At 73.7% G+C, this 55,118-nt stretch carries 56 protein-coding genes and 2 pseudogenes (1 of these 58 only partly in view); 24 read left to right on the forward strand and 34 right to left on the reverse strand.

What is annotated here, in order from left to right; translation table 11 throughout:
• Positions 1-636 carry the 3' portion of a hypothetical protein gene (locus ACQP10_RS17770; RefSeq protein WP_433541747.1) on the forward strand. The gene continues 114 nt to the left of window position 1, outside the view, so 636 of the gene's 750 nt are visible here — the last part of the coding sequence; its start codon lies beyond the left edge, outside the window; the stop codon is at positions 634-636.
• Positions 637-655: 19 nt separating this feature from the next.
• A complete protein-coding gene (locus ACQP10_RS17775; protein WP_433541748.1) occupies positions 656-1,453 on the forward strand; it encodes a class I SAM-dependent methyltransferase in 798 nt (265 codons plus the stop codon).
• Here the strand turns inward: ACQP10_RS17775 and ACQP10_RS17780 are convergent.
• Positions 1,432-2,139 carry a helix-turn-helix domain-containing protein gene (locus ACQP10_RS17780; protein WP_390001835.1) on the reverse strand — a complete coding sequence of 236 codons (708 nt, stop codon included), beginning with the start codon at positions 2,137-2,139 and terminating at the stop codon, positions 1,432-1,434. The two genes, ACQP10_RS17775 and ACQP10_RS17780, sit on opposite strands and share 22 nt — an antisense overlap.
• A 4-nt stretch (positions 2,140-2,143) precedes the next feature.
• Positions 2,144-2,401 carry a hypothetical protein gene (locus ACQP10_RS17785; protein ID WP_433541749.1) on the reverse strand — a complete coding sequence of 86 codons (258 nt, stop codon included), beginning with the start codon at positions 2,399-2,401 and terminating at the stop codon, positions 2,144-2,146.
• Between the two features lie 107 nt (positions 2,402-2,508).
• Here ACQP10_RS17785 and ACQP10_RS17790 point away from each other — a divergent pair, with 107 nt between their 5' ends.
• The 9 genes and pseudogenes from ACQP10_RS17790 to ACQP10_RS17830 all read left to right on the forward strand — a co-directional run bounded on the left by ACQP10_RS17790 (position 2,509) and on the right by ACQP10_RS17830 (position 8,624).
• Positions 2,509-3,093, forward strand: a complete 585-nt coding sequence (locus ACQP10_RS17790; RefSeq protein WP_346021616.1) for an NADPH-dependent FMN reductase — start codon at positions 2,509-2,511, stop codon at positions 3,091-3,093.
• On the forward strand, positions 3,090-4,562 hold the full coding sequence (locus ACQP10_RS17795) for a DHA2 family efflux MFS transporter permease subunit (RefSeq protein WP_433541750.1): 1,473 nt from the start codon (positions 3,090-3,092) through the stop codon (positions 4,560-4,562). The genes ACQP10_RS17790 and ACQP10_RS17795 overlap by 4 nt, the downstream gene beginning before the upstream one ends.
• Positions 4,559-4,966 carry a MerR family transcriptional regulator gene (locus tag ACQP10_RS17800; RefSeq protein WP_433541751.1) on the forward strand — a complete coding sequence of 136 codons (408 nt, stop codon included), beginning with the start codon at positions 4,559-4,561 and terminating at the stop codon, positions 4,964-4,966. Before ACQP10_RS17795 ends, ACQP10_RS17800 begins: the two co-directional genes overlap by 4 nt.
• A gap of 250 nt (positions 4,967-5,216) precedes the next feature.
• Complete coding sequence (locus tag ACQP10_RS17805) at positions 5,217-5,966, forward strand: SDR family oxidoreductase (protein WP_346021613.1); 750 nt, start codon at positions 5,217-5,219, stop codon at positions 5,964-5,966.
• Positions 5,967-6,146: 180 nt separating this feature from the next.
• Positions 6,147-6,335, forward strand: coding sequence for a hypothetical protein (locus ACQP10_RS17810; RefSeq protein WP_399500706.1), 189 nt, complete (start codon positions 6,147-6,149; stop codon positions 6,333-6,335).
• Positions 6,332-6,469 (forward strand): annotated as a pseudogene (locus ACQP10_RS17815) (hypothetical protein); the annotation flags it as partial. The gene ACQP10_RS17810 and the pseudogene ACQP10_RS17815, both read left to right, overlap by 4 nt.
• Before the next feature lie 67 nt (positions 6,470-6,536).
• Positions 6,537-6,998 (forward strand): hypothetical protein, encoded by a 462-nt coding sequence (locus tag ACQP10_RS17820; RefSeq protein WP_433541976.1) that lies wholly within the window; start codon positions 6,537-6,539, stop codon positions 6,996-6,998.
• A 184-nt stretch (positions 6,999-7,182) separates the two neighbouring features.
• Complete coding sequence (locus ACQP10_RS17825) at positions 7,183-7,569, forward strand: metalloregulator ArsR/SmtB family transcription factor (RefSeq protein ID WP_433541752.1); 387 nt, start codon at positions 7,183-7,185, stop codon at positions 7,567-7,569.
• Complete coding sequence (locus tag ACQP10_RS17830; protein WP_433541753.1) at positions 7,566-8,624, forward strand: ArsO family NAD(P)H-dependent flavin-containing monooxygenase; 1,059 nt, start codon at positions 7,566-7,568, stop codon at positions 8,622-8,624. Before ACQP10_RS17825 ends, ACQP10_RS17830 begins: the two co-directional genes overlap by 4 nt.
• Here the strand turns inward: ACQP10_RS17830 and mca are convergent.
• Positions 8,608-9,534 carry a mycothiol conjugate amidase Mca gene (mca, locus tag ACQP10_RS17835; protein ID WP_346021608.1) on the reverse strand — a complete coding sequence of 309 codons (927 nt, stop codon included), beginning with the start codon at positions 9,532-9,534 and terminating at the stop codon, positions 8,608-8,610. The genes ACQP10_RS17830 and mca overlap by 17 nt on opposite strands.
• A 95-nt stretch (positions 9,535-9,629) precedes the next feature.
• Here mca and ACQP10_RS17840 point away from each other — a divergent pair, with 95 nt between their 5' ends.
• Positions 9,630-10,268 carry a TetR/AcrR family transcriptional regulator gene (locus tag ACQP10_RS17840; protein ID WP_433541754.1) on the forward strand — a complete coding sequence of 213 codons (639 nt, stop codon included), beginning with the start codon at positions 9,630-9,632 and terminating at the stop codon, positions 10,266-10,268.
• Between the two features lie 77 nt (positions 10,269-10,345).
• Here the strand turns inward: ACQP10_RS17840 and ACQP10_RS17845 are convergent, their stop codons facing one another.
• From ACQP10_RS17845 to ACQP10_RS17945, 21 genes are all read right to left on the reverse strand, one after another.
• Entirely contained in the window at positions 10,346-14,137 is a 3,792-nt protein-coding gene (locus ACQP10_RS17845; RefSeq protein ID WP_433541755.1) for an ABC transporter ATP-binding protein, read from the reverse strand.
• Positions 14,134-14,952, reverse strand: a complete 819-nt coding sequence (locus ACQP10_RS17850; protein WP_346021605.1) for a VC0807 family protein — start codon at positions 14,950-14,952, stop codon at positions 14,134-14,136. Before ACQP10_RS17850 ends, ACQP10_RS17845 begins: the two co-directional genes overlap by 4 nt.
• Positions 14,953-14,965: 13 nt before the next feature.
• A complete protein-coding gene (locus ACQP10_RS17855) occupies positions 14,966-15,718 on the reverse strand; it encodes a VC0807 family protein (protein WP_346021604.1) in 753 nt (250 codons plus the stop codon).
• Positions 15,715-16,932 carry an FAD-dependent monooxygenase gene (locus ACQP10_RS17860; RefSeq protein ID WP_390001859.1) on the reverse strand — a complete coding sequence of 406 codons (1,218 nt, stop codon included), beginning with the start codon at positions 16,930-16,932 and terminating at the stop codon, positions 15,715-15,717. Before ACQP10_RS17860 ends, ACQP10_RS17855 begins: the two co-directional genes overlap by 4 nt.
• A 40-nt stretch (positions 16,933-16,972) precedes the next feature.
• Entirely contained in the window at positions 16,973-17,914 is a 942-nt protein-coding gene (locus ACQP10_RS17865; RefSeq protein ID WP_346021602.1) for an amidohydrolase family protein, read from the reverse strand.
• Between the two features lie 115 nt (positions 17,915-18,029).
• Positions 18,030-20,465 (reverse strand): PEP/pyruvate-binding domain-containing protein, encoded by a 2,436-nt coding sequence (locus ACQP10_RS17870; RefSeq protein WP_433541756.1) that lies wholly within the window; start codon positions 20,463-20,465, stop codon positions 18,030-18,032.
• Between the two features lie 93 nt (positions 20,466-20,558).
• Complete coding sequence (locus tag ACQP10_RS17875; RefSeq protein ID WP_390001864.1) at positions 20,559-20,756, reverse strand: ferredoxin; 198 nt, start codon at positions 20,754-20,756, stop codon at positions 20,559-20,561.
• A gap of 105 nt (positions 20,757-20,861) precedes the next feature.
• The gene (locus tag ACQP10_RS17880) at positions 20,862-22,682 is read right to left on the reverse strand and encodes an AfsR/SARP family transcriptional regulator (RefSeq protein WP_346021599.1); all 1,821 of its coding nucleotides are present in this window, start codon (positions 22,680-22,682) and stop codon (positions 20,862-20,864) included.
• Positions 22,679-23,809 (reverse strand): aminotransferase class I/II-fold pyridoxal phosphate-dependent enzyme, encoded by a 1,131-nt coding sequence (locus ACQP10_RS17885; protein WP_346021598.1) that lies wholly within the window; start codon positions 23,807-23,809, stop codon positions 22,679-22,681. Before ACQP10_RS17885 ends, ACQP10_RS17880 begins: the two co-directional genes overlap by 4 nt.
• Positions 23,810-24,083: 274 nt before the next feature.
• A complete protein-coding gene (rfbH, locus tag ACQP10_RS17890; RefSeq protein ID WP_433541757.1) occupies positions 24,084-25,397 on the reverse strand; it encodes a lipopolysaccharide biosynthesis protein RfbH in 1,314 nt (437 codons plus the stop codon).
• 33 nt (positions 25,398-25,430) lie between these two features.
• Positions 25,431-26,411: an NAD-dependent epimerase/dehydratase family protein gene (locus tag ACQP10_RS17895; protein ID WP_433541758.1), complete on the reverse strand. Its 981-nt coding sequence runs from the start codon at positions 26,409-26,411 to the stop codon at positions 25,431-25,433.
• A gap of 21 nt (positions 26,412-26,432) precedes the next feature.
• Entirely contained in the window at positions 26,433-26,744 is a 312-nt protein-coding gene (locus tag ACQP10_RS17900; RefSeq protein WP_392571794.1) for an antibiotic biosynthesis monooxygenase family protein, read from the reverse strand.
• Positions 26,734-27,063, reverse strand: coding sequence for an antibiotic biosynthesis monooxygenase family protein (locus ACQP10_RS17905; RefSeq protein ID WP_189249562.1), 330 nt, complete (start codon positions 27,061-27,063; stop codon positions 26,734-26,736). Before ACQP10_RS17905 ends, ACQP10_RS17900 begins: the two co-directional genes overlap by 11 nt.
• 1 nt (position 27,064) lies before the next feature.
• Positions 27,065-27,808 (reverse strand): SDR family NAD(P)-dependent oxidoreductase, encoded by a 744-nt coding sequence (locus ACQP10_RS17910; protein WP_390001872.1) that lies wholly within the window; start codon positions 27,806-27,808, stop codon positions 27,065-27,067.
• Positions 27,809-27,996: 188 nt separating this feature from the next.
• Positions 27,997-28,545, reverse strand: coding sequence for an anthrone oxygenase family protein (locus tag ACQP10_RS17915; protein ID WP_433541759.1), 549 nt, complete (start codon positions 28,543-28,545; stop codon positions 27,997-27,999).
• A complete protein-coding gene (locus tag ACQP10_RS17920) occupies positions 28,542-29,009 on the reverse strand; it encodes an SRPBCC family protein (RefSeq protein ID WP_346021592.1) in 468 nt (155 codons plus the stop codon). Before ACQP10_RS17920 ends, ACQP10_RS17915 begins: the two co-directional genes overlap by 4 nt.
• Entirely contained in the window at positions 29,006-29,272 is a 267-nt protein-coding gene (locus ACQP10_RS17925; protein ID WP_346021591.1) for an acyl carrier protein, read from the reverse strand. Before ACQP10_RS17925 ends, ACQP10_RS17920 begins: the two co-directional genes overlap by 4 nt.
• A gap of 120 nt (positions 29,273-29,392) precedes the next feature.
• Positions 29,393-30,607: a ketosynthase chain-length factor gene (locus ACQP10_RS17930; protein WP_433541760.1), complete on the reverse strand. Its 1,215-nt coding sequence runs from the start codon at positions 30,605-30,607 to the stop codon at positions 29,393-29,395.
• Positions 30,604-31,875 (reverse strand): beta-ketoacyl-[acyl-carrier-protein] synthase family protein, encoded by a 1,272-nt coding sequence (locus tag ACQP10_RS17935; protein ID WP_433541761.1) that lies wholly within the window; start codon positions 31,873-31,875, stop codon positions 30,604-30,606. The genes ACQP10_RS17930 and ACQP10_RS17935 overlap by 4 nt, the downstream gene beginning before the upstream one ends.
• The gene (locus ACQP10_RS17940; RefSeq protein WP_390001880.1) at positions 31,875-32,309 is read right to left on the reverse strand and encodes a cupin domain-containing protein; all 435 of its coding nucleotides are present in this window, start codon (positions 32,307-32,309) and stop codon (positions 31,875-31,877) included. Before ACQP10_RS17940 ends, ACQP10_RS17935 begins: the two co-directional genes overlap by 1 nt.
• A 29-nt stretch (positions 32,310-32,338) precedes the next feature.
• Positions 32,339-32,662, reverse strand: coding sequence for a TcmI family type II polyketide cyclase (locus ACQP10_RS17945; protein WP_189249554.1), 324 nt, complete (start codon positions 32,660-32,662; stop codon positions 32,339-32,341).
• Between the two features lie 468 nt (positions 32,663-33,130).
• On the opposite strand from ACQP10_RS17945, the gene ACQP10_RS17950 reads away from it, so the two are divergent.
• Positions 33,131-33,916, forward strand: coding sequence for an arginase family protein (locus tag ACQP10_RS17950; RefSeq protein WP_346021586.1), 786 nt, complete (start codon positions 33,131-33,133; stop codon positions 33,914-33,916).
• Between the two features lie 43 nt (positions 33,917-33,959).
• On the opposite strand, the gene ACQP10_RS17955 is transcribed toward ACQP10_RS17950, so the two are convergent.
• The 5 genes from ACQP10_RS17955 to ACQP10_RS17975 all read right to left on the reverse strand — a co-directional run bounded on the left by ACQP10_RS17955 (position 33,960) and on the right by ACQP10_RS17975 (position 37,355).
• Positions 33,960-34,241 (reverse strand): hypothetical protein, encoded by a 282-nt coding sequence (locus ACQP10_RS17955; RefSeq protein ID WP_346021585.1) that lies wholly within the window; start codon positions 34,239-34,241, stop codon positions 33,960-33,962.
• Positions 34,238-35,272: an ABC transporter ATP-binding protein gene (locus tag ACQP10_RS17960; protein WP_346021584.1), complete on the reverse strand. Its 1,035-nt coding sequence runs from the start codon at positions 35,270-35,272 to the stop codon at positions 34,238-34,240. The genes ACQP10_RS17955 and ACQP10_RS17960 overlap by 4 nt, the downstream gene beginning before the upstream one ends.
• The gene (locus ACQP10_RS17965) at positions 35,269-36,030 is read right to left on the reverse strand and encodes an ABC transporter permease (RefSeq protein WP_346021752.1); all 762 of its coding nucleotides are present in this window, start codon (positions 36,028-36,030) and stop codon (positions 35,269-35,271) included. Before ACQP10_RS17965 ends, ACQP10_RS17960 begins: the two co-directional genes overlap by 4 nt.
• Before the next feature lie 104 nt (positions 36,031-36,134).
• A complete protein-coding gene (modA, locus tag ACQP10_RS17970) occupies positions 36,135-36,932 on the reverse strand; it encodes a molybdate ABC transporter substrate-binding protein (protein WP_386149992.1) in 798 nt (265 codons plus the stop codon).
• Between the two features lie 12 nt (positions 36,933-36,944).
• Entirely contained in the window at positions 36,945-37,355 is a 411-nt protein-coding gene (locus tag ACQP10_RS17975; RefSeq protein ID WP_346021582.1) for a TOBE domain-containing protein, read from the reverse strand.
• Between the two features lie 155 nt (positions 37,356-37,510).
• Here ACQP10_RS17975 and ACQP10_RS17980 point away from each other — a divergent pair, with 155 nt between their 5' ends.
• A complete protein-coding gene (locus ACQP10_RS17980; protein ID WP_346021581.1) occupies positions 37,511-37,645 on the forward strand; it encodes a hypothetical protein in 135 nt (44 codons plus the stop codon).
• Between the two features lie 72 nt (positions 37,646-37,717).
• Here the strand turns inward: ACQP10_RS17980 and ACQP10_RS17985 are convergent, their stop codons facing one another.
• The 4 genes and pseudogenes from ACQP10_RS17985 to ACQP10_RS18000 form a co-directional block, all read right to left on the reverse strand.
• Entirely contained in the window at positions 37,718-38,566 is an 849-nt protein-coding gene (locus tag ACQP10_RS17985) for an alpha/beta fold hydrolase (RefSeq protein WP_346021580.1), read from the reverse strand.
• A gap of 113 nt (positions 38,567-38,679) precedes the next feature.
• Complete coding sequence (locus ACQP10_RS17990; protein ID WP_433541762.1) at positions 38,680-39,288, reverse strand: condensation domain-containing protein; 609 nt, start codon at positions 39,286-39,288, stop codon at positions 38,680-38,682.
• Positions 39,289-39,470: 182 nt separating this feature from the next.
• Positions 39,471-41,882: pseudogene (locus tag ACQP10_RS17995) on the reverse strand (AMP-binding protein); the annotation flags it as partial.
• 159 nt (positions 41,883-42,041) lie between these two features.
• Positions 42,042-44,324 carry a condensation domain-containing protein gene (locus ACQP10_RS18000; RefSeq protein WP_433541763.1) on the reverse strand — a complete coding sequence of 761 codons (2,283 nt, stop codon included), beginning with the start codon at positions 44,322-44,324 and terminating at the stop codon, positions 42,042-42,044.
• A gap of 267 nt (positions 44,325-44,591) precedes the next feature.
• On the opposite strand from ACQP10_RS18000, the gene ACQP10_RS18005 reads away from it, so the two are divergent.
• From ACQP10_RS18005 to rfbB, 5 genes are all read left to right on the forward strand, one after another.
• Positions 44,592-45,791, forward strand: coding sequence for a nucleotide disphospho-sugar-binding domain-containing protein (locus ACQP10_RS18005; protein WP_433541764.1), 1,200 nt, complete (start codon positions 44,592-44,594; stop codon positions 45,789-45,791).
• Positions 45,791-47,032, forward strand: coding sequence for a glycosyltransferase (locus tag ACQP10_RS18010; RefSeq protein ID WP_433541765.1), 1,242 nt, complete (start codon positions 45,791-45,793; stop codon positions 47,030-47,032). Before ACQP10_RS18005 ends, ACQP10_RS18010 begins: the two co-directional genes overlap by 1 nt.
• 64 nt (positions 47,033-47,096) lie before the next feature.
• On the forward strand, positions 47,097-47,795 hold the full coding sequence (locus ACQP10_RS18015) for a 4'-phosphopantetheinyl transferase family protein (protein WP_346021576.1): 699 nt from the start codon (positions 47,097-47,099) through the stop codon (positions 47,793-47,795).
• 55 nt (positions 47,796-47,850) lie between these two features.
• Positions 47,851-48,912 carry a glucose-1-phosphate thymidylyltransferase gene (locus tag ACQP10_RS18020; protein ID WP_346021575.1) on the forward strand — a complete coding sequence of 354 codons (1,062 nt, stop codon included), beginning with the start codon at positions 47,851-47,853 and terminating at the stop codon, positions 48,910-48,912.
• A complete protein-coding gene (gene rfbB / locus ACQP10_RS18025) occupies positions 48,909-49,910 on the forward strand; it encodes a dTDP-glucose 4,6-dehydratase (protein WP_346021574.1) in 1,002 nt (333 codons plus the stop codon). The genes ACQP10_RS18020 and rfbB overlap by 4 nt, the downstream gene beginning before the upstream one ends.
• A gap of 28 nt (positions 49,911-49,938) precedes the next feature.
• On the opposite strand, the gene ACQP10_RS18030 is transcribed toward rfbB, so the two are convergent.
• A complete protein-coding gene (locus ACQP10_RS18030; protein WP_346021573.1) occupies positions 49,939-50,919 on the reverse strand; it encodes a LuxR C-terminal-related transcriptional regulator in 981 nt (326 codons plus the stop codon).
• A gap of 514 nt (positions 50,920-51,433) precedes the next feature.
• On the opposite strand from ACQP10_RS18030, the gene ACQP10_RS18035 reads away from it, so the two are divergent.
• The 5 genes from ACQP10_RS18035 (at position 51,434) to ACQP10_RS18055 (ending at position 54,912) form a co-directional block, all read left to right on the forward strand.
• The gene (locus ACQP10_RS18035) at positions 51,434-51,733 is read left to right on the forward strand and encodes a hypothetical protein (protein ID WP_346021572.1); all 300 of its coding nucleotides are present in this window, start codon (positions 51,434-51,436) and stop codon (positions 51,731-51,733) included.
• Positions 51,734-51,772: 39 nt separating this feature from the next.
• Positions 51,773-52,129, forward strand: a complete 357-nt coding sequence (locus tag ACQP10_RS18040) for a hypothetical protein (RefSeq protein WP_433541766.1) — start codon at positions 51,773-51,775, stop codon at positions 52,127-52,129.
• A 26-nt stretch (positions 52,130-52,155) separates the two neighbouring features.
• A complete protein-coding gene (locus tag ACQP10_RS18045) occupies positions 52,156-52,965 on the forward strand; it encodes an AfsR/SARP family transcriptional regulator (protein ID WP_390001907.1) in 810 nt (269 codons plus the stop codon).
• A gap of 355 nt (positions 52,966-53,320) precedes the next feature.
• Positions 53,321-54,403 carry a ribosome small subunit-dependent GTPase A gene (rsgA, locus tag ACQP10_RS18050; protein ID WP_346021569.1) on the forward strand — a complete coding sequence of 361 codons (1,083 nt, stop codon included), beginning with the start codon at positions 53,321-53,323 and terminating at the stop codon, positions 54,401-54,403.
• A complete protein-coding gene (locus ACQP10_RS18055; protein WP_433541767.1) occupies positions 54,400-54,912 on the forward strand; it encodes a GNAT family N-acetyltransferase in 513 nt (170 codons plus the stop codon). The genes rsgA and ACQP10_RS18055 overlap by 4 nt, the downstream gene beginning before the upstream one ends.
• Positions 54,913-55,118 lie beyond the last annotated feature (206 nt).

Here is a 55,118-nt window from a genome sequence, read left to right on the forward strand (position 1 = left end):
GTCCTGGCGCTCGTCGACGCCCTCGAACCCGGGGAGGAACTGGCCGTCACAAAGGGTGGCGAGCGGATCGCGGTGATCTCCAGCACCCTTCCCGTGCTCCACGGCGCCGTCGTCGACCCCGCCACCGCGGAGGAGACCGGCGAACGACCTCCGGACGAACGACCTCCGATCGACTACGACGGCGTGACGGTCGTCGCCACGGCGATGAAGCTGTCGGCGTCGGCCCGGGTGTCGCTGTCCGACAAGCTCGGCCCGGACTACGTCGTGCTCGACATGCACGCCGCCCCCAGGACGGCCGACGTACTGCTGACACCGCCGATCAGCCCCCAGCTGATCGGGAGCCTCCGGTCGATGTTCCCGGAAGCCCGGCTCGTCATCACCGAGATCGATGACGACGAGCTCGGGGTCAACTACCACGGCCCGGTACGGCGCATGCTGGACGCCGGCGCGGAGGCGTACCTGCCGCCGGCGACCATCCCCCACCTGGCGACACAGCTCGACCACACCCTCACCCGGCTGCGCCGGCTCACCGGTGACACCGCCACCGCGCCGGAGATCGAACCCGCCGCGGCGGCGCCGGATGACGACGGGGACGGCGTTCCGGCGGCGCGGCAGATATCCGGTGGATCCTCCTGACGCGCCGCCGGAATGGTGAGTGACGCGGTCACACCTGCCGCTCCCCGTGGAGCCGGCCGAGGGCCCGGTCGCACACCGGGTCCCGGTGCGCGAGGTGGCGCCGGCGCCGGGCGTCAGCGGTTCGTTCAAGACCGGGGCGGGCCGTACGGCCGACACTGCGGACATGACCGAGCAGTCCTTCACCCCCGCCCTGGGCCGTTTCGCTCCCACCCGTTTCTACGACGCCGTGATCACGCTGACCCGCGAGCGTCTGTGGCGGTGCCTGCTCGCGATGCACGTCGCGCCGCGGCCGGACGATGTGATCGTCGACGTGGGCTGCGGCACCGGTTCGACGGCGCTGCTGCTCAGCCGTATCGAGCCGCGCGCACACGTCATCGGCGTCGATCCGGACCCCGAGGTGCTGGCGGTGGCACGGCGTAAGGCCGACGCCGCCGGGGCGGCGGTGCGGTGGCGGGTCGGCATGGGCGACGCGCTGACGGAGGTGACCGGTGGCGGTGGGGTGAACACCGTGGTCTCCAGCCTGGTGCTCCACCAATGCCCGATGGCGATGAAAAGGGCGGTGCTCGCCTCGATGCACGAGGTGCTGCGGCCCGGCGGGAAGCTGGTGGTCGCCGACTACGGGCTCCAGCGCACCCGGTCGATGCGGCTGGCGTTCCGCACGGTGCAGCTCGCCGACGGCCGCCGGGACACCCAGCCGAACGCCGACGGCGTCCTGCCCCGCCTGATGTCGGAGGCCGGGTTCCGCGACGTCCGGGAGGCCGAGGTGGTGCCGACGATCAGCGGCTCGATCTCGGTCTACCTCGCCCGCCGGGCCTGATCGGCGGTGGAGGCGGAGCGCAGGAGGGACAGTACGGTCGCCGGGGTCAGACCCATCATCTCGCGCATCTGACGGGTGAGGTGCGCCTGGTCGGCGAAGCCGCCCAGCACCGCCGCCGTGGCCACGGGCCGGCTCTCGCGCAGCGCCTCGGCCGCCCTGCGCAGGCGCTGCCAGGCGCGCCAGCGCGTCAGCGGCATGCCGAGCTGCCGCCGCGCCAGGCCGCGCAGGTGCTGAGGCGACAGGCCGACCCGCGCGGCGAGGTCCGGCATCGAGATCCGCTCCCCCGCCATGACGTTCATGGCCTCCCGCAGCCGGGGGTCGAGCTCCCCCGCCGAATGTACGGCTGCGCGGCGGATGTCGTGTTCGCCGAGCCCGTACAGCTCGGGAGCCGGGGCCACCCCGGAGTCGCGGCGCTCGCGCAGCCGGTCGGCGAACGCGCAGTGCGGATCGACGAAGAAGGTCCGCAGGTTCCCCGTGGGGAGCAGCCGGTGCCGCACCATGGGCGGCACGATCAGCGCCGCCGCCCGGTGCGGTGTGCCGGCCGCGTCGACGATGACGACCTCGCCCCGGACGGCGACGGCGACCTGGAAGGCGGCGTGCCGGTGGAAGACGCCGTCCGCCGACGGCCCCTGGTAGAACGCGTAACCCTCGCCGACGGCGAAGCGCGGCGGTGACAGTGGTGACATCGGCTCAGGCGTCCATTCTGGTGTCGATCGCATCCGGGGGGCCGACGGGCGCCGCCATGAGAGCGGCGGTGGCGGCCGTGGCGGCGACCAGCCCCGTGAACAGGACGCGGAGCCCATGTTGCGGAACCAGCCGGGCGCCGGAGAGCCATGAGGCGACGGCCATCGCGGCCGACCACGGCAGCAGGGTCAGCCCGGCCGCCAGGATGTCACGGACCGCGCCGAGTCGCACCCGCAGGACGATCACCACCGTGAGTCCGTTCATCACCGCGAAGAGCAGTGTGGAGGTCGCCGGATCGGTCGGTCAGGTAACGGCCGGTGGTCACCGGTCGATTTGAGTTCGCCTATAGGCGAACTTCTAGCGTCGGTGCCATGACAGAAGGCAACTTCGATAGCCGGCTCCGGATCGCCGTGGTGATCGGAAGCGTGCGCAAGCCCAGATTGGCCGACCCTCTCGCCGCGTGGCTGGAGCGCGAGCTGACCGCGATCGACTGGCTCGACCTCGACATGATCGACCTGGCCACGGTCTCGCTGCCGATGCACGAGCTGCAGCCGGGCGGCGCGGCCGCGTCCCCGGTCGCGGACCGGCTCGCGGGCGCCGACGGATTCGTGTTCCTCATACCGGAGTACAACCACAGCTTCCCGGCGCCGGTGAAGAACGCGATCGATTGGCACTTCACCGAGTGGGCGTACAAGCCGGTCGCGTTCGTCGGATACGGCGCTTCCGGCGGCATCAGGGCCGTGGAGCAGTTGCGGACGGTCTTCCCCGAGCTTCGGGCGACCACGGTCCGTGAGTCGGTGCTGATACCGATGACGTGGGAGCACCTGGACACCGAAGGCCGCTTCCTTCCGCCGCCCGGCACGGCGCAGGCGCTCCACGCGATGATGAGCGAACTGCGTACGTGGGCGCGTGCGTTGCGTTCCCTCCGGCTCACGGACCTGGCCGGTCGAAGGTGAACAAGCTGACCCGGCCGGAGCTGCGCGCCGCGGTCGTGCTGGCGTCCGGCGGGCTGATGGCGGTGCTGGACGCCACGATCGTCGCGGTGGCGCTGCCGCAGCTGATGGCGGCGTTCGGTACGTCGCTGACCGTCGTACAGTGGATCATCACCGCGTACACGCTGGCCATGGTGGCGACCATGCCGCTCGCCGCCGGTCTCGCCGCACGCTGGGGGGCCCGGCGGGTGTACCTGGTGGCACTGGCCGGTTTCGCGGTCGCCTCCGGTGCCGCCGGCGCGGCCGGCGGCCTGGGCTGGCTGGTCGCCGCACGGGCGGCGCAGGGGCTCAGCGGTGGTTTGATGGCGCCGTTGGGCATGGCGATCGGGTTCGGCGCGGTCGCGCCCGAACGGCGCGGCCGGATGATGGCGGTCACCGGCCTGCCGATGCTGATCGGGCCGATCCTGGGCCCGGTACTCGGCGCGGCCTTCCTGGGCGCGGGGTCGTGGCGGGGACTGTTCTTCATCACCGTGCCGCTGGCGCTGCTGGGAGCCGCGGGCACGCTGGCCTGGCTACCGGCCGACCCCGCCCGTGGACGGGGGGTCCGGCTCGACCTGGCCGGAGCGGCGCTGCTGGTTCCCGGCATCGTCGCGGTGGCCTACGGCATCAGCGCCCAAGACGGTCCTGCCTGGGTGCGGATCGCCACAGCCGCCATCGGTGCGATGCTGGTCGCGGTGTTCTCGGCCCGGGCGTTGACCCATCCCGAACCGCTGTTGCGGATCGGTCTGCTGCGGAACCCGACGTTCGGCAGAGGCGCCGCGATCCTGGCCCTGTACGCGGCTCCGTACTTCGGCTCGGCCCTGTTGATGCCTGCCTACGTGCAGGTGCTGCGCGGCGACGGCGCGTCGGTCACGGCCGCGCTGATGGTTCCCGGCGCGGTCGGCATGGGCGTCAGCCTGCAGATCGCCGCCCGGCTCCTGGAACGGCTCGGTCCCCGGCTGGTCGTCGGTACCGGGCTTGGCCTCGCCATCGGCGCCGGTCTCCTCCAGGTGGCCATCCTCCGGCCGGACACCCCCTACCCGGTGCTCGGCGTGCTGGGGCTCCTGCAGGGGGCGGGCACCGGAGCGGTCATGATGCCGACGATGTCCAGTTCCAGCCGGGACCTCCATGGCCCTGACCTGACTTCCGGTTCCGCGCTGTTGTCCCTGGTGAACACGGTCGCCAACGGCATGGGCACGGTGGCGGTCAGCGCACTGTTCACGGTGCTGGCCGCCGCGATGACCGGCGGCGCGTCGCTCATCGACATGGCCGGCTCGGGCACGGCGGACAGAGCCGCTCAGGTGATCGCCGCCGTGGATGCCCTGCGGTCGACCCAGGCGGCAGCCTGCATCGTGATGTCGCTTGCCCTGGTCGTGCGGTTGCGCTCCCCAGGACGGGTTTCGGCGATACTGGGCCGGCGAGATTCAGCTGTGAAGGCGGAAGGTGTGCGATGACCATCACCGACCACCTCGCCTTCGAGGCGAACCCGGCCTCGCTCACGGTCGGGCAGGTGGCCGCCGCCGCCGGGGTGACGGCCAACGCCGTGCGCTTCTACGAGCGCTACGGTGTGATCACCGGTCACCGCAACAGCGGCAACGCCCGCCGCTTCACCGTCGATGCGATCTGCCGGATCAAACTCGCCCTCGCCGCGCAACGGGTGGGCCTCACCCTCAAGGAGAGCGCCGACATTCTCGCCGGCATCCCGCCTCTTTCCCGCGATCTCGAACAATGGGTCGCCGTGGGTGAAGAACTCGTCCGGATCGGCCGCGCCCGCGTCGATGAGCTTCAGGCGACCGTGAACGAACTGGCCACCCTGGACTTCCTTCAGAGCACCCGGCAGGGCCGGCCTCAAGCTTGATCGCCCTGGCATCGAGCAGCGCCACCCAGCGTGGCCGAGATCATCGCTTGGCACATCTGTTCGCGGCCCTGTCAGGCCCGCCATGTGCAGGCCATCAGCCCATCGCATCCCGGGGTCATGCCCTCCGCCCTCACGGATGATGACCCGGCGCGCGTCGGGCTCGACACGTGCCCGCAACGCGCCCGGCCAGGTCCGCGCACCGCCGGCAGACGACCTCCGCCTCCTTCATCTCACACTGCAGGAAGACAATATGCACACCCTTCATGGCAAGACCGCCCTCGTCACCGGTGCGAGCAGGGGAATCGGCCGGGCCATCGCCCAACGCCTGGCCGATGACGGCGCCCGCGTCGCCGTCCACTACGGCGGCAACGAGCAGGCCGCCGAGGAAACCGTCGCCGCCATCGAGGCGGCAGGCGGGCAGGCCTTCGCCCTGCAAGCCGAACTGGGCACGCCCGGCGACGCCGAACGCTTGTGGGCCGCCTTCGACGCACGCGCCGACGGGCTGGACATCCTGGTCAACAACGCCGGCATCCTCAACGACGAGCCCGGCATCGAGCACGTCACCAGACGGCAGTTCGAGCGCATCTTCGCGGTCAACGCCACCGCTCCGTTCTTCATCACCCGGCTCGCACTGCCCCGGCTACGCGACGGCGGCAGGATCATCAACATCTCCACCATGCTGACCCGCGGCTCGGCCATGCCGCAGTCCATCAGCTACGCCATGTCCAAAGGCGCGCTCGACGTGCTCACCTCGACGCTCGCCAAGCAACTCGGCCCACGCGCGATCACCGTCAACACCGTGGCGCCCGGCGTCATCGACACCGACATGCACCAGGGCAGACTCGTCGGGGACGCACTGACCTGGCTGTCGTCGCTGTCTCCCATGGGCCGCGTGGGCACCCCCGCGGACGTGGCCGACGCGGTGGCCTTCCTGGCCTGCGACGACAGCCGCTGGGTGACCGGCCACTGGCTGGACGTCTCAGGAGGAACCCTGCTCTGACGGGCTCTGAACGTCCGAGGCCGTGAGGTCGAGCCGGGTTTCCATATCCAGGCGAACTCGGCCGTAGGGACTCACATGAGCCCAGAACAATGGCCACCTCGGAGACTGATTTGACTTTCATCTAAGCAGTGGCGCAAGATGGCTACTGCTTAGATGAACTTCTATATAAATGGATGCGTGATGCGCGCTCTGTTCGCCCGACGCCGCCGCTCGGCCGCTGAGCGGACGGCTCTCACCGTCGACAAGGCCACCTCGCGGGTGTGCCACCTCGACTGCCGCGCCGATGCCGCCATCGAGCGCGCCCGCCTCCACGCCACGTTTCCGTCCTTCCGCCAACCCCCCTTTCGCCACCTGGAGAAACAGTCATGAGCGACATTTGCTGCGGCCCCACCACGATCGCGATCGAGCAGGTCACGGCCTCCCGGCAGGCCACCTCGGGGTGGCGGGACGATCTGCCGGTGGCCGTGATCGGCGCGGGCCCCATCGGCCTGGCCGCCGCCGCGCACCTGGCCGAACGCGGCATCGACTTCCTGCTCCGGCGCCGAGCGGTCGATCACCGTGGACCGGATCGTGAGCGCGACCGGCTACCGCCCCGATCGCTCCGTCGCCGCCGAGCTACGCCTGGACCTGGATCCGATTCTCGGTTCCACTCGCGCGCTGGCGCCGCTGATCGATCCCAACCGGCACTCCCGCGGCACCGTCCCCGCCCACGGCGTGGACGAGCTGGCACACCCCGAGGGCGGCTACTACGCCATCGGCGTCAAGAGCTACGGCCGCGCCCCCACGTTCCTGCTGGCCACCGGGTACGAGCAGGCCCGCTCGGTCGTCGCCGCGCTGGCCGGCGACTGGGAGGCCGCCCGGGACGTGCGACTCGACCTGCCTGAGACCGGGGTGTGCTCCTCCAGCCTGGCCGAGGCCCAGGAGCAGCGGGTCGGCCTGGCCGGCGGCGTCAGCGGTGGCCTGCTGTCCGCCCCGCTCCCGCTCGCAGGCGTGGGTGCCTCGGCGGAGTCGGGCGGCGGCTGCTGCGGCTGACCCGCTGCGCATCCGCGCCGTCCCACTGCCGCCGGCGCGCTGAAGGCCGGCAGCACCCGGCCCAGGTGGTCGGGTACGGGTGGGTGGTGGGGGCGGTGGCCGCGGCCTGCGGACTCGCGGCGTTCGCGCTGCTCACCCACCACCGCCTATAGTTTAGACCGGCATCGAAATAAGGAGTCGCGTCATGGCCGCCCCCTCCACCACCCAGTGCTGCGCGCCGATCGCCCGCGAGCCGCTCGGTGAGGCCGACGCCGCCGAGCTGGCCACGCTGCTCAAAGCCGTCGCCGACCCGGTGCGGCTGCGCCTGCTGTCGCTGATCGGCTCCCACGCCGGCGGTGAGGCGTGCGTGTGCGACCTGACCGGCGTGTTCGACCTGACCGCCCCCACGATCTCCCACCACCTGAAGGTGCTGCGCACCGCCGGGCTGATCGACGGCGAACGCCGCGGCACCTGGGTCTACTACCGGATCATCCCCGAGGTGGTGAACAAGCTGGGCGCGCTGTTCGCACCGCTCGCCGCCCCGGCCGGGGCGCAGAACGGCCCGGTGGACGTGGAACTGCTCACCGTATGACCGACGCGGCGCGCCCGGTCGATGTCGTGGTCATCGGCGCCGGGCAGGCCGGGCTGGCGGCCGGCTACCACCTGCGGCGGGCGGGCGTCGACTTCGTCGTCCTGGACGCCCAGCAGACCCCAGGCGGCGCCTGGCGGCATGCCTGGCCGTCGCTGCGGCTGTTCTCGCCCGCGCAGTACAGCTCGCTGCCCGGCCGCATGATGCCGATCCCGGCCGACGGCGGCTATCCGGACGCCGCTCACGTCGTCGCCTACCTCACCGACTACGAGCAGCGCTACCGGCTGCCGATCGTCCGCCCCGCCGCCGTGCGGGCCGTCCGGCGCGCGGGTGAACACCTGGCCGTGGAGTCCGGCACGGGCACCTGGCACGCCCGCATCGTCATCAGCGCCACCGACACCTGGTGGCGCCCCTACGTCCCTCACTACCCCGGCATACGTGACTTCGGCGGCGAGCAACTGCACACCGCCGGCTACCGCGGGCCTGAGCCGTTCCGCGGCAAGCGCGTGCTGGTCGTCGGCGGCGGCAACTCCGCCGCCCAGATCCTCGCCGAGGTCTCCACCGTGGCCCAGGCGACCTGGGTCACCCTGCGGCCACCCCGGCTGCTGCCCGACGAGATCGACGGCCGCGCCCTGTTCGACCTGGCCACCCGCCGCCACCAGGCGATCCAGGCCGGGCAGAACGCCGCAAGCATCGGTGACCTGGGTGACATCGTCGCCGTCGCCCCGGTGCGCCAAGCCCGCGACCGCGGCGTCCTGAAGGCCGAGCCGATGTTCTCGGCCCTCACCGCTGACGGAGTGGTGTGGGCCGATGGCAGCACGGCGGCATGCGACGTGATCGTGTGGTGCACCGGGTTCCGTCCCGCGCTCGGGCACCTGGCCCCGCTGCGGCTGCGCGCCCCCGGCGGCGCGGTCCCCACTGACGGCACCCGCGCCGTGGCCGAGCCACGCCTGCACCTGCTCGGCTACGGCGACTGGACCGGCCCGGCCTCGGCCACCCTGATCGGCGCGGGCCGCACGGCCCGGCAACTGGTCGCGGAGATCACCACCCAGTTGTAGAGGCGGGGGCCGGGCCCCGGCCTTGTCCGCGCTCGCAGGTGCGCAGGCCGGCGAACAGGTCGTCCTCGGGCAGGACCACCTCGACGCGCGAGCGCGCCAGGCGATAGTCCTCGGTGGGCCAGACCTCCCGTTCGACGTCCCGGTCGTGCAGCATGAACCCGCCGTCCGGGTCGATCTGGGTGGCGTGCGCGAGCAGCGCCCGGTCCCTGACCGCGAAGTACTCCGCGCAGGGCACGCGCGTGGTGAACTCCGGCTCGGGAGCGTCGTCGGGGAACTCGGCCAGTACGGCGTGCATGGCCGAATCCAGGCCGCGCGCGGTCAGCGCGTCGTGCATCGTCCGGAACCACGCCTTCGACAGGGCACCGTGGTAGTACAGCTTGGCCGGCCGCCATGGTTCGCCCGCCCCGGGGAAACGGCCGGGGTCGCCGGCCGCCTCGAAGGCGGCCACCGTCACCTGGTGGGTTCTGACGTGGTCGGGATGCGGGTAGCCGCCGGTCTCGTCGTAGGTCACGACGACGTGCGGGCGGAACTCGCGGATCAGCGCCACGAGCCGCCCCGCCGCCTCCTCCTGCGGGGTGACGGCGAAGCAGTCCTCGGGCAGCGGCTCGCCCGCGGCGGGGAGCCCGGAGTCGGTGAATCCCAGGAAACGCTGCCGCACGCCGAGGATCTCCCGGGCCGCGGCCATCTCCGCCCGCCGGATCCCGGCGAGGTTCTCCCGCACGCCCGGCCGGTCCATCGCGGGGTTGAGCACGTCGCCGCGCTCTCCTCCGGTGCAGGTGACCACCAGGACGTCCACGCCCTCGGCGACGTATTTGGCCAGTGTCGCGGCGCCCTTGCTCGACTCGTCGTCGGGATGGGCGTGCACGCTCATCAGGCGCAGCGGTTCTCCTGGGGTGACGCGCAGGTTCATGCGGGTTCCTCTCGTTCGGGACGCGACCGAATTTATGCCGAACCTAAATTTATGTCAATTACATATTTTGGTCGGTCTGTGAGAGGATGGGCGCCATGACCGCAGGACTCCGCGAGCTGAAGAAGCAGCAGACCCATCAGTCGATCTCCGACACCGCGACCCGGCTGTTCATCGAGCACGGGTTCGAGAAGGTGACCATCGCCGAGATCGCGGCCGCGGCCCAGGTGGCCAAGATGACCGTCACCAACTACTTCCCGCGCAAGGAAGACCTCGCCCTCGACACCCACGAGACCTTCATCGCGAGCCTGGCCCGCACCGTCGCCGCCCGGGCCGAGGGCGAGTCGGCGCTGGCCGCCCTGCGCCGGGAGTTCCTGGCCGCCGTCGAACGGCACGACGCCGTGATCGGCTTCTCCGGCCCGGACTTCGCCCGGATGATCGCCGACAGCCCCACCCTCACCGCCCGGCTTCGCGAACTGCACGAACTACGCGAGGACGCCCTCGCCCGGGTGCTCGCCGCCGACACCGGGGCCACCCCCGGCGACCTCACGCCCCGGGCCGTGGCCGCCCTGCTCACCACCGCCCACCGCACCCTGTTCCAGCAGGTCATGGACCTGTCCCTGGAGGGCAGGGACAACCGGGAGATCGCGACCGTCGTGGCCGGCGCCGCCTGCGGGATCTTCGACCTGCTGGAACCGTCCCTGGCCGGCTACGCGGTGCGCGCCCGGCCATCGTGACGACCGGCGCGCGCCCCCGGCCCACCGGAGGGCGGGCTCCCGGGCCGGCGGTTCCGCGTCGGCCGCACCGGCTCCGCTCACCGCGTGGCGGTCCGGTGCCACATCGCGGCATAGTGACCGCCCGCGGCGATCAGCTCCTCGTGGGTGCCGGTCTCGGCCAGGCGGCCGCCGGCCAGTACGGCGGCGCGGGCGTCGGTGAGCTGGTGGGTGACCATGACCGTGGTGTGCGCGGCGGCGGCCCGGCCGATCGCCGCCGCGGCCCGCGGGTCGGCGTGGGCGCCCGCCTCGTCCAGCAGCAGCAGATCGGGACGGACCAGCAGGGCCCGGGCCAGGCAGATGAGCTGCCGCTGCCCGACGGGCACCGAGCCGGCCCCTTCGGTGACCACGTGGTCGTAGCCGCCGGGCAGCGCGGCGATCACCTCGTGGGCGCCCGCCGCGCGGGCCGCCGCGCGGACCTCCTCGTCGGTGGCGCCGGGCCTGCCGTAGGCGATGTTGTCGCGGACGCTGCGGGCGAACAGGAACGGCTCCTGCGGCACGTATCCCAGCCGGGCGCCGCGGCCGTCCTGGACGCCCGGGTCCGTCCCGCCGTCGAGGCGCAGCCGGCCCGCCGTCGGGTCGTGGAAGCGGGCGATGAGCTTGACCAGGGTGGACTTGCCGGCCCCGGAGGGCCCGACGACCGCCAGGGTCTCCCCCGGGCGGACGGCCAGGTCGATGCCGGTCAGCACATCGCGGGCGGCGCCCGGGTAGCGGAAGCCGACCCCGGCCAGCTCCAGGCCCCCGTACGGAGGACGCGGCGGCTCACCGTCCCCGGCGGGCGCGGCGGCGGCCGGGGGCTCGGCGAGCAGCCCGTCGATCCGGTCCAGTGAGACGCGGGCCTGCTGCCAGGCGTCGAAGAACCCGAACGCCTGCTGCAGCGGGGTGAAGATCAGGGCCAGGTACAGCACGGAGGCCACCAGCTCGCCGGGGGCCAGTTCGCCGGAGGCGACCAGGGACGCGCCGATGACCAGCAGCAGCGCCGTACCGGCCTCGGCCAGCAGTTCCAGCAGCGGGAAGAAGGTGGCGATCAGGCGCTGGGTGGCCAGCCTGGCCCGGGCGTAGCCGTCCGCGGCGCGGCTGAACTCGGCCTGCCTGCGATCCTGCTGGCCGAACGCCTGCGACTCACGGGTGCCCGCCAGGCTCTGCTCCAGGTGGGCGGTGACCTCGGCGGTGTGCTCGCGGGCCCGCCGGTAGTTCACGACGGAGCGGCGGCCGCACAGCGCGACGAGCGCCAGCAGCGGGACGAGTACGGCCGGCACCACCGCGGCGAGCAGGAGGTCGACGGCCGCCAGCACGGCCAGCGCCGTGACCGCGGTGAGGCCCGCCACCACCGTGGTGGCCAGACCGGAGGAGAGGACCTCCGACAGGGTGTCCACGTCGGTCACGACGGTGGTGAGGAGGTCGGCGCCGCGGCGGCGCTCGTGGGCCTCGACGGGGAGCCGCTGCACGTGAGCCCAGACCCGCAGCCGCAGGGCGTGGACGAGCCGCTGGCCGACCGTGCCGGAGACCACCAGGGCGGCCCAGGTGATCAGGTACCCGGCCGCGGCCACGGCCAGGAACCGGCCGGAGGCGGTCAGCAGCGCCCCCGCGGAGCCGCTGACCATGCCCTCGTCGACGCCGCTGCCGGTGAGGTACGGCCCGGCCGCACCGGTGAGGGCGCCCAGCGCCACCAGGGCGAGGACGGCCGCCGGTCCGCGCCGGTGCCCGCCGAGGAGTTCACGCGCCGACAGCCGCGCCGGCCGCCCGGCCCGTCTGAGGACCTCCGGTCGCCCGGTGCCGTCCCCCGGGAGCCGGGCGGCGGGCGGCTCGTCTCCGGGCCCCTCCCCCGGTTCCGCCGGTGCGGCGGGCGGGAGCCGTTCCGGGAGGTCCTCGACGGCACGGCGGGGCGCCGGCACGGCCGGGACCTGCTCGGCCGGAGTCGGCTCGGCCGGGGCAGGTTCGGCGGGAGCCGACTCGTCCGGGGCGGGTTCGGCCGGAACAGATTCGGCCGGAGCGGGCTCAGCCGGGGCGGGCTCGGCCAGCACCTGGCGGTAGTGCTCCGACCTGGCCCACAGCTCCTCATGAGTGCCCTCGTCGGCCACCCTGCCGTCCCTGAGCAGCACGACCCGGCCGGCCAGGGCGAGCGTCGCCGGGCGGCGGGTGACGAGCAGCGTGGTGCGGCCCCGGACGGCCCGCCGCAGCGTGCCGGCCATCCGCCGCTCCAGCGCGGGATCGACCGCGCTGGTGACGTCGTCCAGCACCAGCACGCGCGGCCGGGTCAGCAGGGCCCGGGCCAGCGCGACCCGCTGGCGCTGGCCGCCGGACAGGGCGGAGCCGCGCTCGCCGACGGCGGTGCCGTACCCGCCGGGCAGCCCGGCGACGAACTCGTGCAGTCCGGCCGCGACGGCCGCGGCCTCGATCTCGTCGTCCCCCGCGTCCGGCCGGCCGTAGGCGATGTTCTCCCTGATCGTCCCGGTGAACAGGAAGGGGTCCTCGAAGGCCATGCCGATCTGCGCGCGCAGCGACTCCAGGGTCACCCGGCCGACGTCCGCGCCGTCCAGTAGGACGCGGCCGTCCCGCACGTCGTGGAAGCGGGCCGCCAGCAGGCCCACGGTGGACCTGCCGCTGCCGGGGGCGCCGACCAGGGCGACGGTCTCCCCCGGTCGCAGGCGCAGGCTGAACCCGTCGAGGACGGGCGGCCGGCCCGGGTGGCCGAACACCACCCGGTCGAAGACCAGCTCGCCGGGGCCCGGTGGCAGCGGGCGGGCGTCCGGCCGGTCGGCGACGGTGGGCAGCGCGTCGAGCACCTCGAAGATGCGGACGGCGGAGGCGCGGGCGCGGTGGGCCAGCACGACCATTCCGGCGATCATGTTCGCCGGGTTGACCAGGAGCGCGAGGTAGCTGGTGAAGGCCAGGTAGGCGCCGACGGTGATCTGGTGGCGCAGCACGAGCCACCCGCCGGCCGGCAGCATCAGTGCCTGGCCGAACACCGGGATCGCGGTCAGCAGCGCCTGGCTGCGGCCCTGGACCCGTACCGCGCGCACCCGGGCCCGCAGCAGCTCCGCGGAGCTCGCGGTGATCCGCGCCAGCTCGCGGTCCTCCTGGCCGAACGCCCTGACCACCCGGATGCCGCCCAGCGCCTGGTCCACGGCGTGGGTCAGCTCGCCCTGGCGGTGCTGCGCCTCGGCGGTGGCGGGGGTGAGTCTCCGCCGGGTCCTGACGGTCACCAGCGCCATGGCGGGTACGGCCGAGGCGGCGCACAGCGCCAGCGGCCAGGAGATGGACGCCATCATCGCGAACCCGAAGACGGTGAACAGCACCGCGCCGGACAGCTGCGGCACCATCCCCAGGACCCGGACCAGCGCCCCGGTGTCGGAGGTCACCCGGGAGACGATCTGACCGGCGGTCAGCCCGTGCCGGGCCCGCGGATCCAGCCGCTGGGCGCGGTCGTGGACGGCGGCGCGCAGCCGGTACTGCACCCGGGTGATGACCTCGGCCTGTAGCGCCAGGCACAGCCGCCGGGCGGCGAACGCCCCGGCGGACAGCAGCAGGAAGACGGCGAGCCAGGGCAGCAGCGGGGTACGGCGGGCCAGCACCGCCTCGTCGAGGATGCGCTGCTGCACCACGGGGACCGCGGCGGCGAGCAGCGCGCTGAACCCGGCCGCGGCGAACGCCGGCGCCAGGCGGCGGCGCTGGTCGCGCAGGTGGGGCCACAGCCGCCGCACCCAGCCCGCCCCGCCGTCCCCGCCCGCTCCGTCGGCCCCGCTGTCCCCGCCGGAGCCCGCCGCGCCGGTGGCGGCGGGCGGGGCGGCGACGGGCGGAACGGCCGCCACGTCGCCGGGCAGGGAGGTCATGCGCCGGGCCAGGCCGGCGCCACGGCGGCGGGACCGGCGGGCACGGTGGGCACGGTGGGCACGGCCGCCTGGCCCTCCCGCGCGTCCCGCTCCGCCGTACCCGCCGAGCCCGCGGGTACGGCGTCGCCGGCGACGCCGGGGACCGTGGCCCCGGCGGCCCCGGCGGCCTGGACGGCGGCGGCCCGGGTGTGCAGCGCCGTCAGCAGCGGCGCGCTGAGCGGCCGGGTCACCAGGATCAGGATCACCAGCCCGCCCAGGGTCGGCACCTGCCCGGCCACCACCGCCACGGCCAGCGGCACGTTGTAGACGATCACGACGCGCAGCACCGCGCTGGTCAGGAAGCCGATCCCCCAGAGCAGGTTGATCAGCCGCAGTCGGCGGGCGAAGGCCGCGTCGTTCTCCCAGCAGTCCTCCCAGCCCGCCGTCAGGCGCTCGTCGCCCTTGGTGACGAAGGGCGTCACGACGTCGTTCAGCACGGTGCGGCCGAAGAACGTGGTGAGGATCCCGTAGGCCCCGCCGAGGGCGGGGATGACGGCGCTCTTGGCCAGCAGCAGCCGGGGGTCGCCGGTGACGAACACCAGCAGCAGGGTCGCGGCGAGGATCAGCAGCATCATCGCCGGGAAGGCGCTGAGGCGCCGTTCGCGCACGCTGCGGTAGAGCGTGCGCGCCCCGGCGACGACCGCGCCGGCCGTCAGCGCGACGACGGGGCTCAGGCCGAACAGGAAGTGCAGCAGGAAGAAGCCGACCGCCGGAGCGGCCATGTCGAGCAGCAGCGGCAGGGTGGCCCGCAGGCGCGGGTTGTGGACCAGGGACATGGCGGATCGCCTTTCACCGTGGGGGAATCGGCTGGGAGCCCTCCGCCGCGGGGCGGCCGTTCCCGGCCTCACCGGCCTCACCGGAAGCGCCGGGAGCGCCGGATCCGGCCGAGTCCGTCTGCCGCTGGACGCCGTCGACGATGCGGCGCAGGGCGGGCACCTGCAGCCGGAACGACAGCAGGACCAGCGCCAGCAGCACGATTCCCGGCAGCTGGGAGAGCAGGAAGGACCGTTCGATCTCGGCGGCGGAGTAGTGGTAGACCACGACCACCCGCAGGACCGACTCCGCCAGCAGGAACACCGCGAAGGTGGCGGTCATCAGGCGCTGGCGGGCGCGGAAGGACGGCGAGACCGTCCAGGCGGCCCGGTAGGCGGCGGTGCGCACCGGATCGCCGCGGGTGGCCAGCGGCTGCGCGGCGACGTAGGTCGCGGGCCGGCCGACGAAGCAGGTCACGAGGAGGAACACCGCGGCCAGGGCGGTGTAGAACGACGGCTTGATCGCGACGATCCGGGGATCGTCGGTGACGAACAGCAGGGCGACCGACAGCGCGATCTCCAGCAGGACCAGCACGCCGAACATGTCGAGCTTGCGGCGGCGGACGGTGTGCACCGTGACCGACACGCCGGTGGCCAGGCCCGCCAGCGTCAGGGCCCAGAAGTCGCCCACCCCGAGCCGCTTGAGCAGCAGGTAGAGCACGATCGGCACCAGGACGTCGGTGAGCAGGGGCAGAAGCAGGCGGAACCTGTCGGTGAACGCGTTGGTCATGCGTGGGCGCCTTCCGTGGAGGGGGTACGGGTGCCGAAAAGAGTCTCCGCGCCCCACAGCGAACTGCTGATCGCCTCGTAGGCGTAGTCGCGCATCTGGGCTTCGTAGTGGCTGATCGCCGAGATCAGACCGCGCCGTCCGGCGTCGGCGTCGGCCAGCGCCGCGGCCAGCAGCGCCGCGTCGCGCAGGGCGGCGTTGGCGCCCAGCCCGCCGACGGGTGTCATGGCGTGGATGCAGTCGCCCAGGACGGTGACGTTGTCCGACGGCCACGCGGGGGTGGGGATCATGGTCTGGATCGCCAGGGCCGTCGTCGTCTCCGGGCGGGACTCGGCGATGATGCGGCGCAGCAGCGGGTGCCAGGCGCGGGTCGCCTCAGCGGCCAGGCCGTACAGCTCGGCCGGCGCGGCGGCGCGCAGGGCCTCGGGCGGGAGCGGGTGCGCCTCGGCCGGGGCCAGGAGGGTCCACTGCAGGTAGGCGGGCACCGGCTGCAGGGCGGTGCCCGGGGCGGTCTGCGCCAGCGCGTCGGCGGTGGGCATCTGCGGCTGGAAGGCGCCCAGCACCATGGTCCAGCCCTCCGGCGACAGCACCGGGCGGGCGCCGCCCAGCAGCTCGGCGGGGATCCACGCGAGGACTTCGTCGTCCAGGGGCAGGTGGCCGTAGACGCCGCTCAGGTCCAGGTCCAGCACCTCGGCCTGGGGCAGCCGCCGGCGGCGGACCGCCGAGCCGACGCCGTCGGCGGCGACCAGCACGTCGCCGGTCGCGCTGCCGCCGTCGGCCAGCAGCACCCGCACCTGGTCGCCGACGTGCTCGTAGTCGACGACCGGCTGGCCGAACCGTACGGCGTCGCCCAGCCCGGTGAACAGGATCTCGCGCAGGGTGCGGCGGTCGACGACCATGGCGGCCGCCGCGGGGTCGAGCGGCAGGTCCGGCGGCCGGGCCGTGACGACCTCGTTGAGCAGGTGGTCGTAGACGGCGCCGCGCGGGGTGTAGAGCCTTCCGGCGGTGGCCTGGGCGAGGTCGTAGAGGCCGGCGGGTAAGCAGGAGACCAGGGCGCCGCGACCGGACCGGTCGACGCGTAACCGGAATCCCCGCTGCCAGGGACCCAGGTCGTGTTCGCTCTCGAACACCTCGACGCTGACGCCGCGCTTGCGCAGCCCCTGCGCCAGGCACAGGCCGCCGATGCCGCCACCGGCGATGATCACTCGCAGGCCCACTGCATTCTCCAGGTAGTAGTCGGTTCGTCGGCTCCGCCGGTCAGACGCAGGCGGCCAGCCGCCGTGCGACGCCGGGGAACAGACCGAGTGCGTTGTCGCGGTCGATGAGGGCGCGGCTCGACTCCGGCAGGCACCAGCGGCCGGAGTCGAGGTTGCGCACGCACTCGGTGACCGCGGCGCGCGGGGCCGCGCACCAGTCGGTGCCGAAGAGGATCCGGTCGGCCGAGACGGTCTCCAGCAGGCTCGGCAGGGCCGACGGGCCGGTCAGCGCCAGGTCGTAGTGGAAGCGCCGCAGCCCGGCGGTGATCCGCTCGGGGTCGGCGCCGAAGAACGGCGGGCCGAGCAGCTCCACCCGGGAGGCCGCGTACGGCAGGAAGCCGCCGCCGTGCGACAGGATGAAGGAGATGTCCGGGTAGCGGTCCAGCGCCCCGGACAGGATGAGGTTCAGCGCGCCGCGGGTGGTGTCGAGCAGGAAGTCGGCCAGCACGGACGGCACCGGGACGGGTCCCGCGCCGGGCAGCGGCATGGGGTGGACCAGCACGACGGCGCGGCGGCGGTTCAGCTCGGCGAACAGCGGCTCGTACGGCGCGTCGCCCAGGTAGGCGTCCCCGGCGTGCGGGACCAGCACCACGCCGTCGGCGTGCAGCTCGTCGTAGGCGTACTCCAGCTCGGCCAGGGCGGCGTCCACGTACGGCATGGGCAGCGCGGCCAGCAGGCCGAACCGGGCGGGATGGTCGGCCACCAGCTCGGCGGTCGACTCGTTGGAGGCGCGGTTGAGCGCGGCGGCGGCGTCCCGGCCGGGTGAGAAGTCGGGGATGGCGTTGGACAGCAGCGCGAACTCGGTGGAGGTCTCCTCCATCACCTCCAGCGTCTCCGCGAGAGACCAGGGGATGACGTGCGGGGCGCCGGCCCGGCGCATCAGCTCGGCTTTCTTGGGCGGGATGGCGTGGTGGTGGACGTCGATCCGGCGGGGATCGGGCATCGGGGGGCTCCTTGCCGGGGTCGCTCGGTCACGGATCGTCGGGTGCGGGTCACCCGGCCGCCCCGGCCCGGGACGCCCTGCGGCGGGTCTCCCGGGCGCGGGGCGCCGGCACGGGTCAGGGGTCGCCGGCGGGCCGGACCAGGCCGGTGGTGCCGTCGACGGTCAGCAGCTGGTCGTCGCGGAAGGCGGTGGTGGCGGTGCCGGTGGCCACCACGGCGGGCACGCCGTACTCGCGGGCGATGATCGCCGGGTGCGACAGCAGGCTGCCGCGGTCGGTGACCAGCGCGCCGACGCTGGGGAACAGCACCGCCCACTGGGCCGTGGTCTCCGGGCAGACCAGCACGTCGCCGCGGCGCAGCTTGCCGAACTCGGTGACGGAGGTGATGACGCGGGCCGGTCCGGTGTAGCGGCCGGCGGAGGCGGCGACCCCGCGCAGCGCGCCGGCCTCGGCCTGCCCCGCGCCGCCGGGGCCGCCGAACAGCCGCATCGACCACTGCATGACCGCCATGACGTGCTCGGCGCCCGCGGAGGGCGGCGCCATGCCGGGCGTGAGGGCCATCGGGGCGGGCGGGGCGCCGTAGAAGGGCGGGCCGGGGTGGGCCAGCGCCCAGGCGTGTTCGCCGCGGCCGCGGTCGACCTGGTCGTGGCGGGGCCGGTGGTCGGCCAGGGCGGCCAGCGCCTCGGGGTGCTCCAGGAAGAACACGTCCCCGGCGTCGCCGACCGTGCCCGCGGCGGCCAGCCGGCGGCCGATCTCCAGGGCGGCGTAGCGCACCAGCGCCCACAGCGACACGGCGTAGAAGACCTTCTCGTCGCGGACCGGGCCGCCCAGGTCGCTGCCGGCCAGCGCCGTCGCGAAGCGCTCACGCTCGGCGTCGGTACGGCCGGCCAGCGCCTCCCGGGCCTCCTCCATGGCCTCCTGCCGGCGGGCGTCCAGGCGGGCGCGTTCGGCGGCCAGGTCGTAGGGGGCGTCCAGCTGGGCGCGCACCAGGTTGAGCAGCACCTCGGGCTGCTCGGCGAGGGTGGGGTCGGTGAGGGTGAATCCGATGGTCCGGTGGCCGTAGTTGCGCACGTAGTCGTCGAAGGCGTCGGCGAACCCGGGGTCGGTCTCACGGAGCCGCCCGGGGGTGAGCGGCTCGCCGGACTCCAGCAGGGCGCGCGTCGCGGGCCGGGCGGCGGCGGCCCTGGCCAGGTCGCCCAGCCCGGTGGTGGCCGGCACGTGGTCGCCGGTCAGGCCGCCGCGCAGCCGCAGCGTCCGCACGGGGTCCCAGCCGAGGAGTTCGGCGCAGGCGACGCCGAGCCGCCCGAACAGGAAGACGGCGGCGCCGGTGAGCCGGAAGTAGACGTCGTGCATGCGGGCGAAGTGCCGCAGCAGCTCGCCGAAGTGGGCGGCGAGGTCGACGTTGGACAGCGCGGCCGGGTCGATCCGGCGCAGGCCGGCCAGGTCGGCGGCGACGCTCGGTTTGATCTCCTCGTTCCACTCGCGGATCAGCCGCTCGGGCTCGCCGTCCTCGATCCGCGCGGCGATCTTCTCGACGCGGGCGACCATGTCGGTGATGGTGTCGGGCGGGGTGGTGACGTAGGTCCAGCCGCCGATGGCGCGGGCGCTGGGCGTCACGCCGGTGCTGAAGGCGAAGACGTGGCGGGCCGCGTCGCTGAAGACGGGCATGAAGATCGAGCGCTGCAGCGGGACCCAGGGCCGGTCGGTGTTGCGGTCGCGGCTGGAGAAGCCGGGCGGCGGCTCCCCGATGGCGATCGGGATCCGCCGCTGCGGCTGACCGGGCAGGCCGGTGATCGGGCGGGCCTGCACCAGCCACACCTGTTCGTCGTCGATGACCCATTCGATGTCCTGGGGGGCGCCCAGGTGGGCGGCGACGGACCGGGCGAGATCGGCCACCTCGCGTGCCTGCTCGGGGGTCAGGGCGTCCTGGTCGCCGGAGGTGTGCTCGGCGTGCTCGCCGCGCACCACCCACTCGTCGGCGGTGACCTCGCCGGACATGAGGCGCTCGCCCAGGCCGCGGACCGCGCTGATGACGACCTCGCCGTCGTCGCCGGTCACCGGGTTGACGCTGAAGGCGGCTCCGGCCGCGCGGGCGGCGACCATGCGCTGCACCAGCACGCCGACGCCCTCCGGCGCGTCACCGCCGCGGTAGGCCCTGACCCGCTCGGAGAACCCGGAGGCCCAGCAGGTCCGCACCGCCTCCGCCAGCGCGTCCGGGCCGCGCACGTCGAGCACCGACTCGTACTGGCCCGCGTAGGACATTCCGGCGAGGTCCTCGGCGACGCCGGAGGAGCGCACCGCGACCGCTTCGGCGCCCAGCCGGTCCAGGGCGGCGGCCAGCTCCCCGGCCAGCCCGTCCGGCAGGGGCGCGTCGGCGGTCCACCGGCCGGCGCCGGCCGCCGCCAGGCCGTCCTCCAGCGCCCCGGTGGTCACCGCGAACCCGTCGGGCACGGCGAATCCGGCGCGGCCGAGCTCTCCGAGCACGGCGGCCTTGCGGCCGACACCGGACACGTCGTCCAGCCCGATCCGCGACAGCGCCAGCACGTAGCTCACGTCAGCACTCCTCTCGACGAACGTCGCTCCCCGCCACTTCAACAGGTCCACCTCGAGGATGACTTGAGCGGCACTCGAACGGGGGTCGAATGATCATTTCTGTGAGATCGTTATCGCCTGGACCGGGCAGCCGGTGGCGGCCCGGCTGACGGCGGCGCGCCGCCCCTCGGCGGGGCCGGGGTCGCGCAGCAGGACGTGGCCCTCCTCCTCGCACTGGCCGAAGACGTCGGGCGCGGCCATGACGCACTGGCCGGTGCCGATGCAGCGCTGCTGGTCGACGGTGAGGCGCATCCGGGGTCCTCCTTTCCGGTTCCGCGCGGCGGGGGCCGCGGCAGGGGTCATGACGGGGCTGTCACGGGGTTCGCGGAGGTGGTCACGGCGGGGCCGCCGCGGGTGTCACGGGACTCCCCCGGCCGGTGCGGCCTGCGTCAGGGCGTAGGACATCACCGGCTCGGGCAGGGTGAAGGCGGTCTCCTCCCGGCAGAGGGCGTCCAGCCCCTCGGGGCGCAGGAACCGCTGCTCCACGAGCTGTTCGATGAGGGACTCGGCGTCGTTGAGGTCGGTGCCCAGCAGCGCGGCGGCGCGGCTGGCGGTCAGCGTGCCGGCGTCGTGCTCGGCCAGCAGCCGCAGGGTCCGCTGGGCGCGGGGGTTGAGCCGCAGGTAGCCGGGGGCCAGGCGGGCGGCGACGTCGAACCCGCCGAAGCGCAGCTCGGTCAGCAGCCGGCGCCGGTCGCCGAGCCGGTCGGCGAGCCTGCGCAGCGGGTAGTTGGGGTCGGTGCCGAGCTTGGCCCCGGCGGTGCGGACGGCCAGCGGCAGCCGGCCGCACCGCTCGACGATGGCCAGGGCCGCCTCCTCCTCGGCTTCCACGCGGGCGCGGCCGATGGCCGTGCACAGCATGCGCAGGCACTCCTCGGGGCTGAGGGCGCCGACCTCCAGCTGGCGGGCGCCGGGCAGGGAGGACAGGCCGTTGGAGCCGGTCACCAGCACGGCGCACCGGGAGCCGCCGGGCAGCAGGGGCAGCGCCTGCGCCGCCGAGACGGCGTCGTCGAGCAGGACCAGCAGCCTGGACTCGGCGGTGCGGCTGCGGAACAGCTGGGTGCGCTCCTCCAGCGTGGCCGGCAGCTGCGCGGCGTCGATGCCGATGGCCTGCAGGAAGGAGCCCAGCACGGCGAAGGGGTCGACGGCGCCGGCGCGGCTGCCGCCCAGGTCGGCGAAGAGCTGGCCGTCGGGGAACTGCACCCGCACCCGGTGGGCCACCCGGGTGGCCAGCGTCGTCTTGCCCGCCCCGGACATCCCGGTGATGGAGACCAGGCGCAGCGCGGTGCTCTGCGGGGTGTCGGTCAGCAGCGTGGTCAGGGTCTTGACGAGCTGGTCGCGGCCGGCGAAGTCGGCGATGTCGGGGGGAAGCTGGGCCGGGGTGACGAACGAGGCGGTCCTGGCCGGGGGCGGCGCCTCGGCGGCGGACGGCGACAGTTCGGCGTTGAGCAGTTCCCGCTGCAGCTCGCGCAGGGCGGTGGAGGGTTCGATGCCGAGCTCCTCGCGCAGGTTGCGGCGCAGCGTCTGGTAGACCTCCAGTGCCTCGGAGCGCCGTCCCGACCGCTGCAGGCTGATCATCAGCTTGGCGTGGAAGCCCTCGTGGAAGGGGTGGTGGCAGATGAGCAGCTTGAGCTCGGAGATCAGCTCCCGGTGCAGCTTGAGCTGCAGCCGGGCCTCCACCCGCATCTCCAGCGCCTGCAGCACGTCCTCGGCGACCTGGTTGACCTGGGCGCTGAGCACCGGGCCCAGGTCCACGTCCACCAGCGGGGTGGCCGGGCACATCGCCAGCGCCCGGTTGAGCGCCTCCAGCGCCTCGCGGGTCTCGCCCTCGCCGAGCAGGGCGCGGGCCTGTTCGACCAGCTCGTCGAAGACGTCCTTGTCGAGCGCCTGGGGTTCCAGGTGCAGGATGTAGCCGAGCGGCTTGGTCTCCAGTATCTTCTCGCCGCCGCGGTCGACCGCGGTCAGCGTGCGGCGTACCTGGTAGACGTAGGTCTGCAGGGTGGCCAGCGCGCTGACCGGCGGGTTGGCGCCCCACAGCTCCTCGATCAGGGTGCCGGTGGTGACGACCCGGCCCCGGCGCAGCGCCATCAGGGCCAGGACGCTGCGCAGCTTGGGCGCGCTGGGGGTGACGTCGACGTCTTCGTAGGTGGCCTTGAGCGCACCGAGTACCGAGACCTTCATCGGGCGCCCACCTCCATGGGGACGCGCTCGGCGATGGCCTGGCTGTTGACGACGACGACCCGGATGATCTCGCAGATCTTCGCGACCTGCGCCCGGGTGACGCTCATTCCGGTCGGCAGGGCCAGCACCCGTTCCGACAGGTGCTCGGTGGCCGGCAGCGGGGGCCGGTCCGCGTACGGCGCCATCCGGTGGCAGCCGGGATGGAAGTAGCGGCGGGCCAGCACGTTCTCCTGGTGCAGCAGGTGCCGCAGGGTGTCGCGGCTGATCCCGGCCCGCCGCGGGTCGACCTCGATGACGACGTACTGGTAGTTGTGGCGTTCGCCCTCGTCGAAGGGGATCAGCCGGATGCCCGGCACGCCGGCCAGCCCCGCCCGGTAGCGGCGGTGGTTGTCCAGGTTGCGGGCGACGAAGCGGTCGATGCTGTCGAGCGAGGTCAGCCCCATGGCGGCGGACGCCTCGTTCATCTTGGCGTTGATGCCGACGTGGCTCACCTCGTCCTCGGCGGTGATGCCGAAGTTCCTGATGCTCTGCACCCGCCGGGCCAGGGACTCGTCGTTCGTCACCAGGGCGCCGCCCTCGAAGGCGTTGACGAACTTGGTGGAGTGGAAGCTGAAGATCTCGGCGTCGCCGAACCCGCCGACCGGGCGGCCGCCCCGGGTGCAGGCGAAGGCGTGGGAGGCGTCGAAGAACAGCGCCAGCCCGTGCCGGCGGGCGATGGTCTCCAGCCGTTCGGCGGGCGCCGTCCTGCCCCACAGGTGGACGGCCAGGATGGCGCTGGTGCGCGGCCCGATGAGGGTCCGGGCGTGGTCGGGGTCGATCTGGCCGGTCAGCGGGTCGACGTCGCAGAACACCGGGGTCAGCCCGAGCCAGGAGACGACGTGGGCGGTGGCGGCGAACGTCAGCGACGGGACGATGATCTCGCCGGTGAGGTCGGCCGCCCGGATCGCCAGCTGCAGGGCGGCGGTGGCGTTGCAGGTCGCCACGGCGTACCGGGTGCCGGCCGTCTGGGCGACGCGTCGTTCGAACTCCTTGGCCAGGGGCCCGTCGTTGGACAGCCAGCCCCTGGCGAAGGCCGCGTCCAGGCGGGCGGAGAAGCGTTCGCGGTCGCCGATGTTGGGCGCTCCCACCCGGAGAGGGTGCTCGAAGGCCGGTGCTCCACCGAACCCCGCTAAATCCTCCAAAATGCGCTTCACAGACTCACCGTCGCATTCCACGGAGATCACCTATCTCTGATGCGTCCGATGGTGGTCCCCCGTACTCGCGGGCCGCTGTGGCGCTGCTCGGACCGAACTTGAGCGAAACTCGATCAGATCACCGCGAATCGGACAAAGCCAAGGCCGTGGGCGGCGGTGAGCCGGCCCACGGCCTCGACGATCGGCGCATCCGGCGGGTACGGCCCGCTCAGGGCCTGCCGCGCCCGGCGACGAACTCCCTGATCGAGCCGACCATGTAGTCGGTCATCTCGGCGGTGATGCCCGGGTAGACCCCGACCCAGAACGTCCGCTCGGTGATGAGGTCGCTGTTGGCCAGGTCCCCCACCGTCACGTGCGGCACGTCCCGGTAGGCGGGCTGACGGGTCAGGTTGCCGGCGAACAGCAGCCGGGTGGCGATGCGCCGCGATTCCAGGAAGTCGACCAGCTCGCGGCGGGTGAACGGCGCCTCGGGCAGCACGGTGATGACGAACCCGAACCAGCTCGGGTCGCTGCCCGGCGTGGCCCGCGGCAGCAGCAGGCCCGGCACCCCGTCCAGCCCCTCGCGCAGCCGGCGCCAGTTGCGCCGCCGCGCCTCGACGAAGTCCGGCAGCTTCCTCAGCTGGCTCAGCCCCAGCCCGGCCTGGATGTCGGTGGTCTTCAGGTTGTAGCCGACGTGGGAGAAGATGTACTTGTGGTCGTAGCCGGACGGCAGCGCCCCCATGTCGTGACTGAAACGGCGCAGGCAGCGGTTGTCCTCGCCCGGCTCACACCAGCAGTCCCGCCCCCAGTCGCGCATCGACTCCACCACCCGCGCCAGCGCCAGGTTGTCGGTCAGCACGCAGCCGCCCTCGCCCATGGTGATGTGGTGGGCCGGGTAGAAGCTGACGGTGGCCAGGTCGCCGAAGGTGCCGGTGTTGCGGCCCTGGTAGGTGGAGCAGACCGCGTCGCAGTTGTCCTCCACGAGGAACAGGTCGTGCTCCTCGGCGAAACGGGCGATCTCGGCGACCGGGAACGGGTTGCCCAGCGTGTGGGCCATCATGATGGCCCTGGTCCGCGGCGTCAGCGCCGCCTCGACCCGCTCCAGGGTCGTGTTGTAGGTGCCGAGCTCCACGTCGACGAAGACCGGGACCAGGCCGTGCTGCAGGATCGGGTTGACCGTGGTCGGGAAGCTCGCCGCGACCGTGATGACCTCGTCGCCCGGCCGCAGCCGCCGGTCCTCCAGCTCCGGCGCGGTCAGGGCGGCCACGGCCAGCAGGTTGGCCGAGGACCCGGAGTTGGTCAGATGCGCCTTGCGCAACCCCAGCGTCTTGGCGAACAGCCGCTCGAAGCGCAGGGCGGTCGCGCCCGAGGCGATGCGCATCTCGATGGCCTGCTCGGCCAGGGCTACGCGGTCGTCTTCGTCCAGGACGGCGCCTGAGGTCTGGATCGGCGTGACGCCGGGGACGAAGACCGGTGCGGTCGTCCGCTCATGATGGAGTTTGCGGACGTGCTCAATGAGGATCTGCTTGACCTGATCAGCCACGGCCGGATGCCCTCCATTTCGATGCGTTTGCGGTCAGCCTGACGCGGCCCGCCGGTGAAGCGCTGGAGTATCGCTGGCAGTTCGCCAGAGGGCGTGCAGCGACTCCCCCGGCCTGTGCTGGGGGATCCAGCGCAGCGTGCGGCGCGCGGCGGAGACGTCGACGAGCTGCGGGCCGGCGTCGGCGTCGCGCCGCCCCGCCGGGCGGGGCACGGTGACCGTCCGCACCGGCACCCCGCTGATCCGGATGAGCCGGTCGACCAGGCCGGCGACCGAGGACGGGCGCCCCCGGGCGACGTTGAGGACCGGCGGGGTGGCGGAGATCTTCACCGCCTTGACCACGGCGCAGGCCGCGTCCCGCACGTCCAGGAAGTCCCGCTCCCCCGACAGCTCGGGCACCTCCAGTGTCTCCGGCCGCCGCGCCAGCCGCCCGGCCAGTCCGCCGAACAGGCTCTCGGCCGGAGCGTGCGGGCCGATCGTGGCGCTCAGCCGCAGCACCACCCCGTCGAGGCGGCGGGCGGCCACCGCGTCGGTGACGATCCGGGTGCCGGCCAGCTTGGAGCGCGCGTACGGCGTCACCGGGTGCTCGGGGGTGTCCTCCGTCAGCACCCGGCAGCCGGCGGGCTGCGCGCCGTACTCGTAGACCGAGCCCAGGTGGACCAGGCGGATGTGCTCGCGGCCCGCGGTGATCACGGCCACCAGGCGCGTGACGAGCTCCCGGTTGGAGCGCGCCATGTCGTGCCCGGTGACCCGCCACAGCGCGCCGGCCGCGTTGACCACGACGCGGGGCCGTACCAGGTCCAGGAAGCGGCCCAGGTCCGCGGTCGTGGCCGCGGCCAGGTCGGCGAGGTACAGGTGGCAGCCGGGCGGCAGCGCAGCCGCCCGGCGGGCCACCGCCGTCACCTCGTAGCCCGCCTCGGCCAGGCCGGCGCAGACGAACCGGCCGAGGTAGCCCGTCCCGCCGACCACCAGCGCGGCCGGGCGGGACGACCGTGCGATGTCGTCCGTGAAGTCCATGAGGCGCTCCTGTCCGCCGCGTCAGCTGTAGTCCGCGACGACCTCGTAGATGCCGAACGTCTCGGTGCGCCCGCGGTCCTGCAGGGGCCGCAGCGGCGAGGTGGTCCCCCGGTGGCCCGCGCCCTCCTCCCAGGCGCGGAAGGAGGCCATGTCGCGCCACCGGCTCAGCACGACGAAGCCACCGGTACGGCGGGCGTCGCCCAGCAGCTCGTTGCCGAGCAGGCCGGGCGTTCCGGCCAGCCGGCCGCTGACGGCGTGGTAGGCCCGTTCCACCGCGCCGGGGTCCCCGGCGGGCGCCGCGGCGTACAGCAGGACCCTGACCTCACCGACCATCGCCGGCCCCGGCCATGGAGTGGACGACGTTCATGGTGACCATCGAGCCGCTGCTGCGGTAGGGGTGCAGCGTCCTGCGGTGCTCCAGGTGCTGGTCGCTGCGCTCGTACTCGCGGAAGCGCGCCTCGTCGGTCCAGTCGCTGACGATGTAGTAGACGCCCTCCTCCTCGGCGCTCTTCGACAGCCACTGGCCCAGGTTGGCCGGCTGGCCGGTGATCACATCGGCGCCGGCCAGCCAGGCACGTTCGAACTCCTCCTCGCGCCCCGGCACCAGCTCCATGCGCAGCAGCACCCGGAAGGCCGTCTGACGCCCCGCCATCTCAGATCCCCCCGTCGACGTTGACGGTCTCGCCGGTGATGTAGCCGGCCAGGTCGCTGGCCAGGAACAGCACCGTGTTCGCGATCTCCTCGGTACGGCCCAGCCGCCGCACCGCCGTCATCTGCCGGTAGCGCGCCAGCACCTCCGGCGAGAGCTCGGCCTCGGTGGCGATGACGCCGGGCGCCACCACGTTCACCCTGACCCCGCGCGGGCCCAGCTCCTTGGCCAGCGAGCGGCACAGCCCGGCCAGGCCCGCCTTGGCGGCGGTGTAGTGGGCGCGCAGCGGGATGCCGACGGTCGCGACCCGGGAGCCGACGTTGACCACCGAGGCCGACTCGCCGAACAGCGGCAGCGCCTTCTGCGTGACGAGGTAGGCGGCGGTGAGGTTGGTGTCCACCACCCGGTGCCACTCCTCGACGGGCAGGTCGGCGAAGGGGACGTGGCTGATGACGCCGGCGTTGTTGACCACCACGTCCAGCCGGCCCAGCCGGGTGCGGCACTCGTCGATGAGGCGGTCGATCTCCTCGGGGCTGCCGACGTCGGCGCGCACCACGTGGTGGTCGCCGCCGATGGCCTTCAGCTCCCGTTCGAGGGTCCCGACGTGCTCGCTCTCGTTGCGGTAGCAGGTCAGCACGTCGGCGCCGGCCCGGGCCAGGGCGAGGACGACGCCCCGCCCGATGCCCCGCGTGCCGCCGGTCACGAGCGCTTTCTTTCCCGCCAGTGAGATTCCTGCGTTCGCCGTCATGGCGCTTCGGCTCCTTCGGTCGTTCGGGTGCGGTCGGTGGGTCCGTTCAGTGGATCCGTACGGTGAGTCCGTTCTGTGGGCCGTACGGTGGGTCGTTCGGCGGGCGCGGCCGGGGCCGGCCGCGCGGTCGTGCGGTCGTGCGCCGATGGGGCGCTGATGGGCGCCGGTGCGGTGCCGTACCGGCGCGGTCAGGCCAGCTGCGAGGTCGTGACGACGTTGACGAGGAAGGCCAGCAGCGCCAGCGAGGTGCGGAAGGCGTTCCACGCCCGCCAACGGCGGCGGGGGTCGATGGACTCCCAGTCGCTCGGCTGCCGGTCGGGGTCCAGCGCCCTGACCATCCGGTTGACCGGGACGTTCCGGGTGACGGAGACGCCCATGACGGCCGCCTGCAGCAGCGCCGCGGCGGCGAAGGCCCACCGGGCGGGGCCCTCGACCAGCACCGCGGCCAGCAGCACGTCCAGCACGAGCGTGGCCCCGTTGGTGATCGGCATGATCGGGTCGAACCGCGGCCACATGAACTGCACGAGCTGGACGTAGCGGCCGTAGGACAGGCTGAGCATCATCGGGGCGATGCCGATGACGGTGGACAGCATGATCCCGGCGGCGACGCCGTTGGCCAGCACGGCCACCGCCGCGGCGGTCTCGCCGCCGACGAGACCGCCGGCGAGGCCGCCCGCGACGGGGTTCGCGGCGGCGGTGCCGGCCAGGACGCCGGCCGCGTGCGCGGCGACGCTCATGACACCGGGCTCGCCGTCCGGGCCGCCCGCTCGACCAGGCTCTTGATGCGGCCCATCTCCCGGACGCTGTTGCGGTTGATCCGCGCGGTCATCCGCTCGTCGTCGACGGGCGCCTGGGGCTTCATGTGGAAGTCCTGGATCCAGCGCATCCGCACCCCGCCGGGCGTCTCGGTGTACTCCCAGCGGATGTTCATGTACTCGAACGCCCCGGTCTCCACCCGGCGGGCCCGCACGGTGCGGGTCACCGGGTCGGGGGTGCGCTCCGACACCCAGCTCCACACCTTCCCCTGCTCGTCGGGGCGCATGGTCAGGCGGAACCGCACGGTGTCGCCGTCGCGGTGCAGGATCTCGGCGGAGGCGTACTCGGTGAACAGCCCCGGCCAGGACTCCACGTCGTTGGTCATCGACCAGACCAGGTCGAGGGGGGCGTCGATCACGACCTCGTTGTCGGTGTGGCCGCTCATGCCGCGACATCCTCCTTCAGCAGGCCGTTGATGTAGTCCAGCGTCCGGCGGGGGGTGGCCATCGTCTCGTCGAGGGATTCGTCGGGGACCCTGACCGGGTACCTCGCCTCGATCTCGCGGGCGACGTTCATCACGGCCAGCGAGTCGAACCCCAGGTCGCCCATGGGCTCGTCCAGGATGTCCTGCTCCAGGTCGATCGACTCGTCGTAGCCGACCGCCAGCAGCATGCACTCCCTGAGGTCGTCCAGCGTGAACTGCGTCATCTTCTCCTCCTGTCCGATCGGGCCGATCGGGCCGATCGGGCTGTTCTGGCTTTCGGGTCGTTCGGGTCGTTCGGGCTGTTCGAGGTGTACGGAATGTCAGGTCTGCGGGCCGGCATCGGTTCAGGGCGCGGTGAGGACCATCGCCGAGTTGAAGCCGCCCGCGCCACGCGCCAGCACCAGCGCCGTGCGCACCCGGGCGTCCCGCGGCCCGCCGTACACCAGGTCGATGTCGCAGACGGGGTCGAGGCGCGCGGTGCCGACCGTCGGCGGGATCACCGCGTCCCGGATCGACAGCAGCGCGGCGGCGGCGTCCAGCGCCGACCCGCCGGCGTACAGCCGTCCGGTCATGGTCTTGGGGGCGGTCACCGGGACGCCGCGGGGGCCGAACACGGCGGTGATCGCCTCGGCCTCGGCCCGGTCCAGCTCCGGGACCCCGGCGGCGTCGGCGAAGACGACGTCCACCTCCTCCGGGGCGCGGCCCGCGTCGGCCAGTGCCTGGACGATGGCCCGGCGCAGCGCCGGGGGCCGGCCGCTGCCCGGCCGGGGGTCGAACGTCGCGGCGTACCCGGCGATCTCCCCGTAGGGGTTCGCCGCGCGCGAGCGCGCCGACTCGTCGGTCTCGACGACCAGGATCGCGCCGCCCTCGCCCGGCACGTGGCCGCGGGCCCGCCGGTCGAAGGGCAGGTAGCACTCGTCGGGGTTGCGCGCGTCCGACAGGCGGCCGCTCTTGATCTGGCAGACCAGCGCGTACGGCGACAGCGGCGCCTCGGTGCCGCCGGAGACGACGACGCCGCCGTCCTCGCGCAGCACCCGCCGGGCCTGGCCGAGGGCGTCCAGCCCGCCGGCCTGTTCGGAGACGACGACGCCGCAGCGGCCGCGCGCCTTCTCCCTGATCGAGATCTGCCCGGTGGTGGCCGCGTAGAACCAGGCGATCGACTGGTAGACGCCGACGGCGCCGGGGCCCTGCGACCACAGCCGCCCGATCTCGCGCTGGCCGAACTCGTTGCCGCCAGAGGAACTGGCCGTGACCACGCCGACGCCGTACTCCGGCATGTCGGCGGCCTCGACACCGGCGTCGCGCAGCGCCATGGCGGTCGCCGCCAGCCCGAACTGGGTCCAGCGGTCGGTCTGGACGATGAGCCGGCCGGGCACGAACTCGGCGGCGGCGAACTCCTCGACCGACCCGGCCAGGGTGGTGGAGTAACCGGAGGGGTCGAAGGCGCTGATCTGGTCGATCCCGCTCTTTCCTGCCAGGGTGGCGCTCCAGTACGCCTCGGTGCCCACGCCGTTCGGCGCGATGATCCCCAGGCCGGTCACCAGTGCTCGTGTGCTCATGTCTCCCGCCGCTCCGGTCGTCGCAGCAACATCGCCGTCTGGAAGCCGCCGAACCCGCTGCCGACGGTCAGCGCCACGTCCACCCGCCGCCTGCGGGCGACCTTGGGCACGTAGTCGAGGTCGCACTCCTCCTCGCCGTTCTCCAGGTTGGCCGTGGGCGGCACCACGCCGTGCTCGATCGCCAAGGCGCACGCGGCGATCTCGATCGAGCCGATGGCGCCCAGGGAGTGGCCGACCATGGACTTGATGGAGCTGACCGGGACCCGGTAGGCGTGCTCGCCCAGGCTCGCCTTGAACGCGGCGGTCTCGTGGCGGTCGTTCTGCCTGGTGCCCGAGCCGTGGGCGTTGACGTAGTCCACGTCCTCGGGCCGGAGGTCCGCCCGGCGCAGCGCCACGGTGATCGCCTCGGCCATCTCCCGCCCGTCGGCCCGCAGACCCGTCATGTGGTAGGCGTTGCCGCGGCTGGCGAACCCGGCGATCTCGCTGTAGACGCGCGCGCCGCGCCGGGCTGCCGCCCCGGCCTCCTCCAGGACGAACACCGCCGAGCCCTCGCCGATGACGAACCCGTCGCGGTCGCGGTCGAACGGCCGGGAGGCGCGCCCGGGGTCGTCGTTGTTGGGCGAGGTGGCCTTGATGGCGTCGAAGCAGGCCACGCTGATCGGGGAGATCGGCGCGTCCGTCGCGCCGGCCACGACGACGTCGGCACTGCCGTCCTCGATGAGCTGTACGGCGTGCCCGACCGCGTCCAGGCCGGAGGTGCAGCCCGTGGAGATCAGCGCGACCGGCCCCTCGGCGCCGCAGCGCCAGGCCACGTCGCGGGCGATGCTGCTGGGCACCAGGTAGTCGTACAGGTGCGCGGAAGCCCTGGACTCGTCCACCAGCCAGGTCCGGCCGCCGTCGCTGACCGCGAGGTAGCCCTCCTCCAGCCGCATCGTGCAGCCGACCGCGCTGCCGATGACGACCCCGAGGCGCCCCGGGTCCGCCGCGGAGAGGTCGAGGCCGCTGTCGGCGATCGCCTCGTCGGCGCTGACCAGCGCGAACTGGGTGGCGCGGTCCTTGGTGGCGGCCTCCTCGGCGGTCAGGCCGCAGGCCACGGGGTCGAAGTCGCACTCGGCGGCGATGCGGGACCGGAAACCCTCCGCGTCGAACAGCGACAGCGCCCGCGTCGCGGTGCGCCCGCCGGTCAGCAGGTCCCAGAACCGCGCCACGCCCACCCCGCCGGGCGCGACCACGCCGATGCCGGTGATGACGGCTCTGCGGCGGCCCATCACACCCTCGCGATCTCGGGGTGCGGCGCCTCCGGGTGCGGCAGCTCCTCGGTGTCGACGTGCCCCAGGCTCGGCTCGGGCGCCAGCGGGCACAGGTGGAAGACCACCTCGGCCGGCTCCGCGGCGAGGTTCGTCACCCGGTGCCGGGCGCCGATCGGGACCAGCAGCCCCTCCCCCGCCGCCACCGGCGTGTCGGCGCCGTCCACCCGGACGGTGACCGCGCCGCGGACGACGTAGAGGAACTCCTCCGAGTACGGGTGGTAGTGCTCGGAGACGTGCTCGCCGCCGAGCAGGGTCAGCACGCCCAGGAAGCCCGTCGTGGCGCCGGCCGTCTTCGGGCCGAGCACGACGCGGATGTCGCCTCCGCGGCGGCGGTTGGCCGGGACGTCGCGCAGCCGCACTGCTCGCGGCGTGGCCCGGGGCGGCTCGGTCATGGGTCCTCCTCGCGTCGTTCTGTGGTCGCTCACGGGCGCCGCCACTCGTAGAAGGGGGCGGCCATGGCGTCGGCGGGCTCGCGCCAGCCGGGGTCGTAGGGGCGCACGTACTCGGCGAGGCCCTCGTCGACCGAGCGGAACAGCGGGTGGCTCCGCACGTCGCGCAGCGGCCCCGACAGCTCCTCGTCGGTCTCCACCAGGTGGAAGTACAGGTCGTGGAAGGCGAACAGGGTGCGCCGGGTCACGCCCAGCATGTGGGGGAGCTCGGTGGCGTCCGACTCGGCGAACAGCCGGGCGACCGGTTCGGTGTGCCGCCGCTCCAGCCGGGCCACGATGAGCTTGCGGTGGGACAATCTGCGGCCTCCTCTGCTCCGCCGGCCCGCTCGCGGCCGGCCACCCGCAAGTAGCTGATGAGCAGATGCTGACCGCGCCCGGTGGTGGCCGGATCGAAGATGCCTTGCGCCGCTCTGGCGAGCCGCCGGAACCTAGGTGCCGCCGTCGCCGCGCGGCGGCGTGACAGCGCAAGGGGGGCCACCGGAATACGGCGGAAACGGGCCGCGGGCTTGGTCGCCGATCGTTGAGATCCCGGCGTTCCGGCTGCTACCAGACCAGGAGGCTTGGGAAACCACGGAACGCCGGTGACGGTGACCGCCGGAGTGCCGCGCCGGTCGGCTGATGCGTTCGGGGCCTGCGGAGGTCGCGCGGGTTCAGGGAGGTTCGCAGCCGCCCCGCCCGCGCGGGGACGGGCCGGTCCGAGAATAATGCCATCGTGGCGGGCCTGATCTTGCATTTGCGATGACGCCCGAGGAGAGAGGAAACCGATGACGGCGATTGAGATTCCACAGTGGCAGGGTTCGTCCTCTCCTCACGCTCGACTTCTGGCGGACGGCGCCGCGCGGCTCGCCGCGCTCGTTCCCGCCGACCTCCGCGTCCCGGTGACCGGCCACGCCGGCGAAGAGGCGGCCGGAGTGCGCGCGCTCGACGTGCTACGCGCCAACCTCGCCGCCGCCCGTGCCGCGCTGGACGGCTCACCGACGATCGTCGTCGGCGGCGACTGCGGCATCGAACTGGCCCCCGTCGAACGTGCCGCCGAAATCCACGGTGACCGGCTGACGGTCGTCTGGTTCGACGCGCACGCCGATCTGAACTCCCCCGAGTCCTCACCGTCCCATGCCTTCCACGGCGTGGTGTTGCGCGCCCTGCTCGGCGACGGCCCACCCGGCCTGTCGCCCAGCCGGTCGATCCGCCCCGAGCAGGTCGTCCTGGCGGGCGCGCGGGCCCTGGATCCGGCCGAACACGAGTTCGTCGCGGCGCACGGCATCCGGCACGTTCCGGCCGCCGAACTGGCCGAGCTCGCGGAGACCGTCGACGCACCCGCCGTCTACATCCACATCGATCTCGACGTCCTCGACCCCGCCGAGTTCGGATCGGTCGGCTTTCCCGAACCCGGTGGCGTCACCCCGGACGCACTTCTCGCGGCCGTCCGAGCTCTCAGCGCCCGCAGCACCATCGCGGGCCTCGGCATCACCGAATACCAGCCCGGCGACCCACACGACGAAGAAATCCTGGCTTCCCTCGTCCCGGCGCTCGTGAAGGCCGTGCGATGACCGGCGGTATTCCGGCGGCATCCCCAAGGCGGCCTTCGTCGTCTCAGCGCTCCGGGTGGCGGCCGGCGAGGGCGGCCTCGGGGTCCCGGGGCATGCCGGGGCAGGTGGTTCCGAGGCGGTCCTCGTCGGTCCAGTGCAGGACGACGTACGGCTCGGCGTGCCCGTGGTAGCGGACGCGTTCGCCGGTGACGCGGTAGCCGGCGTCGCGCGCCGGCTCGTCCGGCGAGCGGCGCGGAATCGGCACGGCCAGCAGGCCGACGTCCTGGGTGATCCGGGTGAGCAGGCCGTGGCAGGGCCCGCCGAGGCAGATCGCGGGGCGGTTCATGCCGGGTAGGCGTGGGTCTCGGTGGCCTTGACCGAGGCCCAGACCCGCAGGCCCGGGGTCAGGTCGAGGTCGGCCAGGGCGGCGGGGGTGATGTCGGCGAAGGCGGTGACGGGGCCGTCGAGGTGGACGCGGACGTTGTCGCCGTGGCGTTCGACCCCGCCGATGACGGCCTGCCACAGGTTGCGCGGGCTGCCGTCGGGACGGGAACGGTAGAGGGCGACGGCGGCGGGCGGGAACGCGACGAACACCGCTCCGTCCAGCCGCTCGGACGTGCTGAGCGGCAGTTCGCCGACCCTGACCCGCGTGCCGTCGGCCACGCCGCGGTACAGGTTGAGCCCGACCAGGCGGGCGACGTAGTCGGTGCGCGGATGCCGGGCGACCTCGGCCGGGGTGCCCTGCTGGACGACCGTGCCGTTCTCGATGACGACCAGGCGGTCGGCCAGCACCATGGCGTCCAGCGGGTCGTGGGTGACCAGGACGGTGGCGCCGTCGAAGTCGGCCAGGTGGCGGCGCAGACGGGAGCGGACCTCCAGCCGGGTGTGGGCGTCGAGGGCGGCCAGCGGCTCGTCCAGCAGCAGCAGGCGTGGCCGTACGGCCAGCGCGCGGGCCAGCGCGACCCGCTGCGCCTGCCCGCCCGACAGCTCCCGGGGCCTGGCGGCGGCACGGTCGGCCAGGCCGACGCGCTCCAGCAGCTCGGCGGCCACCCGCCGGGACTCGGCCTTGGAGCGCCCCTGGCAGCGGGGGCCGAAGGCCACGTTGTCCAGCGCCGTCAGGTGCGGGAAGAGCAGGTAGTCCTGGAAGACCACGCCGATCGGCCGCTCGTCGGCGGGCAGGGTGTGCAGCGCCCGGCCGTCCAGGCTGATCCGCCCGGCGGCCGTCATGGCGGTGAGCCCGGCCAGGGCGCGCAAGGCGGTGGTCTTGCCCGCGCCGTTCGGGCCGAGCAGCGCGACCACCTCGCCCGGCGCGACCTCCAGCGTCAGGTCCAGCTCGAAGGCGGGCCGGGTGACGACCAGGCGGGCACGCAGGCTCATGGCGCGCTCACCCAGCGATCACGCAGGCTGGCCAGGATGACGACGGAGACGGCCAGCAGGACCACGCTGAGCACGATCGCCGCCTCCGGCTCCGTCTCCAAGGCGAGATAGACCGCCAGCGGCATGGTGCGGGTGGTGCCGGGGAAGTTGCCCGCGAAGGTGATGGTGGCGCCGAACTCGCCCAGGGCCCGGGCCCAGCACAGCACCGCTCCGGACACCACGCCGGGCGCAATCATCGGCAGTGTGACGCGGCGGAACACGGTCCACCGCGAGGCCCCCAGCGTGGCCGCGGCCTCCTCGAAACGCCGGTCCGCGCCGCGCAGCGCGCCTTCGACGCTGATGACCAGGAACGGCATCGCCACGAACGCCTCGGCGACGATCACGCCGGCGGTGGTGAACGGCAGCGTGACGCCGAACGTGGTCTCCAGCCACTGGCCGATCAGGCCGCGCCGGCCCAGCACCAGCAGCAGCGCCACACCGCCGACCACGGGCGGCAGCACCAGCGGTACGGTGACCAGGGCGCGCACCAGGCGGCGGCCGGGGAACTCCACCCGGGCCAGCAGCCAGGCCAGCGGCACGCCGAGCAGCAGGCAGGCGGCGGTGGCGACGGTTGCGCACACCAGTGACAACCGCAGCGCCTCCAGCACGTGCGGCTCGGCCAGCCGCTGCGGCAGCGTCGGCCACGGCGCGCGGATCAGCAGCCCGGCCAGCGGCAGCACCAGGAACGCCAGCCCGAGCAGCGCGGGCAGCAGGAGCATCCACGGCAGGCGGCCGGAAAGCCGGCCGGGCGACGGCGACGGGCGGCCGGGGAAGCCGCGCCGCGGCTTCTCCGGCCTGATGCGTTCGGTGGTGGCCATGCGGGTCAGGGGGCCTCGAAGCCGGCCTTGGTCAGCACGTCCCTGCCCTGCTGCGACAGCACCAGGTCCACGAACCGCTCGGCCAGCTCACCGGCCGGTGCCTTGGCGAGCGTCGCGATCGGATAGTCGTTGATCGCCTTGTCCGCCTCCGGGAACTCGATGCCGGTCACCTTGCCCGCCGAGGCGATCACGTCGGTCCTGTAGACCAGCGCCGCGTCCACTTCGCCCAGTTCGACCTTGGTGAGGGTGGCCTTGACGTCCTGTTCCAGGGTGACGGGGGTGACCTTGAGCCCGGCCGCGTCCAGCGCCTTGACCGCCGCGGCGCCGCAGGGCACCTGCTCGGCGCACAGCGCCACCTTCACCTTCGCGTCGGTCAGGTCCGCGAGGTCGTCCACCTTGGCCGGGTTGTCCTTCGGCACGGCGATCTGCAGCTTGTTGCGCGCGAACGTGGTCGGTGAGCCGGCCGATGACGCGTCGGTGACCGTCTTCATCGTGGCCGGGCTCGCCGCGGCGAACACGTCCACCGGCGCCCCCTGGGTGATCTGCTGAGCCAGCGTCGCGCTGGAGCCGAAGTTGAACTTCACCGTGGTGCCCGGATGGGCGGCCTCGAAGGTCCTGCCGAGCTCGGTGAAGGTGCCGGTCAGCGACGCCGCCGCGAACACCGTCACCTCCTTGGTGCCCGCGCCGGCCGCCGGAGCCGATGCCGAGGCCGAGGCGTCCGGTCCGCCGGAGCCGCACCCCGACAGCCCCAGCACGAGTACGGCGGGCAGGACCACGGCCCATCGGGAAAGATGCCTGAACACCAAGGGGGCTCCTCACGGATGACTGGCCACGCGCTCGTGACCGGGGATCTCCACGACGACGTTGGTGGACTTGATCACGGCGACCGCCACCACCCCCGGCTCCAGGCCCAGTTCGTCGGCGGCCTGGCGGCTCATCAGCGACACCACCCGGAACGGCCCGGCGGCGATCTCCACCTGCGCCATCACCGCGTCCCTGATCACCTCGGTCACGATCCCGCGGAAGCGGTTACGCGCCGAGGAGCGGCCGTCGTCGACCGACTCGACCTGGGCGCGGGCGAAGGCGGCCAGGTCGGCGCCGTTCACCCGCCGGTGGCCGTGCTCGTCCCGCTCCGCCCGCAGCCGGCCCGCGTCCACCCACCGGCGGACGGTGTCGGCGCTGACCCCGAGCAGCGCCGCGGCCTCGCTGATCCGAAACGTCGTCACAAGCCTCACCTTACCCCTTGCACATTCCAGCCTGAATACCTGCCTTCCTTCGCAACAGCGGTATAACATGCGGCCCTGCCATGGCATCCACGAGATCGGACGGAATCGTCGCGAACGCCGGTCCTCCGCGCCGCCGGGCCGTCACGTCCGTGGTCGTGACCGCCTTGCCGGTCGCACCCCCGCCCGCCACCACCGCTGCCGCCGCGATCGCCGAGGCCACCGCCGTTGCGGGCCCATCCTCCCCGCAACGGGCGGTCATCGGCACCACCGGCGTCCTCGCTCCGGCCTGACCGATGGGAAGCACGCCGCCGCGACGGGCCGGCCTCTCCGGCCGGCCCGCCGCGGGGCGAGGGATGTCGGTCTCAGCCGAGGAAGAAGTCCGCCAGGATCTCCCCGATCCTGTCGGTGGCCTTGATCAGGGCGTTGGCGTGCGCGACGTCGCGGATCATCTCGAAGCGGGCGTCGCGGATCAGTCCGGCGGCCTGCCGTACGGCCTCCGGCGGCAGCAGCAGGTCGTACTCGAAGGCCATCAGCAGGCACGGCACGTCGATCTTGTCCCAGAGGGCGTGGCGGTCGGCGCGGACCAGCCACTCGTCGCCCGCCCGGCCCTGGTCGTGGAACCCGTCGGGGTAGCCGCCCCGGCGGGTGATGAACGACAGCCCGGTGCGCGCCATCGGGGTGTCGTCCCGCAGGTCCTCGGCGGAGACGGTGATGAGCAGCTCCAGCAGCCGGTTCACCGCGTCGGAACGCGACGACGAGCGCGCCTCGGCGTAGGCCCGCTGGAAGGCGGTCGGGACCGAGGTGGAGGCGATGAGTGCGGCCCGGGTCACCACGTCGGGTCGCAGCGCCGCGAGATACTCCCCCACCATGCCGCCCAGCGAGACGCCGGCCAGGCCGGTCCGGTCCCAGCCGAGCCGCCGCAGCAGCGCGAGCAGGTCCTCGGCCAGCCGCGGCACCGAGTACGGGCCGGGCGGCGCGGAGGCGTCGCCGGCGCCGCGCTGGTCGTAGCAGAGCACCTGCAGGCCCGCCTTCACCAGCGCCGGCACCACGGTGAGCTGCCACATGGCACGCGTCATGCCCTGGCCGCAGACCAGCACCAGCCGGGGACGGCCGTCCTCGCCGTGGACGTCATAGGGCAGGACGGCCCCGCCCACCTCGACCCGGCCGCCCTTCACACCGGCCGCTCCGGTCACGCCCGCCGTGCCGGTCATGTCCGCTCCGGTCACGCCCGTCGTACCGGTTACGTCCGCTCCGGTCACGCCCGCCGTGCCGGGACCGGCCGCTTCCTCCGCGCCGAGTGCGCCGGGCGCGCCGGCCGCCGCGTTCACCGCGCCGCCACGGCGTGCGCGGCGGCGAGGGTCTCCAGCTCCGCGCGCCACAGCGCGGCCAGCTCCTGGGCTCCGGCGGCGGAGATGACGTCGCCGCGGTACCACAGCCGCACCTCCAGCCCGGTGCCGCACCACAGCTCCAGGGTCACCTCGAAGCTGGAGGCGGTGCGCTGGTGGCGGCGCTCGGCGCAGGCGACGCCGTCGAACTCCAGGGCGGGCGGGACGTTGTTCTGCACGACGAACCCGGCCTGGCAGAACGGGTTGCGGCTGCGGTCGCGCGGGGCGTCCTCGCGCAGCAGCCGCTCCATCGGGGTGAACTGGAAGCGCAGCGCCTGGCCGAGCTGCTCGGCGGCCGCGGCGATGTCGGCCGCCGGGTCGGTGTCGTGGCCGCCGGTGAACCGGACCGCCACGGCCGAGGCGAAGCAGCCGATCACGTCCTGCGCCGCCGGGGTGGTACGGCCCGCGACGGGGATGCCGACGGCGAAGTCGTCGGCGGCGGTGAAGCGGCGCAGCGCCCGCGCCCAGGCCGCCAGCAGCGTCGCCTGGAGGGTGCCGCCGTGCGGCGCCGCGGCCCGCTCGGCGGCGGCCCGCAGCGCGTCGGGCACGTCGACCCACACCTCCCGCACCGGGCCGAGGGGGCCAGCTCGCCCTCGGCGACCAGCGGCAGGTCGGGCACGCCGACCAGCCGCCGCCCCCAGGCGGCGAGGTCCGCCCGGTCCCGCTCGGTCTCGCCGAGGTCCTGGTCGAGCCAGGTGTCGGCGAAGCGCAGCGGTGCGCGGTAGGGGACGGCCCGGCCCGCGGCGTGCGCCCGGTAGGCGTCCGACAGGTCGCGGCACAGCAGCCCGGCCGACCAGCCGTCGAAGGCGGTGTGGTGCACCGAGATCGCCAGGATGTGCTCGTCCGCGCCGACCGGGACGACCAGCGCCCGGATCGGGATGTCGACCTCCAGGTCGAACGGCCTGGCCAGGAACTCCCGGACCTTCCACTCGGCCACCCGCTCCTCGCACGGAGCGCCGACGATCAGCGGGTCGGGCACGTGCCTGGCGGCCACCACGTCGGCCCGCACGTCCCGCGCCCCGACCCGCACCAGGCGGGTGCGCAGCGCCTCGTGCCGGCCGACCACGGTGCGCAGCGCGGCGGCCAGCGCGGTGACGTCCAGCGGCCCGTTCAGCCGGAACTCGAAGGGACAGCGGGTGTCGTCGGTGCCGGGGTTCATCATCTCCAGGTACCAGAACCGCCACTGCGGCACGGGCAGCCCGGCCAGCCAGCGCTCGGCCGACGGCTTCGCCGACCGCCTCGCCCGGCGGGCGTCCGCGCCGGAGGGCTCCCGCCCGGCCGCGGCGGCCACGGCGGCTTCGACGGCCGCGGCGATGGCGCGGGGTGTGGCGGCCTGCATGACCTCCAGTGCGTTGACCTTGACGGAGGCGTGCCGGCTGAGCCGGTGCGCGAGCTGGATGGCCATGATGGAGGTGCCGCCGAGCTCGAAGATGTCGTCGCCGGGGCCGAGCCGCACGTCGAGCAGCTCCTGGGCCATGGCGGTGACGTCGCGCACCAGCACCGAGTCCGCCTCCGCACCGCCGCCGGCGCCCGCGTCCGCGCCGGAGCCGGCGTCGGCGGCGGCGGCGCGGGCGGCCCGCTCGGCCCGGTGCCGCGCGGCGAGCCCGGCCAGCGCGGCGTGGTCGGTCTTGCCGTTGGCGTTCAGCGGCAGCTCGGTGACAGAGAACAGCCGGTCGGGCACGAACGCCGCCGGCAGGTGGTCGCGCAGCGCCCGCCTGATCCCGGCCAGCTCGGCCTCGCCGAGGTTCCCGCCGACGCAGGCGGCCAGGTGGGTCTTGACGGGCTCGCCGTACGGCAGCGGCACCACGGCCACCTGGGCGGCGCCGCAGACGCGGCCGATGACCGCCTCGATCTCCGCGGGCTCCACCCGGACCCCGCGGATCTTCACCTGCCGGTCCTTACGACCCGCGAAGACCAGTCCGCGGTCACCGTCCAGGCGGCCCAGGTCACCGGTGAGGTAGACCCGCACCGGCGCCGCGCCCCCGCCCTCCGGCTCCAGAAGCACGAAAGCCGTGCGGGTGGCCTCCTCGTCGTTGACGTACCCGGCCGACAGGCCGTCACCGGAGACGGCGATCTCACCGGTCTCACCGGGCGGGACCGGCCGCAGCCGCTCGTCGAGGAGATGCACGGCGGTGCCGGTGACCGGCAGGCCGATCGGCACGTCCCCGCCGGGACCGTCCTCGAAGTCATCGCCGGTGACCGGGTACGCGGTGGTGTAGACGCAGCTCTCGACCGGCCCGTAGACGTGCAGCAGACGCAGGTCAGGGTGCTCGGCGCGGCAGCGGGCGAAGCAGCCGGGAGTGGCGCGCTCACCGCCGACCATGAGCGTCTCCAGCCCGGCGAAGGCCCCCGGGTCGGTCTCGGCCACCACGTTGAACAGGGCGGTGGTCAGGAACAGGGTGGTCGCCCCGGCGGCGACGGCCTCGCGCACGTCCTGCGGCGAGAAGTGCCTGCCGTCGTGCAGCATCGAGGTGCCGCCGTGCGCCAGCGGGCACCACAGTTCCATCGCGAAGGCGTCCCACGGGCAGGGCGCGGTCTGCGGCATCCGGGTGCCGCCTCCGAAGCCGAGCACCGGGTCCAGCGCGATCCGGACGATCGCCTTGTGCGAGGCCGCCACCGCCTTGGGTTCGCCGGTGCTGCCGGAGGTCAGGAAGACGCAGCAGGGGTCGTCGAAGTCGCCGCCGGCGGGGGTGAACGGGCCGTCCTGCACCCCGGCGAGCAGCCCGGCGGCGTCCAGCGCGGTCGCTCCGCCGGGGGCGCCCCCGCCGGGCTCGTCGGTCAGGTACCAGCGGGCGCGGGTCCGGCCGACGAGCTGGGCGCGGCGGGCCTCCGGCCAGTCCGGGTCGACCGCCGCGTAGACGGCGCCGCACTTCAGTACGGCCAGCAGCGCCTGGACCAGCAGCGGGCCGCGCGGTATCCGCACCACCACGACGTCACCGCGGCCGACACCGGACCGCGTGAGCCCGGCCGCCATCGTGTCGGAGGCGCGGGCCAGCTCCCGGTAGCTGACGGACGTGCCCCGCCAGGTCAGGGCGGCGGCGTCGGGGGTGGTCCGGGCCCAGTGGTCCACCCGCTGGTCGAGACGACGCACATCGTCACGGGCCAACACGGCCCCCCGCAGAATCGAACTGTCGGCCTTCATGGGTCTCCCTGCTCATGGCGACGCTGCGCGTCGCGGCTCGGGGGCTTAAGCCCGGTGTCTTCCCTCGTCACTCCGTCGCTCCGCTCCTGCGTTCCTCAGTCCAGACACCGGCGCCCCCTCGCGGGCTCATGGCGACGCTGCGCGTCGCGGCTCGGGGGCTTAAGCCCGGTGTCTTCCCTCGTCACTCCGTCGCTCCGCTCCTGCGTTCCTCAGTCCAGACACCGGCGCCCCCGAGCTGTGACGGTTGGGTGAGATGGCCAGGTGTTCCAGTCGGCGTAGGTCGTGTCCGCCGTCCGGGGAGGTGGGGATCGCATCGACGATCGCCCACCGGGACGGCAGCATGTAGCGGGGCAGCCCCTCGGCGGTGAACGGGACCAGGACGCCGAGCGGGTCGTCGAGCGGGCGGCGCAGGACGACGGCGGCCAGCAGCAGGCGGTGCGCCGGGTCGTCGGCGCCGGTCCCGGCGACGACGGCGTCGGCCACGTCGGGGTGGCTGCGGATGCGGTCGCGGATCTCGGTGAGGTCCAGGCGGTGCCCGAAGACCGTGACCTGCTCGTCGCGGCGGCCCAGCAGCCGCAGCCGGCCCGCGCCGTCCCAGCGGGCCAGGTCGCCCGAGCGGCGCAGCGCGGCCGGGCCGGCGTCGGCGTGCCACAGCTCGCCGACGCCGCCCGGGGGCACCAGCCCGCCGCGCTCGTCGAGGATGACTAGGCCGCCCCCGGGCGACCGGGCGTCGCGGCGGCGGCGCAGCCACCGCCGCTGGCGGGCCGGGATGGTCCGCACCCGGGCCAGAGGCCGGCCGTGGCCGGAGTCGAACCCGCGCAGGGCGGCCCGCAGCGCCTCGGCCAGGACGCGAGCCTCGGCCGCGGTCAGGACGGCGGTGGCGTGGTCCAGCGCCAGCCGGGGCGTGGGGTCCCAGCGCAGCACCGAAAGACCGGCGTCCGCGGCGACCAGGCCGGTGAACGCCTCGTGGTAGCGGACGGTCAGCCCGCCCGCCCGCACCTGTTCCGGCAGGACCGTCTCCTGCGCCGAGAAGGTGATCTGCAGCAGCGGGACGCGCCGCCGGTCCGCCATGGCCCGGCCGCCGGGCAGGCCGCGGCTGATGACGCCCAGCGGGACGTCGGCGGACACCACTCCCTCGGCGACGGCCCGCGCGGTCCGCCGCAGGTACTCCTCGACCGGTTCGGCGTCGTCGATCACGCACCGGATCGGCACCGTCCTGACGCACGGGGCGACCAGCCGCGTCGCGGAGGCCCGGTCGCGACGCGCGACGCCGACGCCGACCAGGAACCGGTCCATGGCGCAGCGGCGGGCCACGACCAGCTGCCAGGCGGCCAGCAGCACCGCGGTGACGGTGACACCGGCGCGTCCGGCGGAGCGTTCCGCGGCGTCGCGGGTCCGGGCGTCGAGGGTGAACGTCAGCCGGCTGCCCCGGAAGTCGAACTCCGCCGGGCGGGGCAGGTCGCCGGGCAGTTCCACGATGGGCGGGAAGCCGCCGAGCTGCTCGACGCGCCGCCGGGTCAGCCGGTCGAGGTCGCCGGTCGCGGCCAGGTCCGCCCACCGGTCCAGCAGCAGGTCCGGGCTGGGCGCCGGGGCCTCACCGCCGGGATCGGGTACGACGGAGCCGCCGGATGCGGCCCCGGGACCGGATACGACGGCGCCGGGGCCAGGCGGGACGACGGGGACGGCGGGGCCGGCGGGAGCGGTCAGCGCCGCGTAGCGGCCGGTCAGCTCACGCCAGAGCAGCCCGATCGACCAGCCGTCGGCCAGCGCGCGGTGCACGACCAGCGACAGCAGGTGGTGGCGGTCGGCGAACCGGGTGAGCACGAAGGCGACGGCGGGCCGCCCGCCGTCCGCCAGCAGGTCCGCGGAGGTGCGGGCCAGCTCGGCGTGTACCGCCGCCACCGGGTCGCCGCCGGCCGTACCGGGGGGTTCGAGGCGCACGAGACCGGGCCGCCAGTCCGGCAGCACGTGCCGCAGGTGCCCGTCCTCGGTCTCCTCGAAGACCGTGCGCAGCGACTCGTGCCGCGCGACCAGCAGGCGCACCGCCTCCCGCAGCGCCTCCTCGTCCAGCGGGCCGGTCAGCTCGGCACCGCTGACGTGGTGCATCGGGGCGCCGATCAGCCGTTCGGCGCTGAGGAAGCTCTCCTGCTCCGGCAGTACGGGGCGGCGGTCGGCCGCGGGGGCGGGCGGCGGCACGCGGGCGGGCACGCAGGCGGCCAGCACGGTGGACAGCGGCGCCATGCCCAGCAGATGGCCCACGTCGACGGTGAGGCCGAGTTCCTCCTCGGCCCGGTCGACGACCTCCATCGCGTCCAGCGACGTGCCGCCCAGGCCGAAGAAGCTCTCGCCGAGCCGCGCGGCGACCTCCTCGGCCGGCATCTCCAGCACAGATGCGAGCACGTCCAGCAGCGATCCGGCACCGGGAGCGGGATCAGGCGTCATGGCGTCCCTCCGTCGTCAGGCACACGGCAGATCGTGGGAGGCCCGACTCGAATCCCACTCAAGCGGGCGTCGGCCGCGGCCCGGCGGTGTCCGGATGGTGCCCGCACCCGCCGGGTCGGGCGATCCTCCAGCGGCCCCCAACGATCCCTTGACCGCTCCTCGAACCGGCCGGGTGACAGTGGCGACGCGTCCGGCCCCCGGAGCCGTGCCCCCGCGGCGGCGGGGCCGGGACGCGGGTTCCTTCCACGTTCGAGACGGAGGTGGCAGATGCGCGTCCTGTTCGTCACCTGGGCCTGGCATTCGCATTTCTACCCGTGCGTCCAGCTCGGCTGGGCGCTGCGGGCCGCCGGCCACGAGGTCGTGGTGGCCAGCCAACCGGCCCTGACCGACGTCATCGCCGCGTCCGGCCTGCCCGCCGTGGCGGTCGGCCACGACGTGGACGTCGGCGCCATGGCAGGGCGGTACTTCTCCTGGCTCATGCGTCAGGAGCGGCCCGTGGAGTGGGAGGAGATGCGCGCCTGGGGAGTGGGCAACGTCATCACCTACAAGCGCATCGCCCAGGCGATGACCGCGGACACGCTGCGCTTCGCCCGCGGCTGGCGGCCCGACCTGGTGGTCTTCGATCCCACGACGTACGCCGGGCCGCTGACCGCGGCGGCGCTCGGAGTTCCGGCCGTCCGGCACATCTGGGGCATGGACTACACCTGCCGGACCCGGGAGTTCGAGGACGAGGCGCTCGCGGACATGTGCGCGGAGCTGGGCATAGGCGGGGTGGAGACGCTCGGCGACGTCACCGTGGACCCGTGCCCGCCCTCGCTGCAGGTGCCGACGCCGAAACCGGTGCGCCGGCTGACGATGCGCCACGTCCCCTACAACGGCCCGGCCACCGTACCGGAGTGGCTGACGCGGCCAGCGCCGCGGCGACGGGTCGCGGTGCTGGGCAGCAGCGCCGTCGCCAGCTGGGGCGGGCAGGAGCCGTCGCTGCTCCCCCACGTCATGGCGGCCCTGGCCGGCACCGACGTGGAGATCGTCGCCATCGGCGAGGACCCCGGCGGCGGGCACCGGCTGCCGGCGGGCGCCACGGCCCGGCTGCGGCTGGTCGACCGGCTCGCCCTGCACCTGCTGCTGCCGACCTGTTCGGCCCTGATCCACCAGGGCGGTGGCGGCGCGGTGATGACGGCGCTGGCCGCCGGGGTGCCGCAGCTGATCCTGCCGCGCTTCACCGACCACGTGTTCAACGCCCGCCGGGTCGCCGAGGCAGGCGCCGCCCGGCAGGTCTTCGCCGGTGACGGCGACCCCGCTCTGATCCGCGCCGAGCTGGACCTGCTGCTGGGCGACGACGGCCACCTGCGGGCCGCCGAGAAGCTGAGCCGGGAGATGGCCGAGCAGCCCTCCGCCGCCGAGGTGGTGGACCGGCTGGCCGGCCTGGCGGGGCAGGCCGCGGGACTCGCGACGGCGAGGTCGTGATGGCGCGCATCCTGTTCACCACCCAGCCCGCCAGCGGTCACCTGCGACCCCTGGTGCCCGTCGCCCAGGCGGCCCGCGACCGCGGCCACACGGTCGCGGTGTGCGCCCCGGCCTGCATGGCCGAGGAGATCCGCGGCTTCGGGCTGGAGCACCTGACCGGCGGCTACGACTGGCGCTACGAGATCTACCGGACGCTCCCGCCCGGCTACCGCGACCAGGACTTCGCGACGGCGGCCGACACCTTCCGCGCCCTGGGCGAGCCGCTGACCCGCGCGTTCGCCGGGCACATCGCCCGCGGCACCGCCGCCGACATCCTGAAGCTCGCCCCCGAGTGGCGGCCCGACCTCATCGTGCGCGAGCTCGACGAGCTGGGCGGCTACCTCGCGGCCGAGGCGCTGGGCGTCCCGCACGTCCCGGTCGTCTCCTTCGGCGGGCTGGACGGCGTCACCGGCGAGGTCCTCGGCCCCGTCCTGGACGAGGGCCGTGCCGAGCTGGGGCTGCCGCCCGACCCGGAGGGGCGGAACCTGTACCGGTACTTCACCGCGAGCTTCCTGCCCGCCGCGTTCGGCGAGTCGGAGATGATCCTGCCCGGTACGCGCTGCTACCGGCACGTCAACAGCCACCCGGACGACCTGCCGCTGCCGCCGTGGTTCGCCGGACTGGACCCGGCCCGGCCGCTGGTCTTCGCCGGTTTCGGCACGGTCGTCTACAGCCTGCCCGGCTCCGGGGAGTTCGTCGCCCGGGTCATCGAGGAGCTGGGCGAGCTGGACTGCACGACCATCCTGGCGGTCGGCTCCGGAGCCGACCCGGCGCGTTACGCCGCGCCGGACAACGTCCGCCTGGTGGACTTCGCCGACCAGGCGCTCATCCTGCAGAGCTGCGACCTGTTCGTCACCCACGGCGGGCTCAACAGCATCAAGGAGGCCCTGTGCCTGGGCGTGCCGATGGTCGCGCTGCCGGTCCTGGACGACCACCGGCACAACGCCGCGCTCTGCGCCGGGTTGGGCCTGTCGCGCACGGTGCCGCTGACCGCGCTGACCACACCCCCCGGGCCACCGGGGCCGTACGGCTCCGGAGCGGCGGGCCGGGCGCGTCCGCTGGCCGCGGCGGTGCGCGCCGTACTGGACGACCCCGTGCACCGGGCCGCCGCCCGCCGCGTCCAGCGACACCTGCACGCCCTGCCGCCGGTCGAGCGGCTCGTCGACGACCTGGAAGCCCTGATCGCCACCGAGGAAGGCTGAGCCCGCCGTGCCCCTCATCACCGACCCCGCAGCACCGCGCCGGCCGGAGGACGCCTCCGGCCCGGTGCCACGGTGCGAAGTGTGGTGGGCGCGGCCGGCGGACCAGCACGAGGGCCTGCTCAGCCTGCTGCAGGACGTGGAGCTGGAGCGGCGGTCGGCCTACCGGCGGCCGGAGGACCGCGCCCGCTTCACCGTCGGCGCCGCGCTCATCCGGCTGACCGCCGCGCGGCTGCTGGACTGCGACCCCATCGACCTGCGGATCGTCCGCGACTGCCCCGACTGCCGGCTCCCGCACGGCCGCCCCCGCGTGGAGCACCGCGACCTGGAGCTGGCCGTCTCCCACTCCGCCGACCTCGTCATGATCGGGCTGTCCACGTCCGCGCCGATGGGCGTGGACGTGGAGAAGATCGATCCGGCCAAGTCGCGCAAACTCGCCCGCCGCGTGCTCAGCGTCACCGAGCTGGCGAAGTTCCAGACGCTGACCGACGACGAGCGGACCCGGATGTTCTTCCAGGCGTGGACCCGCAAGGAGGCGGTGCTGAAGTCCACCGGCGACGGGCTGCGCATGCCGATGAACGCCGTGGACTTCGACGAGCAGGGCCGCCTGCTGGCCTACCCGGGCCGGCCCGACCTCGCGGGCAACGCCTGCGTCATCGACCTGACCCCACGGGCCGAGGGCTACCGGGCCGCGCTGGCGATCCTGAGACCGCCGCCCGCGGAGGTGGTGCATTACGACGCGCAGGGGCTCCTGCGGTCCTGGTGATCCGGGGAGGGGCGCACCCGCCGCCTCTCCGTCGACCGAGCGAAAGGTGAGGCACGTGAAGGCACTGGTCCTGGCGGGCGGCTCGGGGACGCGGTTACGTCCTCTGAGTCACGCCATCCCCAAACAACTCATACCGGTGGCCGGGAAGCCGGTGCTGGCGCACTGCCTGGAGAACATCGCGGCGATCGGCGTCACCGACGTCGGCCTGATCGTGGGCGACCGCGGCGACGAGATGCGCGCCCAGCTCGGCGACGGCGCCGCGCTGGGGCTGCGCATCACCTACATCCGCCAGCATGCGCCGCTGGGCCTGGCCCACTGCGTGCGGCTCGCCGCGGACTTCCTCGGCGACGACGACTTCGTCATGTACCTGGGCGACAACATCCTGGCCGACGGCATCGCCGAGGTCGCCGCGGACTTCGCCGCCAACCGGCCCGCCGCGCAGATCCTGCTGGTCAAGGTGGCCAACCCCCGCGAGTACGGCGTGGCCGAGCTGGACGCCGACGGCCGGGTGACGGCGCTGGCCGAGAAACCCGCCGAGCCGCGCAGCGACCTGGCGCTGACCGGCGTGTACTTCTTCACCCCCGCCATCCACGAGGCGGTCCGGGCCATCGCGCCCAGCCCGCGCGGTGAACTGGAGATCACCGACGCCATCGCCTGGCTGGTCGCGCGCGGGCTGCGGGTCGACGCCAGTCAGTTCCACGGGTACTGGAAGGACACCGGCAAGATCGACGACCTGCTGGAGTGCAACCGCGTCCTGATGGAACGCCGCCGCGGCGAGGTACGCGGCGCCGTCGACGCGACCAGCCGGCTGTACGGCGACGTCGTGGTCGAGCCCGGCGCCCGGATCATCGGCTCCGTCGTCACCGGCCCGGCCGTCATCGGCGCCGGGACGCTGGTCCGCGACAGCCTGATCGGCCCCTACACCGCGCTGGGCCGCAACTGCACCCTGCTCGGCGCGGGCATCGAGCACTCCATCGTGCTGGACGGGGTGTCGGTGCGACGGGTCCGCGGCATCTACGGCTCACTGATCGGCCGCGAGGCGGCGGTGTGCTCCGCCATCGACGACGGTCACCGTCGCCTGGTCATCGGCGACCACGCCACAGTGGAGGTAGCGTGAACATCCTGGTAACCGGCGGAGCCGGCTTCATCGGCTCCCACTACGTCCGGACCCTGCTCGAAGACGGATACCCCGGCTTCGCCGGCGCGCGCGTCACCGTCGTGGACGCGCTCACCTACGCGGGCAACCGCGACAACCTGCCCGCCGCCCATCCCCGGCTGACCTTCGTCCAGGGCGATGTCTGCGACCTCGCGCTGCTGCGCGAGGTCCTGCCCGGCCACGACGCCGTCGTCCACTTCGCCGCCGAGTCGCACGTGGACCGCTCGGTGCACGGCGCCGCCGAGTTCGTCCGCAGCAACGTGGGCGGCACCGCCACCGTGCTGGAGGCCGCCCGCCTGACCGGGACCCCCCGGGTGGTGTGCGTCTCCACCGACGAGGTGTACGGCTCGATCGCCACCGGCTCCTGGACCGAGGACTTCCCGCTGCTGCCCAACTCGCCGTACGCGGCCAGCAAGGCGGGCGCCGACCTGATCGCCCGCGCGTACTGGCGGACCTACGGCATGGACGTCCTGGTCACCCGCTGCTGCAACAACTACGGCCCCTACCAGCACGTGGAGAAGCTGATCCCGCGCTTCGTGACCAACCTGCTGTCGGGCCGGCAGGTCCCGCTGTACGGCGACGGCTGGAACGTCCGCGAGTGGCTGCACGTCGAAGACCACTGCCGGGCGGTGCAGCGGGTCCTGACCGACGGGACCGCCGGGGAGGTCTACAACATCGGAGGCGGCCACGAGCTGTCGAACCTGGAGCTGACCTCCGCCCTGCTGGAGCTGTGCGGCGCCGACTGGTCCATGGTCCGGCACGTGGCCGACCGGCCCGGCCACGACCTGCGCTACAGCCTCGACGACACCAGGCTGCGCACCCGGCTCGGCTGGGCGCCCGAGGTGGGCTTCGACCGCGGCCTGGCCGAGACGGTCGCCTGGTACCGGGACAATCCCGGCTGGTGGAAGCCTCTGTGCGAGACGGGGGAGGTCAGGCCGCTGGCGGCCGTCACGGGGTGACCCCTGCCGCCCGGACCGCGCCGGGCGCTCAGAGCCAGCCGGAACGCACCGCCAGGATGCCCGCCTCGAAGCGGCTGCGCGCGTTCAGCCGCTTCATCAGGTCCGACACCAGCCGGCGGATGGTCCGCAGCGACAGCCCCAGTTTGCGGCTGATGGACTCGTCGGTGTGGCCGTCGGCCAGCAGCGCCAGGATCTCCCGGTCCCGCTTGGACAGGCCGTCGCTGTCGGCGGCGGGTTTGGCGTCCCATGGGCTCGCCGCCGCCCAGACCTGCTCGAACAGGACCTTCATCGCCGCGACCGCGCCCTGGCTGCGCAGCTCCAGCGCGCCGCGCCGCCCGTTTCCGGGGTCGAGCGGCACCAGGGCGACCTCGCCGTCCACGATGATCATCAGCATCGGCAGGGAGGGGACGATCCGCGCCTTCTCCCCCAGCGAGGTCAGCAGGCGCACGTACTGCAGGGTCGCGGGGTCGTTGCGGAAGCTCTCCTGGTAGATGGTACGCAGCGCGACGCCCCGCTCCAGCGCCTGCTGGTTGAGCGGCTTGCCCGCCTCGATGGTGTCCGACAGCTGGGCGCCGCCCGGCAGGAACGACAGGCACTCGTGACGGGCGGTCTGCGCCAGCTCCTCCAGGCGGTACCGCACCGCCTCCAGCCCGACCAGCTGGTGGACCAGCTCGGGCGCGTACCTGTCCTTGCCGCTGTAGCGGGACGCGAGGGTGGCCACGGCGGTGCGGGTGGCCTCGATCTGGCGCTGACGGGCCGCCAGTTCCAGCTCGCTGCGCGCCAGCAGGGCCGACAGGCCGACCTCAGGGCTCACCGGGTAGAGCCGGCCGGAGTCCTCGTCCATCGGCCGCAGCAGGTGCTTGTCGGCCAGGTCGTCCAGCGCCGAGCGGATGTCCGCCTCGGAGATCTCCAGGTGAGCCGCGAGCAGATCGGGCCCCCACTCCGGATGATCGAGCATCAGCAGGTAGACGGTCTGTGTTCGGGCCCTTAACCCCAGAGCTTCCAACATCGATACGGCTCCCTCGCCCATGGCCGCCGCAGCCACGAGGCCCCCAAACAATAATTGGGACTAAGAACCTGGACAACCACGAGCAACCTCAGAGTGATTGAACGTTCAATCACTCAGCGGCGGGCACGCCCGCCCCTCCCCCGTACGGCCGCGCGGCGTCACGGCCCGACGGCACTTTGGTGACGCGACCACGACGTCCGCACCGGAGTCGTGGCGTTCACGCCGGAGGCGTGGCACCGGCGTGCCATGACGGCCGCCCCGGGCACGGTACGGCTGGCACCAACAGGCCAGGTCAGATGGTGTCACGGAAACGAACGCGCTGCTCAACGAGGTCGCCGTACCGTCCCCCGGCGCAGCACCATGATGACAAGCACGTTGGTGCAACCCCAGATCGTGGAAACCGCCCCCTACCTGCTCCAATAATCGGCTTACCCGATACGGTCCCGGCAGGTCAGGGAGCCGCAAGCGGGAACCACCCCCCTCCGGAAACGGACGACTCCCAGGAGCGGTCACCATGAACCTCATCCCCCGCCTCGCGTCCCGCGCCCTCGCCACCCTCGCCCTGGCCACCGCGGTCATCGCCGCCGGCGCGGCGGCCGGCGGTGTCGGCGCCTCGGCCGCGGTCACCGGCTCGACGGTGGCGTCCGCCGGGTCCGGCCAGTTCTCCGACCCCGACGACAGCGGCTTCGACTGGGGCGTCTCCGACCCCGACGGCGTCGGCTTCGACTGGGGCGTCTCCATCTCCCACGACGGCGGCTTCGACTGGGGGACCCCCACCCCCGCCCCCGCCCCGGGCGGGGGCGGCCAGGGCTGACGAGACCGCCCCACGGCCAACCCCATCCAAGGACACCCCATGTACATGGTCACCGCCTCCCTCACCGCCCCCGAGGGCTCCCCCTCCCCCGACGGCACCGTCGTCTCGGACGTCTTCTGGTCGCTGGCCCTCCCCGAGGACGGCCTCGAACACCTGCGCCTGGCGACCCACCGGCCGGCCCGCGTCGACCTGGTCGTCTTCCTGCGGGCACCCGGCGAACAGGAGGCGACGAAGGCCGCACGGCGACTGTGCGACCGGGTGATCGCGACCTCCTCCGTGCTCTCCGGCTGGCGGGTCGACGCGGTCGCCCCGGTCGACTACGAGACCGGAACCGGCCACTCCCCCGACGGACGACCGGCCGGCACCCCTCCCCCTGAGAACCTCCCGGAACCGTGAAGGAATCCAGAGAGGACCGAAAACCCGTGGAAATCAGAATCCTGGGACAACTGGAAGCGTGGGAATCGGGAACCTCGGTACTCCCGACCGCGGGCAAGCCGCGACAGATCCTCGCCCTTCTGGCCCTCAACCGCGGTCAGGTCGTGACCGCCGCCGCCCTGGCCGAGGAACTGTGGAACGGCAACCCCCCGCGCAGCGCCAGCACCACCCTCCAGACCTACATCCTGCAACTGCGCAGGAAGCTCGACAGTGCGCGCGGCCTCACCCTCAAGCGCACCGGAAAGGACGTGCTCGTCACCCGGCACATCGGCTACCAGCTGCAGATGTCGGACGTCGAGGTCGACGCCTGGGAGCACGAGCGGCTTGTCGCCGCCGGCCGCCGGGCCGTCGACGAGCATGACGACGCCCGCGCCGCGCAGCTGCTGTCGAAGGCCCTGAACCTGTGGCGCGGCGCGGCCCTGGTGGACGTGCCGACGGGGCCGCTGCTGGAGCTGGAGGTGATGCGCCTGGAGCACCTGCGGCTGTGCGCCGCCGAGATGCGCATCGAGGCGGAGCTCCGGCTCGGACGCCACCAGACGCTGCTGGGCGACCTGGCCGTGCTGTGCGCGCAGCACCCGCTGAACGAGAACCTGCAGATCCACTACATGCTCGCCCTGTACCGCTCGGGACGGCAGTGGCAGGCGCTGACGGTGTACCGGCAGCTGCGCCACACCCTGGACCTCGAACTCGGCGTGGAGCCGTGCCCGCGCGCCCAGCAGATGATGCGGGCCATCACCGCCTCCGACCCCACTCTGGACCAGGTCCTGCACCCCGCGCTGGGCCGCCTGGTCGGCTGAGCGCCGTCCCGTTCGTGCCCGCCCCGCGCACGGGGCACGGGGCGCCGCCGATCTGACCTCCCGGCTGGAGTCCGCCCTGTGACGGCCTACGGCAACAGCCGGAAGCCGAGGTTCCCGGCCCTCCGTTCTGCTGGGAGTGCTACGATGATGATCGTTTGGTGTTGGATTTCGGGATGAGAGGGAGGTGAGGTTCGATGACCGCGGTGAAGACCGCTGCCGTGTGCAGCGCCCGGACATTCCTCACGTCCCGGGCCCCGGTCTGACCCACTTCTCACCCTCGCCGTGAGCCGTCCGGCTTACGAGGCAGGGTGGTGCCTGCGTCTCGTCGGGGCCCCTTCCCGCAAGGTGTCTCACGTTGCAAAATCTCTTCACGGATCCATCCGACGCCGGCCTGACCCGGTACGGATGGACGGAAACACTCGACAACGCCTTCGCCGAACACCGCGAGGCCGGCCTGGTGCCGGCCCGGATCGCACGGGTGGATCGCGGCCTGTGTGACGCGGTCACCGAGTCCGGCCCGGTGCGGGCCGCCCTCACGGCGCTGTACTCCCCCGACCCGCTCCTGGCGCCCTGCACCGGTGACTGGGCCGCACTGCGCCCGGGCCGCGAACCGGGACTGGTGGCCCTGCTGCCGCGTCACAGCGCGATCGTGCGCTCATCGGCGTCACGCACCTCCCACGCGCAGGTGCTGGCCGCCAACGTCGACACCGTCGTCGTCGCCGTCTCACTGACCACTCCGCTGGACGCGGCCCGGCTGGAGCGACTGCTGGCCCTGGCGTGGGACAGCGGCGCCAGACCGCTGATCGTCTTGACCAAGGCGGATCTGGCCGCCGACGCCGCCGCCGTGCACGCCGAAACGAGCACGCTGGCACCGGGCGTGGACATCCTGATCACCAGCGCGGCCACCGGTCAGAACATCGATGTGCTGACCGCGCTGCTGAACGGCACGACGGTCCTGCTCGGATCCTCCGGCGCGGGCAAGTCCAGACTCGGCAACGCACTGCTCGGCGACGAGCTTCTGGCCACCGGCGAGGTACGGGCACAGGACGGCAAGGGCCGCCACACCACCGTCCGCCGCGAGTTGGTCCCCCTTCCCGGTGGCGGTGTCCTCATCGACACGCCCGGCCTGCGCGGGATCAGCCTCTATGACGCCGCCGACGGCCTGGAACAGGTCTTCGCCGAGATCGAACGCCTCGCCCGGGACTGCCGCTTCGGCGACTGCTCCCACGACACCGAACCGGGTTGCGCGGTTCAGGCCGCCATCGGGGCGGGCGAGCTGACAGAGCGCCGTCTGAGCAGCTACCGCAAGCTGCAACGCGAGAACGAGTGGGCGGCCTCGCGCACCGATGACCGGCTGCGCGGCGAGCGCGCCAACCGGCAGAAGGCCATCACCAGCCACCTCCGCGCCACCTACAAATTCAGGGACCGCCAATCATGACCACCTCCTGGACCACCCGCTCCGAGACCGCCGCCGACCTCGCCCGGATCCGCGAGGTCAATCTGGCCGCCTTCCCCACCGCGCACGAGGCCGACCTGGTCGAGGCCCTGCGCGACGACCCCGAGGCGTGGATCCCCGGCCTGTCCTGGGTGGCCGAGGCGCCCGACGGCTCCATCGCCGGATTCGCGCTGCTCACCCGCTGCCACATCGACGGCGCCCCCGCCCTCACGCTCGGCCCGTGCGCCGTCAGTCCGGAGCACCAGAGGCGGGGTGCCGGGTCCGCCGCCATCCGCGCCGCCCTGGCGGCCGCCCGTGAGCGGGGCGAGAACCTGGTGCTCGTGCTCGGGCACGCCGAGTACTACCCGCGGTTCGGCTTCGCCCCGGCCTCCGGGCACTCCATCCGGCCGCCGTTCGAGGTCGAGGACAGGTACATGATGGCGCTCGTCTTCGATCCCACGCGGCCCGTGCCGGCCGGCACCATCCGCTACCCCGCGGCGTTCGGCGTCTGACCCCTTCCGGATGCCCCCGTCCGGATGGCCTGCCCATGATCGCGGGCAGGCCATCCGGCCCGGGCCGGCCTCGTCGAACAGGCGGCTGACGAGCACGCCGAACCGGCCCTTCACCCAGGCCGCCGTGGCCGCTGCCGCCACCTGTTCCGGGCGGGGGCCGACATCGCCGGGTCGCCCGTCCGCGAGTTCGCAGGGTGATCCCGCGG

Origin of the sequence: Streptosporangium sandarakinum (assembly GCF_050942225.1) — a bacterium.
In the GTDB taxonomy this organism is placed as follows: Bacteria; Actinomycetota; Actinomycetes; order Streptosporangiales; family Streptosporangiaceae; genus Streptosporangium; species Streptosporangium nondiastaticum.

Bases quoted from the DNA above. Each gene is read 5' to 3' on its own strand.
- ACQP10_RS17780 (WP_390001835.1), bottom strand. From the start codon at position 2,139: ATGTCACCACTGTCACCGCCGCGCTTCGCCGTCGGCGAGGGTTACGCG.
- ACQP10_RS17785 (WP_433541749.1), bottom strand. From the start codon at position 2,401: ATGAACGGACTCACGGTGGTGATCGTCCTGCGGGTGCGACTCGGCGCG.
- ACQP10_RS17790 (WP_346021616.1), top strand. From the start codon at position 2,509: ATGACAGAAGGCAACTTCGATAGCCGGCTCCGGATCGCCGTGGTGATC.
- ACQP10_RS17800 (WP_433541751.1), top strand. From the start codon at position 4,559: ATGACCATCACCGACCACCTCGCCTTCGAGGCGAACCCGGCCTCGCTC.
- ACQP10_RS17805 (WP_346021613.1), top strand. From the start codon at position 5,217: ATGCACACCCTTCATGGCAAGACCGCCCTCGTCACCGGTGCGAGCAGG.
- ACQP10_RS17810 (WP_399500706.1), top strand. From the start codon at position 6,147: ATGCGCGCTCTGTTCGCCCGACGCCGCCGCTCGGCCGCTGAGCGGACG.
- ACQP10_RS17825 (WP_433541752.1), top strand. From the start codon at position 7,183: ATGGCCGCCCCCTCCACCACCCAGTGCTGCGCGCCGATCGCCCGCGAG.
- ACQP10_RS17830 (WP_433541753.1), top strand. From the start codon at position 7,566: ATGACCGACGCGGCGCGCCCGGTCGATGTCGTGGTCATCGGCGCCGGG.
- mca (WP_346021608.1), bottom strand. From the start codon at position 9,534: ATGAACCTGCGCGTCACCCCAGGAGAACCGCTGCGCCTGATGAGCGTG.
- ACQP10_RS17840 (WP_433541754.1), top strand. From the start codon at position 9,630: ATGACCGCAGGACTCCGCGAGCTGAAGAAGCAGCAGACCCATCAGTCG.
- ACQP10_RS17845 (WP_433541755.1), bottom strand. From the start codon at position 14,137: ATGACCTCCCTGCCCGGCGACGTGGCGGCCGTTCCGCCCGTCGCCGCC.
- ACQP10_RS17850 (WP_346021605.1), bottom strand. From the start codon at position 14,952: ATGTCCCTGGTCCACAACCCGCGCCTGCGGGCCACCCTGCCGCTGCTG.
- ACQP10_RS17855 (WP_346021604.1), bottom strand. From the start codon at position 15,718: ATGACCAACGCGTTCACCGACAGGTTCCGCCTGCTTCTGCCCCTGCTC.
- ACQP10_RS17865 (WP_346021602.1), bottom strand. From the start codon at position 17,914: ATGCCCGATCCCCGCCGGATCGACGTCCACCACCACGCCATCCCGCCC.
- ACQP10_RS17875 (WP_390001864.1), bottom strand. From the start codon at position 20,756: ATGCGCCTCACCGTCGACCAGCAGCGCTGCATCGGCACCGGCCAGTGC.
- ACQP10_RS17880 (WP_346021599.1), bottom strand. From the start codon at position 22,682: ATGAAGGTCTCGGTACTCGGTGCGCTCAAGGCCACCTACGAAGACGTC.
- ACQP10_RS17895 (WP_433541758.1), bottom strand. From the start codon at position 26,411: ATGGACTTCACGGACGACATCGCACGGTCGTCCCGCCCGGCCGCGCTG.
- ACQP10_RS17900 (WP_392571794.1), bottom strand. From the start codon at position 26,744: ATGGTCGGTGAGGTCAGGGTCCTGCTGTACGCCGCGGCGCCCGCCGGG.
- ACQP10_RS17905 (WP_189249562.1), bottom strand. From the start codon at position 27,063: ATGGCGGGGCGTCAGACGGCCTTCCGGGTGCTGCTGCGCATGGAGCTG.
- ACQP10_RS17910 (WP_390001872.1), bottom strand. From the start codon at position 27,808: ATGACGGCGAACGCAGGAATCTCACTGGCGGGAAAGAAAGCGCTCGTG.
- ACQP10_RS17915 (WP_433541759.1), bottom strand. From the start codon at position 28,545: ATGAGCGTCGCCGCGCACGCGGCCGGCGTCCTGGCCGGCACCGCCGCC.
- ACQP10_RS17920 (WP_346021592.1), bottom strand. From the start codon at position 29,009: ATGAGCGGCCACACCGACAACGAGGTCGTGATCGACGCCCCCCTCGAC.
- ACQP10_RS17925 (WP_346021591.1), bottom strand. From the start codon at position 29,272: ATGACGCAGTTCACGCTGGACGACCTCAGGGAGTGCATGCTGCTGGCG.
- ACQP10_RS17930 (WP_433541760.1), bottom strand. From the start codon at position 30,607: ATGAGCACACGAGCACTGGTGACCGGCCTGGGGATCATCGCGCCGAAC.
- ACQP10_RS17935 (WP_433541761.1), bottom strand. From the start codon at position 31,875: ATGGGCCGCCGCAGAGCCGTCATCACCGGCATCGGCGTGGTCGCGCCC.
- ACQP10_RS17940 (WP_390001880.1), bottom strand. From the start codon at position 32,309: ATGACCGAGCCGCCCCGGGCCACGCCGCGAGCAGTGCGGCTGCGCGAC.
- ACQP10_RS17950 (WP_346021586.1), top strand. From the start codon at position 33,131: ATGACGGCGATTGAGATTCCACAGTGGCAGGGTTCGTCCTCTCCTCAC.
- ACQP10_RS17955 (WP_346021585.1), bottom strand. From the start codon at position 34,241: ATGAACCGCCCCGCGATCTGCCTCGGCGGGCCCTGCCACGGCCTGCTC.
- ACQP10_RS17960 (WP_346021584.1), bottom strand. From the start codon at position 35,272: ATGAGCCTGCGTGCCCGCCTGGTCGTCACCCGGCCCGCCTTCGAGCTG.
- ACQP10_RS17965 (WP_346021752.1), bottom strand. From the start codon at position 36,030: ATGCTCCTGCTGCCCGCGCTGCTCGGGCTGGCGTTCCTGGTGCTGCCG.
- ACQP10_RS17985 (WP_346021580.1), bottom strand. From the start codon at position 38,566: ATGACCGGCACGGCGGGCGTGACCGGAGCGGCCGGTGTGAAGGGCGGC.
- ACQP10_RS18000 (WP_433541763.1), bottom strand. From the start codon at position 44,324: ATGACGCCTGATCCCGCTCCCGGTGCCGGATCGCTGCTGGACGTGCTC.
- ACQP10_RS18005 (WP_433541764.1), top strand. From the start codon at position 44,592: ATGCGCGTCCTGTTCGTCACCTGGGCCTGGCATTCGCATTTCTACCCG.
- ACQP10_RS18010 (WP_433541765.1), top strand. From the start codon at position 45,791: ATGGCGCGCATCCTGTTCACCACCCAGCCCGCCAGCGGTCACCTGCGA.
- ACQP10_RS18030 (WP_346021573.1), bottom strand. From the start codon at position 50,919: ATGTTGGAAGCTCTGGGGTTAAGGGCCCGAACACAGACCGTCTACCTG.
- ACQP10_RS18035 (WP_346021572.1), top strand. From the start codon at position 51,434: ATGAACCTCATCCCCCGCCTCGCGTCCCGCGCCCTCGCCACCCTCGCC.
- ACQP10_RS18040 (WP_433541766.1), top strand. From the start codon at position 51,773: ATGTACATGGTCACCGCCTCCCTCACCGCCCCCGAGGGCTCCCCCTCC.
- ACQP10_RS18055 (WP_433541767.1), top strand. From the start codon at position 54,400: ATGACCACCTCCTGGACCACCCGCTCCGAGACCGCCGCCGACCTCGCC.